The organism is Streptomyces sp. TRM64462, from assembly GCF_013362995.1.
In the GTDB taxonomy this organism is placed as follows: Bacteria; Actinomycetota; Actinomycetes; order Streptomycetales; family Streptomycetaceae; genus Streptomyces.
The window spans coordinates 1-47681 of sequence record NZ_JABWDV010000203.1; the positions used below are offsets into that span (position 1 = coordinate 1).

The window sequence follows — 47681 nt, forward strand, 5'->3', positions numbered from 1 at the left end:
GCCGGGCGAGGAGCGCGGGGAGCAGGGCGGGGCGGCGTACGAGGAGGGCGGTGAGGCACGCGGTGAGCCCGGCGCCGTATCCGTACGCCTGGTTGCGCAGGTCCTGCCAGGTCTCGCGGTGGTGGTGCCAGACGACGGCGTCGGGCGTGTAGCGGAGCCGGTGCCCGGCGGTGAGGACGCGGACGAACCCGTACAGGTCGTCGCCGCCGCGGGCCGGTGTTCCGGTGCCGGTGGCGGGGTCGAAGCCGCCGACGGCCTTCAGCGCCCGGGTGCGGAAGGCCATGTTGGCGCCGGAGCCGAAGCGCCCGGCGGTGAACGGGAAGAGGGGCTCGTCGGGTGGCGGCCGGTGCGGGTCGTAGTCGCGTACCGCGAATCCCTTGGCGAAGCCGCCGTGGCTCTCCAGCAGGACCTGCGCGGGCGTCCGGAGGCGGGCGGGCAGGATCAGGCCGGTGACGCAGCCGATGCGCGGGTCCGCGGCGAAGGGCGCGGTGAGGGCGGTGAGCCAGTGCGGGTCGGCGATGACGTCGTCGTCGGTGAAGGCCAGGACGTCGCTGTCCGGGCCGGCCGCGGCGATGCCCCGGTTGTGGGCGGCGGCGAGGCCGGGCGTGTCCTCGCGTACGTAACGGACGCCGCGGTCACCGTACTTGTGGCGCACGAGGTCCTCGGTGGCGGAGGTCAGGGGCGCGTTGTCGACGACGAGGACGTCGTGGTCGGGGTGGTCCTGGCCGAGGAGCGAGTCGAGGCAGCGGGCGAGCTGTCCGGCGCGTTCGCGGGTGGCGACGACGACGGTGGCGCGGGGCGGGCGGACGGCCGGTTCGGGTTCCGGTTCCGGTTCCGCCCGGTGGCGGCCGAGCTTTCGGCGGGCGAGGGCGGCGAGGTGGCGGGCGGGGTCGTCGTCGCCGTCCGGGAGGCGGGTGAGCAGCGTGGCGGCGGGCCGGCCGCGGAGGCGGACGAGGACGTAGACGGGCCCGCCGGGTGCGGGGGGCGGGGCGCCGGGGGCGGGCCGTAAGGAGAGGGGCGCGCCGTCGGCCCCGTCGAGGTCGAGCTCCAGGACACCGACGGGCGCGGCGAGCGTACCGCCGGGTGCGTCATCCATGGGTCCCATGGGTCCGCCCACGAAGCCTCCCCACCTGGTTGAGGGCGCGCCGGCCGTGGTCGGCGAGCCGGGGACGGTTGCGTACGTAGCTGTGGGCGCGGCGTACGGGCTCGCGGCCGAGCCAGTGCAGCGCGGCGCCCGTACCGGGCCGTACGCAGGCACCTTCGTGGACCTGGAGCTCCCCCGTCTTGAGGGAGTCCTTGTACTCGGCGGCGCCCCGCCCCAGGTCGAGCATGCCGATGCCTTCGCGTGCGGCGGCCTCGGCCATGCGCAGGTGCAGGACGAGGCCGGGCGAGTACTTGGCGAAGGCCGGGTCGTAGGAGGGGAACCAGCAGGACAGCACGGTGCGGGAGCGGAGCCCGAAGTGCGCGGCGACGGGCCGCTCGCCCGCGTACAGGACGGACAGGACACCGGAGCAGCCGGGTGCGCGGGTGCGGTGCAGGTCGCGGACGAGGCGGCTGATCCAGGCCTGGGCGAACCGGTCGCGGCGGCCGGTGCGCCGGTACTGGGCGGACTTCCAGGCCATCAGGGTGCGCAGGGCGCGCGGATCGGCCTCGTCGAACACGAACCGCAGCCCGCCGTCGGCCTCGCTCCGCCGCCCGAGTCTGCGCTCCTTGGCGAGGGTGGTCCGCAGGAACTTGGGCGACTGCTCGCGCAGGAGCGCCTCGTACGCGGCGTACCCGTCACCGATGTCGATGACGGGCGAGGAGAACGATTCGGCGACGCCGTGCGCGAAGAGGTCCTGCCCGGCTTCGAGGTTGTCGAACTCCCAGGCGGAGAGCCGGCAGGCGCGCAGCAGCCCGCGCGCGGACAGGGCCAGCCCGGGCCGCAGGACGGCCCCTTGGCAGTCGGACACGCCGAACCCGATGGCACGCCCGATGCCGAGCGCCCCTCTCTCGTACGGAAAGAACCCGAGCGGCTCGTCGTCCTCGCCGCGCAGCACGGCGACCCGGGCGGTACGGGGCCGGGCGCGGCCGACGGCGAGGGTGAACTCGGGCTCCATGAACGGGTTGGCGGGCCCGCCGCCGCGCTTGGCCCGCAGCTCCCGCCAGACGTCGACCTCACGCGCGGTCAGATCCTGCGGCGCGACGACCCGCGCCCGTATCCGCACCTCGCCGTCGCGTACCCCACCGTCACGTGCACCGCTCAACTCGGACCCCCCGGTCTCCCCCTGAGTCTTGCTGGAACAGGACGGTACCGGTGGACATCCCTCCAGGACAGGGTCAATCGCCCAAGTTGTGACCGACCCGGGACGCGGGGTGCCCGGCCGGGCACCGGTGCAGCGCCGCTACCGCGCCGCTACCGCGCCGGTCAGGGCTGGTCGTCGTACCAGGCGAAGGCGGCGATCCGCCAGCCCTCGGCAGTGCGGACGAACTGGATGGTCTTCGTCCCGCCGCCCTCGAACGGCTCACCGTCCAGGATCCCGGACTTGCGGTACTCACCGAACCGCGACGCGATGTCACCCGCGATCTCGGTGCGCTCGGAGGTCTCCCACTCGGAGAACTCGACCAGCCGCCCGTCGGCCGGCAGCCGTCGGCGGGGCTCGATGAACTCCTCCACGGTGTAGACCGTGAACTGCGGGCCGGTCATGACGATCACCCCACCGGGAATCACCAGCCGCCGGATCCGCTCCAGGCCGGCGGCCTTGCCGCCCCGGTTGTCGAAGGAACCGAAGAACTCGGCGGTGACGGCGTCGATTTCGGCCTTGGACACGGCGCGACGGTAACACGCACCTGCTGTCCGGGGGGGTCGGTCGCGTGAGGAACCGTAGCGGCGCGAGGGATCGGGCGACGTCAGCTCTTCAGGCGCTCCGCCAGTTCCTCCGTGCCGGACAGGAACCAGGTCTGGCGGCCCCGGTTGCACTCGCGGACGAAGTCGCGCAGGGCCGGGCTGGACTCCGTGTGGCGGGAGATGTCGCCCGTGATCGCCACGCCCAGGCGGTAGTTGGCGAACTTCTGGATGATGTCGCCCGCCACGCGCGTGTGGAGGTGGAAGAACGACTCGTCGAGCCGCTCCGCCGGGATGACGACCCACTGGGCGCCCTGGTAGCCGGCGTCGCCGATGAGGTCCAGGGCGTCGGCCTCGCCGCGGATGGGGTCGCCCTCGGGCGGGCACAGCAGGACCGGCACGTCGTTGATCGTCTCCAGGGTGGTCATGGGCGTCCACGCTATTCCGGGCGGTGGCGGCCGTCGACGCGTTTTCCTATTGGATGGCGACGCCGTGCGGGTGGCCGGGGTCGGCCGGGCAGGTGAAGACGTACAGTTCGCCGCCTCGGCCGACCGTGACCCCCGTCGGTGCGTGGCTGCCGTGCGGAGCGCGGTGGCCGTTCGGCGGCCGGTCCTCCAGCGGCATCCAGCTGCGGCTGCCGGCGTCCCACTCGGTGCTGTCGATGGCGAGCAGCGGCTCCATGGGCCGTCCGCACGCGGTGCAGTCCATCGGCATCGGGTCGGTCCTGTGCCAGGACGCGTATCCGCCGGCCTTCCAGCCGGGAGCGATCGACAGGTCGTACTGGTAGAGGACGTCCTTCGTCGCCAGCTCCTCCACCGGGCCCTCCCACGCGTCGACGCGGTCGCGCAGGTCCTCCGGGAGGAAGTCGGCGTACGGGTACTCCACGACCTGCTCCGGGTGGAGAACGCACGGCGCCGGGACGTGGCTCGCGAAGCCGACCACGGGCGGCTCCGGCTGGTCGTGGTCGGGCAGGACGGCGGCGCCGTCCACGTCGGCCGCGTGCCGCCAGCGCAGGTGCAGCGACGGCTGCCAGCCGTTGCCGTGCACGTCGAACGGGCACCAGAAGACCTGGAGCAGGTCGGCGCCGTCGGGCCCCGGCTGGAGGTCCGGGATGTCACGCCGGTACAGCTGGGCCACCGCCATCAGAGGCAGCGGGTCGCCGGGCGGCGGGCCGCCCGGCACGCGCGCGTCCTCATCGACGGCCGTCAGCAGCTCGCGGTCCTCGTCGGTGGGGCCGGGCGGTGCGCCGGGAGCCGGTTCCCGGTTCCACAGCGCGTCCAGGAGGTGCCGCTGCAGGCGGACGTGGCCGGTGCGCCGGCCGTCGCAGATGCGCTGGTGCGGGTCCGTGCACACCGGCCACGGCTCGTCCGCCGGCCACAGCAGCGGGCCGCCCACCGAGCTGTCCCGGGCGCTCGGGGTTCCGGGGCGCGGGTGCAGCCGCGTGGCCGTACGGCGGTACGCGGCCAGCTCGGGGAACAGGCGCTCCACGTCGAGCGGGCGGGGCGGGGTGGTGCGGGGCATCGGGTCGCGTCGTCCTCTCGGCGGGGGCGGCCCCGTACAACCTAGTCGCGTGCGGCCGCCGCCCCGGAGGATTACAGCGTCGTCAACTCGTAGAAGCCCCTTCCGAAGGTCGCCGCCACCAGGCGGTTGTGGGTGGGGTCGTACTCGATGTCGTCCACCGGCACCTGGGGCATGCCCCGGCCCAGGCGGAGCCAGTGGCCCTTGCCTGTGAGGCTGGTGAAGACGCCCTGGTCCGTCGCGATGTAGAGGATGCCCGCGCGGGCCGCCACCAGGTCGTTGACCGGGGCCGGCGGGAGGTTGCCCGACAGGTCGCGCCAGGTGCGGCCGCCGTCCGTGGAGGCGTACACGTGCGGCAGCGGGGAGCCCGAGCGGTAGCCGGAGTGGGTGGTCCAGAGGTGGGCGGGGTTCTTGTCGTCCACCACGACTCGCGTCACCCAGGGGCGGTTCTCCGCCAGCTTGGTCCACGTCGTTCCGCCGTCGCGCGTCGACCAGACCCTGCCGTCGTCCGTGCCCACGTAGATCGTGCGGCCGTCCGACGCCGGGGCGATGGACGTGATCGTGCCGTAGTTGGGGTAGTTCGGGTCCGTACCCGGGCCGCCGGTCAGGTCGGGGCTGATCGGCGTCCACGTCACGCCGCCGTCCGTGGAGCGGTTCAGGACCTCGGCGCCGTAGTACAGGATCCGCGGGTTCCTCGGGTCAAAAACAACCGGCGTGAACCAGTTGCGGCGCTTGTACGTCGTCGCGTTCGCGAAGTACGTCAGCGTGTCGCCGCCGTCCGTGGAGCGGAAGCAGTTGCCGTACTGGTAGCAGGCGAAGACGTTGTTCTTGTCGGTCGGGTTGATCAGGTTCTCCTCGCCGTCGCCGCCGAGGTACTCGTTCCAGCCGTCGCCGCCCCACGAGCGGATCGAGCCGTTGTCCTGCGCGCCGCCCGAGACGCGGCTGGTGTCCTGCGGGGTGATCGCGGCGCTGTAGAGCTGGGTGTACGGCTGGTGGCGGGACTTGACCCAGCCGCCGTCGCCGTTCGCGTCGGAGCGGTACACGCCGCCGTCGTTCCCCAGGTAGACGCGGCCCGGGCGGCGCGGGTCCCACACCATGGCGTGATGGTCGACGTGCATGCTCGTGGAGTCGGCCGACCAGGTGCGGCCCGCGTCCTTCGTCGTGAGGAGCGCCACGCCCGCCACATGGACGTGGTCCGCGTCCGCCGGGTCCGTCCACACCTTGCCGAACCACCAGCCGAAGCTGGACTGGGAGTCGGCCAGCGCCTTGTCCGGCGGGGCCTTCGTCCACGTCTCGCCCGCGTCCGTCGAGCTGTAGAAGCCTTCGAAGGAGCCGCTCGTTCTGTTCACGATCGCGTACAGACGGTCGCCCGATACCGCCAGGCCCATCCTTCCCACGTCCTCGCCGCGCGGCGGCAGGCCGCCCCCGAGGCGCTGCCACGTCGCGCCGTCGTCCGTCGACCGGAAGATCCCGGAGCCGACGCCTCCGTACGTACGGGCGTCGGGGCGGCGGCGGTGGTCCCACAGCACCGCGTACAGGCGGTCGCCGTCCACGACGATCTCCGTGGCGCCCGTGAACGCGTTCTCGCCCTCCAGGATGCGCTCCCAGGTCGCGCCGCCGTCCTCAGAGCGGTACACGCCGCGGTCGCCGCCGCCGTTGTAGAGGGAGCCGGCCGCCGCGACGTACAGGCGGCGCGGGTCGGCCGGGTCGACGGTGATGGCGCTGATCGCGCCCGAGTCGCGCAGGCCGATACGGGTCCAGTGGGCGCCCCCGTCGGTGCTGCGGTACAGGCCGGTGCCCTCGTACGTGATGCTGCCGCCGCCCGGGTTCGGCTCACCCGTACCGGCGTACAGGGTGCCGTCGGGTGCGACGGCGACCGCGCCCATCGCCTGGGTCATGGCGTCCGGCCAGACCGAGTGGAACGTGGCGCCCGCGTCCGTACTGCGCCACAGGCCACCGCTGGCGGCGGCCGCGTACAGGGTGTCGGCGCGCAGCGGGTCGAGGGCGAGCGAGACGATACGGCCGCCGATGTCCGTCGGGCCGACGTTCCGCCAGCGGCCGCCGATCGCGGGGATGCGCGCCGCCTGCGCCGCCGCCTCCTCATGGGCGCGGCGCGGGATGCCCTCGCCGGGCACCGCCTTCTGCTGGTAGCGGTAGTCGGCCGGGGCCGAGGGGCCTCGGACGGGGCGGTAGATGTCGTCCGGTGACGGTTCGGAAGCCGTCGCTGTGACCGGTGGTGCCGCTGTGACCGACGGTGCGGTGAACAGCGCGGCTCCTGTGACCGCTGCGAGAACCAGCGGCAGCAGACGTCTGCGACGCATCGACAACCCTCCCCATCGCCGTGCCCGTTCCAAACGGGAACGACGGTACGGGGAGGGCCAGTTGAGGAGAAGGGGGCGTCTCGGCCGTTACGGCGGCCGTTACGGCGGCCGTTACGGCGGCCATCACGGCCGAGACGGGCGTCACGCCGAGACCGTCATCCCGCCGAGCGTACGCCCGCGCGCCAGACCGTCGAGACCAGGGGGACGCCCGGGCGGTACGCCAGGTGGACGTGGGACGGGGCGTCCAGCAGGGCCAGGTCGGCGCGGGCGCCGGGGGTGAGGCGGCCGATGTCGGTGCGGCGCAGGGCCGCGGCGCCGCCCGCCGTGGCGGACCAGACGGCCTCGTCGGGCGTCATGCCCATGTCCCGTACCGCCAGGGCGATGCAGAACGGCATGGACGACGAGAACGACGAGCCCGGGTTGCAGTCCGTGGACAGCGCGACCGTCGCGCCCGCGTCGAGCAGGCGGCGGGCGTCCGGCCAGTCGGCGCGGGTCGAGAACTCGGCGCCGGGGAGGAGCGTCGCGACCGTCGCGCTGTGGGCCAGGGCGTCCACGTCGGCGTCCGTGAGGTGCGTGCAGTGGTCCGCGCTCGCCGCGTCCAGCTCCACCGCGAGCTGCACGCCCGGGCCGTACGAGAGCTGGTTGGCGTGGATACGGGGGTGCAGGCCGCGCGCCTTGCCCGCGGTGAGGATCGCCCGGGCCTGGTCGCCGTCGAACGCGCCCTTCTCGCAGAACACGTCGATCCAGCGGGCGTACGGGGCGCAGGCCTCCAGCATCTCGCCGGTGACAAGGGCGACGTATGCCGCCGGGTCGTCCGCGTGGTCAGGGGACACGATGTGCGCGCCCAGGAACGTGACCTCGTCGGTGTGGCGGGACGCGATGCGCAGGGCGCGGGCCTCGTCCTCGACCGTCAGGCCGTAGCCGGACTTCGTCTCGAAGGTGGTGGTGCCCTGGCGGAGGGCTTCATCGAGGTAGCGGGTCAGGTTGGCTTCGAGCGCGGCGTCGGTGGCGGCGCGGGTCGCCGCGACGGTCGTGCGGATGCCGCCCGCCTTGTACGGCTGCCCGGACATGCGGGCGTTGAACTCGGCGGTGCGGTCGCCCGCGAAGACCAGGTGCGAGTGGGAGTCGACGAAGCCGGGGATCGCCGCCCGGCCGTCGGCGTCGAACTGATTGTCAGTGGCGGGTGCTTTGCTTGATTCACCGATCCAGACGACGCGGTCGCCTTCGATGACGACCGCCGCGTTCTCGATCAGTCCGAGGGGGGAGCTGTCACCGAGGGAGGGGTCGTTCGTGACCAGGCTGGCGATGTTGGTGATGACGGTGGCCGTGGTGGCCGTCGGCGCGACGGTGCTGTTCGTCGTGTCGGGGCCGGCGGTCGCGGGGGGTGTGTTCGTCGGCTCGTTGGCGCTGTTCATGGTGAGGGACCTCTCCTCGGGCTCCTTCGGCGCGGTCAGTCGTGCAGGGCGGCGATCGCGTCCCGCAGGGCCCGGGGCACGTCCTGGACCAGGGCGTGGGCTCCGTCCCGTACGACATGGCGGCCGCCCACGACTGTATGGCGCACATCCGCTGCCGACGCGGCGAATACCGCTGTCTCAGCTGCCAGACGCGGCGGCGGCCCAGCCGTCCTGACGCTGTCGAGCGCCACGGTCGTGAAGTCGGCCAGCGCGCCGGGCTCCAGGCGGCCCGCGTCGTGCCAGCCGAGCGCGGCGTGGCCGTCGGCGGTGGCGGCGCGGAGCAGCGCGGCGGCCGTCCAGTGGCCGCGGGCGCGGGTGCGGAGGCGCTCGTCCAGCTCCATGGCCCGGGCCTCCTCCAGGAGGTCGATCACGGCGTGGCTGTCGGAGCCCAGGGACAGGGGGCTGCCGGCGCGCTGGAGGGCGGCCGCCGGGCCGATACCGTCCGCGAGGTCGCGTTCGGTGGTGGGGCACATGCAGACGCCGCTGCCCGCCGCGCCGAGCAGCGCGATGTCCTCGTCGGTGAGGTGTGTGGCGTGGACGGCCGTGGTGGTCTCCGACCAGAAGCCGAAGTCGTGCAGCAGCCGCGTGGGGGTGCGGCCGTGGACGGCGAGGCACGCCTCGTTCTCGGCGGGCTGCTCGGACAGGTGGATGTGCACCGGGAAGCCCTCGGTGCGGGCGGCGAAGGTCGCGTACCCGTCCGCGTCGGAGAACGCCCGGACGGAGTGGACCGCGGCGCCGATCCGCGCGTGCTCACGGTGCTTGAGCTGGGACCAGCGCTCGTACCAGGCGTCGGCCGAGCCGTCCCCGAACCGCAGTTGCGGGCCCTCCAGGGGCGTGTGGCCGTCGCGGGTCAGGCCGCCGTGGAGGTACACGGTGTCGAGCAGCGTGATCCGGACGCCCGCCTCGTCGGCCGCCGCGATCAGGGCCTCGCCCATGGCGTTGGGGTCGGCGTAGGGGGTGCCGCCGGGCGCGTGGTGGAGGTAGTGGAACTCACCGACGGAGGTGATGCCGGCGAGCGCCATCTCGGCGTACACGGCGCGAGCGAGGGCGTGGTACGAGTCGGGGGTCAGGCGGGACGCGGCCTGGTACATCGTCTCGCGCCAGGTCCAGAAGGTGCCCCTGTCTGCCTGGACGCGGCCGCGCAGGGCCCGGTGGAAGGCGTGGCTGTGGGCGTTGGCCAGGCCCGGGAGCGTCAGGCCGCGCAGGGCGGTGGCGCCCGGTGGCGGGGCGGTCACGTCCGTGCGGACGGCCGTGACGCGGTCCCCGGTCACGTCCAGGGCGACGCCGTGGGCGACGGTCCCGTCCGGGAGCCAGGCGTGCTCCGCCCAGTACGTCTGCGGGGTCGTCGTCAGCGGCATGCCAGGCCCTCCAGTACGTCGGCCAGGGCGTGCACGCCCGCCACGCAGTCGTCCTCGGCGGCGTACTCGGCCGGGGAGTGCGAGACGCCCGTGGGGTTGCGGACGAACAGCATCGCCGTGGGGATCGTTCCGGACAGGATGCCCGCGTCGTGCCCCGCGCCCGTACCCAGGACCGGGACCGGGCGGTCGCCGCCGACACCCGCACCCGCGGCCGCGCCCCGCTCGGTGAGGATCTTGCCGAGCTCGTCGCGCAGGGCGTGCTCGAACTCGACGACGGGCGTGAACGACTCCCGTACGACGGTGAGATCGACGCCCTGGCGGTCGGCGGCCTCCTGGGCTGCGGCCTCCACGGCGGCGACCACGGTGTCCAGGGACGCCTGGTCGGCGGCGCGCGAGTCCAGCCAGCCGCGCACGAGCGACGGGATGGCGTTGACGCCGTTCGGCTCGACCGCGACCTTGCCGAACGTCGCGACGGCACCGGCCAGTTCCGCCTCGCGGCGGGCCGCCAGGACCGTCTCGGCGTACGACAGCATCGGGTCGCGCCGGTCGACCAGCCGGGTCGTGCCGGCGTGGTTGGCCTCGCCCCGGAAGTCGTACCGCCAGCGGCCGTGCGGCCAGATCGCGGAGGCGATGCCGACCGGGTCGCCCGACAGGTCCAGGGCGCGGCCCTGCTCGACGTGGAGTTCGACGAACGCGCCGATACGGGCGAGGCGCTCCGGGTCGGGGCCGATGGCGGACGGGTCGTAGCCGGCGGCCTCCATGGCCTCCGGGAGGCTGATCCCGTCGCCGTCGCGCAGCTCATACGCGGCGTCCCGCGTCAGCCGGCCGGCGGTCAGGCGGGAGCCGACGCAGGCGAGGCCGAAGCGGGCGCCCTCCTCGTCGCCGAAGTTGACGATGCCCAGGGGGCGGGTGGGGGCGGCACCGCGGGCGTGGAGTTCGTCGAGCGCGGCGAAGGCGGAGACGACGCCCAGCGGGCCGTCGAAGGCGCCGCCGTCGGGGACGGAGTCCAGGTGGGAGCCGGTGACGACGGCGTCCCCCGCGGCGGGGTCACCGAGCCAGGCCCACTGGTTGCCGTTGCGGTCGGTCTCGTAGGTGAGGCCGCGGGACTCCGCCTGCTCCTGGAACCAGGTGCGGCAGTCGGCGTCGGCGCCGGTCCAGGCGTAGCGGCGGTAGCCCTTGGAGTGGGCGTCCCGCCCGATGGGGCTCAGGTCGGCCCACATGTCGTGGAACGACGCGCCTGCCCTCGGGGTCGCTTCCGTCTCGTGGGCGGCTGCACGCCGGTGGTCCCGCTGTGCCCACCCTCCCCCAGTCTCGGCTTCGCTCGACCGGGGGGACCCCCATCGCCCTGCGGGACGCCTGCCCACAGCGGGACTCACTGGCCCTCCCGCATCGGTACCCGCACGCCCTTGGCGTCCGCGACCGTCTCCGCGATGTCGTAGCCCGCGTCGACGTGCCGGATCACGCCCATGCCCGGGTCGTTCGTCAGGACGCGGCGGATCTTCTCGCCGGCCAGGGGCGTGCCGTCGGCGACCGTGACCTGGCCGGCGTGGATCGAGCGGCCCATGCCGACGCCGCCGCCGTGGTGGAGGGAGACCCAGGACGCGCCCGACGCGACGTTGACCATGGCGTTCAGCAGCGGCCAGTCGGCGATGGCGTCGGAGCCGTCCAGCATGGCCTCGGTCTCGCGGTACGGGGAGGCGACGGAGCCGCAGTCGAGGTGGTCGCGGCCGATGGCGAGCGGGGCGGCCAGTTCGCCGGACGCCACCATGTCGTTGAAGCGTTCGCCCGCGCGGTCCCGCTCGCCGTATCCCAGCCAGCAGATACGGGCCGGCAGGCCCTGGAAGTGGACGCGTTCGCCGGCCATCTTGATCCAGCGGGCCAGGGACTCGTTCTCCGGGAAGAGGTCGAGGATCGCCTTGTCGGTCTTCGCGATGTCCGACGCGTCGCCGGACAGGGCCGCCCAGCGGAACGGGCCCTTGCCCTCGCAGAACAGCGGCCGGATGTACGCCGGTACGAAGCCGGGGAAGGCGAACGCCCGGTCGTAGCCGGCGAGCTGCGCCTCGCCGCGGATCGAGTTGCCGTAGTCGAAGACCTCGGCGCCCGCGTCCATGAAGCCGACCATGGCCTCCACGTGCCGGGCCATCGACTCGCGGGCGCGCGTCGTGAAGCCGGCCGGGTCCTTCGCGGCGGCGTCCGCCATGTCGTCGAAGGCGACGCCGAGAGGCAGGTAGGAGAGGGGGTCGTGGGCGCTCGTCTGGTCCGTGACGATGTCGATGGGCGCGCCCATCGCGAGGAGCTGCGGCACCAGTTCGGCCGCGTTGCCGAGGACGCCGATCGACAGCGGGCGGCGCGCGTCGCGGGCCTCGGTCGCGAGCTGGAGGGCGTGGTCGAGGGAGTCGGCCCTGACGTCGAGGTAGCGGTGCTCGATGCGGCGCTCGATGGCGCGCGGGTCGCAGTCGATGCAGATGGCGACGCCGTCGTTCATCGTCACGGCCAGCGGCTGGGCGCCGCCCATGCCGCCGAGGCCGGCGGTGAGGGTGATCGTCCCGGCGAGGGTGCCGCCGAACTTCTTGGCGGCGACGGCGGCGAACGTCTCGTACGTGCCCTGGAGGATGCCCTGCGTGCCGATGTAGATCCACGACCCGGCGGTCATCTGCCCGTACATGGTGAGGCCGAGGGCCTCCAGGCGGCGGAACTCCTCCCAGTTCGCCCAGTCGCCGACCAGGTTGGAGTTGGCGATCAGGACGCGCGGCGCCCACTCGTGGGTCTGCATGACGCCGACCGGGCGGCCGGACTGGACGAGCATCGTCTCGTCCTGCTTGAGCGTCCGGAGCGTGCGGACCATCGCGTCGAAGGAGCGCCAGTCGCGGGCCGCCTTGCCGGTGCCGCCGTAGACGACGAGCTTGTCGGGGTGCTCGGCGACCTCGGGGTCGAGGTTGTTCTGCAGCATCCGCAGGGCTGCTTCCTGCTGCCATCCCAGGGCGCTCAGTTCCGTACCGCGCGGGGCCCGTACGGGGCGGGGTCCTGACATGGATGCCTCCTGGGATGTGAGTGTGTTATTCACATCCTGGAGTACTGAATAGATGTAGTCAACCGCTGCGCCGCCGCATGCCGGGTGTTTGGCTGGGGGCATGGCTTACGACCGTCGCGATCAGGCCGTCCGCGCAGCCGTCGAGCACGCGCTGCTCTCCGAGTCCGAACCCGTCGTCGCCCTCCTCGACACCGCCGGGGTCCGCGCCTCCGCCGCCGCACTCCGTACCGCCTTCGCGGAGGTGACCCGCGCCCCCGTCCTGCACGCCTTCGCCGTCAAGGCCTCCCCGCTCGTCCCCGTCCTGCGCCTGCTGTACGAGGAGGGGCTCGGCGCGGAGGTCGCCAGCCCCGGCGAGCTGGCCCTGGCACGGGCGGCCGGCGTTCCGGCGGACCGCACCGTCCTCGACTCGCCCGCCAAGACCCCCGCCGAGCTGCGCGAGGCGCTCGCGCTGGGCGTCGCCGTCAACGCCGACAACCCACAGGAGCTGGCCCGCCTCGACGCCCTCGTCCCCGCGGCCGCCTCGCGCACGAACGCCCCGTCCCCGTCCCCCGTCGGGCTGCGGATCAACGCCCAGGTCGGCGGCGGGTCCATCGACGCACTGTCCACCGCCACCGGAACGTCCAAGTTCGGGGTCGCGCTGCGCGACGAGGGGGCGCGCGACTGGATCGTCCGCGCCTTCCTCGACCGCCCGTGGCTGACCCGGCTGCACACCCACTCCGGCTCCCAGGGCATGCCGCTGCCGCTGATGGCGGCGGGCGTACGGGCGGTGTACGAACTGGCCGAGGAGATCAACGCGGCGGCCGGACGCCGCCAGGTCGACACGATCGACATCGGCGGCGGCCTGCCGGTCAACTTCACCTCGGACGACGAGACCCCGACGTACGCGGCGTACGCGCGGCTGCTCGCCGCCGAGGTGCCGGGGCTGTTCGACGGACGGTACGGGCTGGTCACCGAGTTCGGGCGGTCGCTGCTGGCCAAGCACGGCACGGTGCTGGCCCGCGTCGAGTACACCAAGACGGCGGGCGCGCGGCCCATCGCGGTCACGCACGCGGGCGTCCAGGTGGCGACGCGCACGGTGTACGACCCCGCCTCCTGGCCGCTGCGCATCGCCGCGTACGACGCGAAGGGGCTGCCGAAGACGGGCCCCCTGGTGGACCAGGACGTGGCCGGGCCCGCGTGCTTCGCGGGCGACCTGCTGGCCGTCGGCAGGGCGCTGCCGCCGCTGGAGCCCGGCGACGTGGTGGCGGCGCTCGACACCGGCGCGTACTACTTCGCGCACCACTACGCGTACAACTCGCTGCCGCGGCCCGGCGTGTACGGGTTCGTCACGCGGCCCGACGGGACGGTGCGGTTCGCGACCGTACGAGCCCCCCAGCGGCCCGCGGACATCGTGGCCGAGTCGGGCGGGGAACACCGGGACGCGTTGCTGAGGGAGTGACGGCGGAGCCTACAGGACCCGGGCACGTTCCACGGGAAAATGCCAGAAGTCCCACCCGTGGGGAGAGCATTGCGTAACGTCTCCATCACTGGACGCGGAGGCATATGCCTGGAACCGGGGAGGGGAGCACGCGTGCCCGGAATCGACGAGTGCCTGCTGGAGGCGATGACCCTGCCGGGTGCGCGCGGGGCGGCTCTCGTCGACTGGACCAGCGGGCTCGCCCTCGGCACGATCGGCGAGTCGCCGGTCGGTGACCACGAGACGACGGCCGCCGAGACCGCCGAACTGGCGCGCGCGGCGGCGGAGTACGAGTCGATCGCCGCGTCGCCGACCGCGTCGCCGGCCGCCGACAGCGGCGGCCCCGGCGGTTCCCCGCCGGTCGAGGACCTCATCGTCACCACCGGCACCGGCTACCACGTCCTCAGGTTCGTCGTCACCAACTTCGACAGCAGCCTCTTCCTGCACGTGTGGCTCGACCGCACCACCGGCAACCTGGCCCTCGCCCGATTACGGCTCCGGGACCTCGCGGAACGGCTCGTCCTGTGAGGGCGGCCGGCGTGGTCTCGCCGATGCTGCGGCGGCTGGCGGCCGACCGGGCGACCGGGGCGCTCGTCCGCGACCACGGCACGCTGTACCTGGCCGACGGGTGCGTGGTGCACGCCGAGAGCCCGGTCGCGCCCGGCCTCGACGTCCTGCTGGGCGGAGCGTCCCGGGTGGGCGCGGGCGAGCGGGAGATCTGCCGGCTGGGCGCCCTCTACGACGCGGCGTTCTTCGCGCTCGCGCCCGGCCGGGGCCCGGCCCGGTTCCGGTACGGCGCCGAGCCGGAGACAGAACCGGGGCCGGGGGCGGGGGCGGGGCCGGAACCGGGGCCCGCGCGGCCGGTGTCGGCGGCGGACGTGGAGCGCGAGACGCTGCGCCGCCGCGAACTGCTGGACAGCGTGTGGCCGTACCCGGACGTCGACGCCGCGCCCGTCGTGCCCCGCCCGCCCGCGCCCGGCCAGACGGTCACCGCCCGGGGCCGCGCCCTGCTGGCCCGCGCCGACGGCGTACGCACCCCGGCGCAGCTCGCGTGGGTCCTGGGCCGCCCGGCGTTCCACACCCTCCTGGAGGTGCGGCGCCTGGCCGCGGCCGGCCTCGTGGAGACCCCGCCACCGGCCGCCGCGCCGCACCCGACTCCCCACGCCTCCCCCGCAGTCACCCCACCCGACCCGGACGTCGCCCTGCTCCGCCGGGTCCTCGACGCCCTGGAGGCACAGCTGTGACCACCCGCTCATGAGGCGATCCCTGCGACAACGCGCCGAGAGGAGACAACTGATGTCAGCGGAACCGTACGTGCTCGGCGAGCTCAGGCGCCTGCGCGCCAGGGTTCCGCAACTCACCGGGGCCCTCGCGGCCAGCGTCGACGGCCTCGTCCTGGCGCGGGACACCCCCGGCGTCGAGCCGGAGGGCGTCGCCGCCCTCACCGCGGCCGCCCTGGGCGTGGCGCAGCGGCTCACCGACGCCACCGGCCGGGGCGGCTTCCGGGAGCTGCTGCTGCGCGGTGAGCACGGCTACGTCGCGACGTACGCGGCGGGCGACAGCGCCGTGCTGACGCTGCTCGCCGAACCCCGCGTGAACGTCGGCCGCCTGCACCTGGAGGGCCGCCGGTCCAGCGCCCTGATAGGCGAGCTGGTCGACGGCGCCCTCGTACGACCGGAACGGCCCGAACGACCCGAGTGACCCGAACGACCCGAGTGACCCGAGTGACGCGAGTGACGCGACACCCGACAACGGAAGGAACGACTCCCATGGCCAACGCGGAGACCGCACTCAAGGAAGCGACGACCGCCATCGACGGCGCCCTGGGCGCCGCCCTCGTGGACTACACGAGCGGCATGGCGCTCGGCACGGCAGGCGGCGGCAAGGACCTGGACCTGGCGGTCGCCGCCGCGGGCAACACGGACGTCGTGCGCGCCAAGGTCCGCACCATGGAGATGCTCGGCCTCAAGGAGGAGATCGAGGACATCCTGATCACGCTCGGCAGCCAGTACCACCTGATCCGCCTTCTCAAGGGACGCGGCACCAGCGGCCTGTTCCTGTACCTGGCCCTGGACAAGAACCGGGCGAACCTGGCGATGGCCCGCCACCAGATGCGGCGGATCGAGGCGGACCTGGAGGTCTGACGTCAGCGGCGCCGCGCCCCGCCGGGTGCGGCGTCCCCCGCGGCGATGCCCGTCGTGCGGTACGTGCCCACGTGCTTGCCGGCCGGGCCGCCGCCCTTGGCGAGCCGGTCCACCGACACCCACAGCAGCCTGTCGTCGGCGGTCTCCCGCTGCCCGAGCCACTGCGCCTTCAGCCACAGGCCGGCGCCGAGGCCCGCGATCAGCAGCCCACCGGCGCCCGGCAGCGCGAACGACGAGCCGACGGCGGCCGGGAAGGCGAGGAGCAGCCACCAGCGCCGCGCCCGGCGCCAGTTCCGTACGGTCACGGCCCGGTCCTGGAGCACGTCGGCGCGGGCCGCGCGGGGCGCGTCGGCGGCCAGGGCGCGGTAGCGGCCGCGCCGGGCCAGGAACACGGCGGCGGCCGCGACCAGGAACAGCGCGGCTCCGCCCAGCAGTCCGATGCGCCGCCCGGTGAGCCCGGGCACCAGGGCTCCGACACCCGCCCCGAGGAGTCCCGCCCACCACAGCGGGGCCGCCCCGGCCCGTACCACCACGGCCACCCTGGCCAGCGCCTGTGCTCCGCGCGCCACGTCCCGTTCCTCCTCGTGTCTCGGCTCGTCGAGCAGATGTGCGGCGGAAGGTTACCGGGACTCCGTGAGATTCCCCTGAGAAGCGGCCCTACTCCACGAACAGCCCGCGGGCCGCCGCCCGGGCGTCGAACTCCTCCAGGCGGGCCTGCGCGTCGGGCAGCCCGTCGCACATCGCCTCCAGCAGGACCCGGCCGAGCAGCATCGGGGCGCACGCCGTGTCGAAGGCCAGCGCGGTGCCGACGGCGGCCGGGATCAGCAGGTCGCTGTGCTTGGCGACGGGCGCGAACGCCGAGTCGGCGACGGTCACCACGGTCAGCCCTGCGGTACGGGCGTACGCGAGGGCGTCCACGACCTCGCGCGGGTGCCGCGGCAGGGCGAAGCAGAGCAGTACGGACGCCCCGGCCCGTACGGAGCTGTCGATCCGGTCCGTGAGCATGGAGCCGCCCTCGTCGAGGAGGCGTACGTCGGGGTGGACCTTGCCGGCGAAGTACGCGAAACCCCGGGCCTGGGCGGCGGCCGCCCGCAGCCCGAGCACGGGCAGCGGCCGGGAGCCGGCGAGCAGCCGCCCGGCCCGCTCGACGGGCTCGGGGTCGGCGAGCAGCTCGGCCAGGTGGCGCAGGTTCTCGATCTCGGCATGGACGGCCTGCTGGTACTCGTTGACCTCGGCGTCCGCGTCGTCACCGGCGCCGGGCTGCGGGGTCTCGGCGGGGGCGACCTCGCGCAGGTGCTTGCGCAGGGCGGGGTAGCCGTCGAAGCCGAGCGCCACGGCGAAGCGGGTGACGGACGGCTGGCTGACGCCGGCCAGCTCGGCGAGCTCCACGCTCGACAGGAACGGCACGTCGGCGGCGCGCCGCACCATCCAGTGCGCGATCCGCCGCTGCGTCGGCGTCAGCCGCTGCCCCTCGAACAGCGTCTGGAGCCGCGCCCCCGGGCTCTCGTTCATGCCGGGTCCCCCTTGGTCTATTCAGTCACCCCTGCCACTGAATAGACCATATGCAAGCCCGGCCGGGTAGGAAAGCGGGGACCGCCGCACCCCCGTTGCCGGGGGGCGGGACGACGGCGGTCCCCGCGGGGGACACGGGCCCGGGTCAGGGCCGGTCTCCGCGTCCGGCGGCGTCGTGGGAGGTCCGGGAGCCGCTCCGTAGTCCGTGACGCCGACAACTCCACGGTGCAGGACCCGTGTTAAGCGGGTGCTGCCGGTACGTGACGTGCTCGTACCGTTTACGCGAAGGCGAGCCCCCCGCGCGCTACTTGGCGTCGCGCGCCAGGAACGCCAGCAGGTCCTGGCGGCTCACCACGCCCGTCGGCTTGCCCTCCACCAGCACGATCGCCGCGTCGGCCCGGCCGAGCACCGACATCAGGTCCTCCACCGGCTCACCGGAGCCGACCTGCGGCAGCGGGGCGCTCAGGTGCTTCTCCAGCGGGTCGTTCAGCGAGGCGCGCTGCGTGAACAGCGCCTCCAGCAGCTCCCGCTCCACGACCGAGCCGACGATCTCGGCGGCCATGACGTCCGGGTGCCCGGCGCCCGGCTTCACGACGGGCATCTGGGACACGCCGTACTCGCGGAGCACCTCGATGGCCTCGCCGACCGTCTCGTCCGGGTGCATGTGCACCAGCTTCGGGATGGCGCCCTCCTTGTCGCGGAGCACGTCGCCGACGCTCGCGGACGGGCCGGCCTCCTCCAGGAAGCCGTAGTCGGCCATCCACTCGTCGTTGAAGATCTTCGACAGATAGCCGCGGCCGCTGTCGGGCAGCAGGACGACCACCACGTCGTCCGGGCCCAGGCCCTCCGCGACGCGCAGCGCGGCGACGACCGCCATGCCGCAGGAGCCGCCGACCAGCAGGCCCTCCTCCTTGGCGAGGCGGCGGGTCATCTGGAAGGAGTCCTTGTCGGAGACGGCGACGATCTCGTCCGTCACGTTCCGGTCGTACGCGGACGGCCAGAAGTCCTCGCCGACACCCTCGACCAGGTACGGACGCCCCGAGCCGCCCGAGTAGACGGAGCCCTCCGGGTCCGCGCCGATGATCTTCACTGTGCCGTCGCTGACCTCCTTGAGGTAGCGGCCGGTGCCGGAGATGGTGCCGCCCGTGCCGACGCCCGCGACGAAGTGGGTGATCTTCCCGTCCGTCTGCTCCCACAGCTCGGGGCCGGTCGTCTCGTAGTGGGAACGCGGGTTGTTCGGGTTCGAGTACTGGTCGGGCTTCCAGGCGCCGGGCGTCTCACGGACGAGCCGGTCGGAGACGTTGTAGTACGAGTCCGGGTGCTCCGGGTCGACCGCCGTCGGACAGACGACGACCTCGGCACCGTACGCGCGCAGCACATTGATCTTGTCGGTCGACACCTTGTCGGGGCAGACGAAGATGCACTTGTAGCCCTTCTGCTGGGCCACGATCGCCAGACCGACTCCGGTGTTGCCGGACGTCGGCTCGACGATGGTGCCGCCGGGCTTGAGCTCGCCGCTCTTCTCGGCCGCCTCGATCATGCGCAGGGCGATGCGGTCCTTGACCGAACCGCCCGGGTTGAAGTACTCGACCTTGGCCAGGACCGTGGCCTGAAGGCCCGCGGTCACGCTGTTGAGCTTCACCAGCGGGGTGTTGCCGACGAGGCTGATCATCGAGTCGTGGATCTGCACGTAAGTCTCCGGGGTCTCCGTAATGGTCCAGCCAGCGTAAGCCGAGTGGATGCGTAGGCGGACGTGCTTCCGGGGCAGTTAGCTCACAGACGGCACGGAGACCGGAGCGAGGCCGGGACGTGGTCCGGAGCGGAGGAGGTGGCTTGCCCCTATGTCGAGGGCGAGAGTGGCACGGCGGATCGCCGCGGGCGCTGCGTACGGGGGCGGTGGCCTCGGGCTGCTCGGCGTCGCGGCGGTCGGGGTGGTGCTGGCCGAGGTGCAGCTGGCGAAGCGGTCCGTGGGCGGCGGGGTCGCGCCGCTGCCTCCGGCGGCGGACGGGCTGTACGGGCGGGGCTTCGACGGCGTGCCACTGCGGCTCGCCCTGCTGGGCGACTCCACGGCCGCCGGGCAGGGCGTACGGCGGGCGGGGCAGACCCCGGGCGCGCTGCTCGCGTCCGGTCTCGCACAGGTCGCCGAGCGGTCCGTCGAGCTGCGGAACGTGGCCCTGCCGGGGGCCCGGTCGGACGACCTGGAACGGCAGGTCACGCTGCTGCTCGCGCACCCGGGGCGCGTCCCGGACGTGTGCGTGGTGATGATCGGCGCGAACGACGTCACACACCGGGTGCCGCTCACGGCTTCGGTGCGGTACCTGTCGGAGGCGGTGCGGCGGCTGCGGGACGCGGGCGCGGAGGTGGTCGTGGGCACGTGCCCGGACCTGGGCACGATCGAGCCGGTGTACCAGCCGCTGCGGTGGCTGGCGCGACGGCTCTCGCGGCAGCTCGCGGCCGCGCAGACGATCGTGGTGGTAGAGCAGGGGGGACGTACGGTGTCGCTGGGCGACCTGCTGGGTCCTGAGTTCGCGGCGAACCCGCGGGAGATGTTCGGCGTCGACAACTACCACCCCTCGGCGGAGGGGTACGCGACGGCGGCGATGGCGGTGCTGCCGACGGTGTGCGCGGTGCTGGGGGTGTGGCCGGAGCCGGAGCGGCTGGAGGCGGACCGGCGGGAGGGGCTGCTGCCGGTGGCGGTCGCGGCGGCGGAGGCCGCGGCGGAGGCGGGTACGGAGGTCACGGGCGCCCGCGCGCCGTGGGCCCTCCTCAAGCACCGGCGCCGCCGCCGCCTCACGGAGTCCACCACCGCCCCGGAATCCCCGGGCGCCGAGGCCCCGGAGGTCGGCCCCTGAGGCCCCAGGGGCGAGCGCCCTTTCCAGCGCAGCGCCCGGGTGGGCTGTGCCCACCCGTTCCGCCCTGGGGGTACCCCCTGGACGAAGTCCTTGGGGGAGGAACGCATGCCCACAGCAGTTCGACGCCTCCCCCGGATGCCCCCGCCTGCCAAGGACCGCCGCGCTTGCGCCTCGTCCGTGCTTGAGCGAACCGCCCGCGCCATGCAGGGCGGCACGTGTGCCGGTCACCGCTGTGGGCAGGCGTTCCGCTGGGGGTCCCCCCTGCACGAAGTGCTTGGGGGAGGAACGGGTGGGCACAGCCCACCGGGGCGGTGCCCGTGGCCCGGACGCCCGCCGCGAGGCGCCTCGCGCAACCCGCCCGGCGCAAGCGCTGAGCGCTCGCTTAGAAATGCGGTGGGGGTCACACCCCCGGTGCAGTGACCCCGCGCTCTACGTGGGGGTAACTTCCCCCTGAGTCCCGCACCCGTCACCCAGGAGCGCCGTGATGCCCGAAGCCGTGATCGTCTCTGCTGCCCGTTCCCCCATCGGCCGGGCCTTCAAGGGCTCCCTGAAGGACCTCCGCCCCGACGACCTGACCGCCACGATCATCCAGGCCGCCCTCGCCAAGGTCCCCGGGCTCGACCCGCGTGACATCGACGACCTGATGCTCGGCTGCGGCCTCCCCGGCGGCGAGCAGGGCAACAACCTGGGCCGGATCGTCGCCGTGCAGATGGGTATGGACCACCTGCCCGGCTGCACGATCACCCGCTACTGCTCCTCGTCGCTGCAGACGTCCCGTATGGCGATGCACGCCATCAAGGCGGGCGAGGGCGACGTGTTCATCTCCGCCGGCGTGGAGATGGTGTCCCGCTTCACCAAGGGCAACTCCGACACGCTCCCCGACACGCACAACCCGTTCTTCGCGGAGGCCGAGGCCCGTACCGCCGCCCGCGCCCAGCAGGAGGGCACGGACTGGCACGACCCGCGTGAGGACGGCCTGGTGCCCGACGCGTACATCGCGATGGGCCAGACCGCCGAGAACCTCGCCCGGCTGAAGGGCGTGACCCGCCAGGACATGGACGAGTTCGGCGTACGGTCCCAGAACCTGGCCGAGCAGGCCATCAAGAACGGCTTCTGGGAGCGGGAGATCACCCCGGTCACGCTCCCCGACGGCACGGTCGTCAGCAAGGACGACGGCCCGCGCGCCGGCGTCACCATGGAGGGCGTCCAGGGCCTGAAGCCGGTGTTCCGCCCCGACGGGCTGGTCACCGCGGGCAACTGCTGCCCGCTCAACGACGGCGCCGCCGCGCTCGTCATCATGTCCGACACCAAGGCGCGCGAACTGGGCCTGACCCCGCTGGCCCGGATCGTCTCCACCGGCGTCTCCGGTCTGTCCCCCGAGATCATGGGCCTCGGCCCGGTCGAGGCCAGCAAGCAGGCCCTGCGGCGGGCCGGGCTGACCATCGACGACATCGACCTGGTCGAGATCAACGAGGCGTTCGCCGCCCAGGTGATCCCCTCGTACCGCGACCTCGGCATCCCGCTCGACAAGCTGAACGTCAACGGCGGCGCCATCGCCGTGGGCCACCCCTTCGGCATGACGGGCGCGCGCATCACCGGCACGCTCATCAACAGCCTGCAGTTCCACGACAAGCAGTTCGGTCTGGAGACCATGTGCGTGGGCGGCGGCCAGGGCATGGCGATGGTCATCGAGCGGCTCTCTTAAGCCCGTCGCGTCCCAGCCGTGACCGAATCTCCCCCAGGATGTGACCTATCTCCGGGGGAGATTCGTTTATGCAGGTCACAGCCGTGGGAGCGGTAAACACCGGCCGAATAAACCTGTCCAATTCGTGACGTAATGCACTGACAGCGGGGCCATGGCCAGGACAAGCTGATGTAGGAAGTGCGGGGGATCGATTGAAACCGGGAGTAAGTCAGTGAGCGCCATGTCTCTCGCCCTGCTGCTGACCACGGCCACCGCCACGGCCGTGGGCGCCGCTGCGCTGCACGCCGCCCACGGACTGCGCAGGCAGATCACCGCCCTGCGCGACGATCTGGCCGCCGCCCGCACCGCGCCGGCCACGACGGACGCCCCGGCCGCGCAGACCACCCCCACCGTGCCGCACGCCCGCTCGAACGAGCCGACCACGGCCGACGAGATACGGGCCGCGGTCGCGGAGGCCCTGGCCGAGGAGCGGGAGCGCGAGCTGGCCGAGGCCCGGGCGTTCTGGGCCGCCCAGGAGGCGCGGGACGCCGCCGACTCCCCCGCGTCCCTGCTGGGCGGCACGGCCGGCCCGCTGGGCGCCGCCGGTGACGACGGCCCGTACTTCGTGCCCCGCCAGGCGGACTTCATCGGCCTGGAGGCGCTGGACCTGGACGGTGAGTACGGCGACGGCGCCGAGCCCCTGGACGCGCTCGACCCGCTGGACGCCCTCGACGCGCTGGACCCGCTGACCGGCCTCGCGGAGCTCCCGGACTTCGCCGGCGACCTGCCGGAGCCGGCGGGTGCCGGCGCGGGCGATGCGGCCACCGAATACCCCGAGGACTCGGCGGAGCTGGCCGCGGCCCGCCGCCGCCACCCGTCCCACCCGGACTTCGTGCCCGTGCGGACGCCGGTCGTCACCGACCACGAGCGCACGGTGGCCCGCCTGGAGGAGCTGGCCGCCGCCCGCACGGCGCTCACCGACGTACGGCCCGGCCCGCTCGGCACCCTCGACGTGTACGTGTTCGCGGACGGTACGACCCTGTGCATGACGCCCGGCCACCGGGAGACCGCCGAGCGGCTCGCGGACGCCCTGCGCGCCGGCTCGACGCCCGTCCTGCTGGGCGGCTCGGGGGTCTCCGGCGCATACGCCCTGACGTTCTCCTGCGGCGCGGGCGGCGGCGCGGACGACAACGTCTACATCCTGGCCGACCGCGTCATCGCGTCACTGTAGCCCGCCGGCTGCCCGGGCTGCCCGGCTGCCGGGTTGCCGGGCTGCCGGGCTGCCAGGACAGGACCTACAGCCCGGCCCGCGCGGCCGCCTCCCGTACGAGCCGTACGGCGCTCTCCAGCTCGGTCCGCAGCGCGTCCTCGCCCTCGCCCCGCCCGCGAGCGGCACGCCACGCCTCCGCGAAATCCGTTCCGGCGACGGTCAGCTGGTCCGCGACGGCGAAGATCCCGGCGTCCGGCATGGTCCTGGGCGCCGCCTCCGGGGCTTCGAGCCGCTGGGCGCGCAGCGCCAACTCCCGGGCCAGCGTCAGCCCTTCGGCGGCCGCGCCGCGCTGGAGGCGGCTCTGCGGGGCGGCCCGCAGCCGGTCGGCGAGCCGCCCCACGGCCTCGGTCAGTTCACTCGTTTCAGGCACCCCGCGACCCTATGCGCCGTGACGGCACTGTTGCCAACGGCCGAACGCTAGGGCACCGTGACGTGAAGGAGCACACGCGCAAAGCGTCCGGAGGCGCCGATGTCCCACGTCTTCTCCGAAGAGACCCATCGAAATCTGCTCTCCCGCATTCCCCACTGCACCGGCCGTGAAGTAGCCGAGTGGCTTCGCACCGTCGAGGAAGGCCCTTCCCTCGCTCGCTTCGAGGAGAAGGTCAGCTGGCTCCGGAGCGAACACGATCTCGCCTACGGGCACGCGAAAGCGATCATCCACGAGTACGACCTGAGGCGCGCCGCGCGCAAGCTGCTCTGAGAGAGGACGACGAGAGACCATGCGGAAGGGCCCGCCCGGCGGCTGCCGGGCGGGCCCTTTCACGCGATGCGGACGGAGACTCAGTCGTCGCCCTGCAGGATCGCGATGAGGCGCAGGAACTCGGTGTAGATCCACACCAGCGTCACCGTGAGGCCGAAGGCCGCCAGCCACGCCTCCTGGCGCGGGGCGCCGTAGGTGATGCCGTCCTCGACCTGCTTGAAGTCCAGGGCGAGGAAGCAGGCACCGAGGATGATGCCGATGATGCCGAACATGATGCCCAGGCCGCCGCTGCGGAAGCCGAGGCCGTCACCGCCGCCGAACACGGCGAACAGCATGTTGACCGCCATCAGCAGCACGAAGCCCATCGCGGCGGCCATCACGAAGCCGTAGAAGCGGCGGGTGACGCGGATCCAGCGCATCTTGTACGCGATGAGCACACCGGCGAACACCGACATCGTGCCGAGCACGGCCTGCGGGACGGCGCCCGCGGCGACGTACGTCGTGACGGCGCTGGAGATGACGCCGAGGAAGACACCCTCGAAGGCCGCGTACGCCAGGATCAGCGCGGGCGACGCCTTGCGCTTGAACGACTGGACCATCGCGAGGACGAAGGCCACCAGGGCCGCGCCGATGCCGATGCCGTACGACTTCGTGAGGTTCGCCGGGTCGACCGGCAGCAGGAACCACGCGAGCGCGGCGGTGACGAAGACCGTGCCGAGCGTGATGGCGGTGCGCGACACCACGTCGTCGATGGTCATGGCGCCGGACCGCGCCGGCGCCTGCCCGGGTGCACCGAGCTGGGTGTCCTGCTGGGCGTAGGGGTTGGTGGCGTACGGATTCGTCGCGTACGGGTCGGTTCCAGCGGCGGGGCCCCCGGCCTGCTGCTGCGCGTTGAAGCCCGCGTAGCCGTTGTCGCGGCTGAACCCCTGTCGCGAGAAGACCGGGTTGCTGCTCCTCATCTCACTCCTCCGATGGCCGCCGGGCGCGGCCTCGGGACAAGAGTAATGGGGGAGCAAAGCAAACACCCTAGTGCTCGGGGAGGATCTTTCCCTTCCCGCATATCGATCCCGTATCGACAGATCCGTTCAGTCCATCGCTTCGAGCGGTGGTGCCCGGAGCCGGACTCGAACCGGCACGGCCAAAGGCCAGCGAGGTTTAAGCTCGCCGTGTCTGCGTTCCACCATCCGGGCAAGGCACGCGGCTCCGCGTCAGCACACGAGCCTATCCGGGTGAGTCCCCCGAACAGCGGAAGAGTGACCCGATGTTGTCTTATTTTATTGACGTCTGAGGGAGCGTCAGCAGACACGCGGGGCGTTGCGCAGCAGTGGCGCGGGGTTCGCGGGCGCACATCCCCTTCCCACGGAATGACGGAAAGTCGCCGCCCCTCCACGGCGCGTCGCGCCGAGCGGCGGTCTCAGGGGCGCCGTCATACCTCAGGAGGAGGGACGGGTCCCGCGGTCCGACTCCAGACGGCCCAGCGAACGGGCATGCGGACGGACGCCCCGCGGGGGTGGCGGCGCCGACGATGGAGGGGTCCTCGAAGAACGTCAGCCGTGACAGGAGTCCCCCTCGTGATCCCCACCCCGACCGCACGCCGCGCCACCGCGGTGGCCGCCCGCGCCACGGATCTGTCCAAGGTCTACGGACAGGGCGAGACCCAGGTGGTCGCCCTGGACCGGGTGACCGTGGAGTTCCCGCAGGGCGAGTTCACCGCGATCATGGGCCCCTCCGGCTCCGGCAAGTCGACCCTGATGCACTGTGTGGCCGGCCTTGACACCTTCTCCAGCGGGTCCGCGCGGATCGGTGACGTCGAGCTCGGGGCGCTGAAGGACAAGCAGCTGACGCAGCTTCGCCGCGACAAGATCGGGTTCATCTTCCAGGCCTTCAACCTGCTGCCCACGCTCACCGCGCTGGAGAACATCACCCTTCCGATGGACATCGCCGGGCGGAAGCCCGACAAGCAGTGGGTGGACCGGGTCATCGACATGCTCGGCCTGTCCGGGCGGCTGAGCCACCGGCCGGCGCAGCTCTCCGGCGGTCAGCAGCAGCGCGTGGCCGTGGCGCGCGCGCTGGCCTCCCGGCCCGACATCATCTTCGGTGACGAGCCCACCGGAAACCTGGACTCGCGGTCCGGTGCCGAAGTGCTGGGCTTCCTGCGGAACTCCGTACGGGAGCTGGGGCAGACCGTCGTCATGGTCACCCACGACCCCGTCGCCGCGTCGTACGCGGACCGGGTCATCTTCCTCGCGGACGGCCGGATCGTCGACGAGATGCTCCACCCCACGGCGGACGGCGTCCTCGACCGCATGAAGGAGTTCGACACCAAGGGGCGCACGAGCTGACCTCGGGGCCGCCGGCCGGCCCCCTCCGTACCGCCCACACGTCACCGGACACCACTCCAGGACTCAGACCTCATGTTCCGTACCGCCCTGCGCAATGTGCTCGCGCACAAGGCCAGGCTGCTGATGACCGTGCTCGCCGTGATGCTCGGCGTGGCCTTCGTCTCCGGCACCCTGGTCTTCACCGACACCCTCAACCAGGCCTTCCGCAACCAGTCCGCCAAGAGCTACGACAACGTCGCCGTCGCCGTCACCTCGTACGCGAACGAGACCGACGGCAAGCAGGAGCCGGGCGTCTCCCAGGCCGCCGTCGACCGGATCGGCAAGCTGGCCGGGGTCGTCTCCGCCACCGGCCGCGTCGACGGGTTCGCCGGTGTGCCCGACCCGGACGGCAAGCTGATCGGCGTCGGCTGGTCCAACAAGGGCGCCAACTTCGCCCCAGGCAAGGACGGCGAGGACTCCCGGTACCGGTTCGTCGAGGGCGGCGGGCCGACGGCGGCCGGGCAGATCGCCCTGGACAAGGACACCGCCGACAAGGGCCGGTACAAGGTCGGTGACACCGTCCGCGTCGCCACCAACGGCCCGGTGAAGGAGTACACCCTCCAGGGTGTGTTCACCACCGACGACGGTGCCGTGAGCGCCGGCGGCAGCCTCGTCCTGTTCGAGACGAAGACCGCGCAGCAGCTCTACCTCAAGCCCGGCTACTTCAAGGACGTCACCGTCACCGCCGCCCCCGGCGCCGACGACGGCAAGATCCTCGACGCGGTCGTGCCGCTGCTGCCGGACAACGCCGTGGCGCAGACCGGCCAGGCCCTCGCCGACCAGCAGGCCAAGGACATCGAGGAGGGCCTGGGCGCCCTCAACAAGGTGCTGCTCGCCTTCGCCGCCATCGCGCTCTTCGTCGGCATCTTCCTGATCTACAACACCTTCGCGATGCTGGTCGCCCAGCGCACCAAGGAGGTAGCGCTGATGCGGGCCGTCGGCGCGTCGCGCCGCCAGGTCAGCCGCTCGGTGCTGGCCGAGGCCGCGATCGTCGGGCTCCTCGCCTCCGCGATCGGCTTCGCCCTGGGCATCGGCCTCGCGGCCGGGCTGCGCTCGGGCATGGCCGCCTTCGAGATGAAGGTGCCGGACGGCCCGCTCGTCATCGGGGCCACCCCGGTGATCGCGTCCCTGTGCGTCGGCCTCGCGGTCACCATGCTCGCCGCCTGGCTCCCCGGCCGCCGCGCGGCGAAGATCCCGCCGGTCGCGGCGATGAGCAGCGTGCACGCGGAGAGCAGCCCGCGCTCGCTCCTCGTCCGCAACATCATCGGCGGAATCGTCACCCTGATCGGCGGAGGCCTCGTCGTCCTGGGCGCGATCAAGGCCGGCGACGTGGGGCAGCTCGCCATCGCGGGCGGTGCGTTCTTCGCTCTCGTCGCCGTCATCATGATGGCGCCGGTGCTGGCCCGGCCGGTCGTCGCCCTGCTGCGGCCGCTGCTGGACGGCGTGTTCAAGGTCGCCGGCAAGCTCGCCGGTCAGAACGCGGTGCGCAATCCGCGCCGTACGGGTGCCACCGCGTCGATGCTGGCGATCGGCCTGACCCTGGTGACCGGTCTGTCGGTGCTGGGCGTCACGGTCGGCCAGGCCGTCGACAGGATGACCACGGACCAGATCAAGGCCGACTACATGGTGGCGATGGCCACCGGCGAGAGCCTCGACCGGTCCGCGCTCCAGGCCCTGGAGAAGGCTCCGGGCGTCACGGCCGTCTCACCGCAGCAGGCCGCCTCCTTCGAGGTGAAGGACAACTGGGTGGCCGCGTCGGCGGTCGATCCCCGTGACATCGGTCAGGTCCTGAAGATCGAGACGGTCAGCGGATCGCTGGACTCCCTCGGCACGGGGAAGATCGCCGTCGCCGAGAAGACCGCCGAGAAGCAGGGCTGGAAGGTCGGCGACACCCTTCCCGTGACGTTCGACGACGACAAGAAGGGCGAGCTCACGGTCGGCGCGGTCTTCAAGGACAGCGAGTTCGTGTCCCCCGTGCTCGTCGACACCAAGGTCGTCGAGCCGCACGACGCGCAGCCGTACATCGCGCAGATCTTCGTCAAGATGGACGGCGGGGCGTCGGCCGCGAACGAGAAGGCGCTGATCGACGCGCTCGGTGACAACCCCGCCATCGGCGTCATGGACAAGCAGGCCATCCGCGACGAGTTCGGCGGCATGATCAACATGATGCTGAACATCATGTACGCGCTGCTGGCGATGGCCCTGGTCATCGCGGTCCTCGGGGTCGTCAACACGCTGGCCATGTCGGTGTTCGAGCGGCAGCAGGAGATCGGCATGCTGCGGGCGATCGGCCTGGACCAGCGGCGCGTGAAGCGGATGGTCCGTCTGGAGGCCGTGGTCATCTCGCTGTTCGGCGCGGTCGTCGGCATCGTCCTGGGCTCGTTCCTCGGCTGGGCGATCGGCGAGACCATCAAGAACAGCCTGCCGGACTACGCGCTGGTCCTGCCGTGGGACCGCATCGCGGTCTTCCTGGTCCTCGCCGGGCTCGTCGGTGTCCTGGCCGCCATGTGGCCGGCCCGCAGCGCCGCGAAGCTGAACATGCTCAACGCCATCAAGGCCGAGTAGCGGAAGAGCGGAAGAACCGTACGGCCGAAGGGCCGGGCTCCCCCACGGGAGCCCGGCCCTTCCCGCGTCAACTGCCGCTGTTCTCGGTCCAGACGCGGCTGCGCAGCGGCAGCCCGGACGTGCCGCTGCCGTGGGTCCGCACGGCGAGCACCTGGTTCACACCGATCCGGTTGCGTTCGAACGCCAGCGCCGACGCGGCCATGTAGAGGCGCCAGACGCGGGCGCGGGCGGGTGAGGTGAGACGTACGGCCTCGTCCCAGTGGTCCTCCAGGTTGGCGACCCACCGGCGCAGCGTCAGGGCGTAGTGCTCGCGGATGGCCTCGATGTCGCGGACCTCGAAGCCGGCCTCCTCCAGGGTCGCGGTCGTGCGGCCGATGGGGGCGAGCTCGCCGTCGGGGAAGACGTACGCGTCGATGAACGGGTCGACGCGGTACTCCTCCTCCCTCGGCTCGGGGCGGCGCGAGATCTGGTGGTTGAGGAGCCGGCCGCCCGGCTTGAGCAGGCCGTACAGGGTGTCGGCGTAGGCGCGGTAGCCGACGGCGCCGACGTGCTCGGCCATGCCGATGGAGGAGATCACGTCGTACGGGCCGTCGCGGACGTCGCGGTAGTCCTGGACGCGGATCTCGACGCGGTCGGTGAGGCCCTCGTCGGCGACGCGCTTGCGGGCGTACGCGGCCTGTTCGGAGCTGAGCGTGATGCCGACGACGGTGGCGCCGTGGTGGCGGGCGGCGTGCATGGCCATGGAGCCCCAGCCGCAGCCGACGTCCAGGAGCCGGTCGCCCTCCTTCAGGGCGAGCTTGCGGCAGATCAGCTCCAGCTTGTCGTACTGGGCCTCCTCCAGGGTGCCGCCGTCGGTCCAGTAGGCGCACGAGTAGACCATGGACGGGCCGAGGACCAGCTCGTAGAAGTCGTTGCCGACGTCGTAGTGGTGGCTGATGGCCTGCCGGTCGCGCTGCTTGGTGTGGAGGGGGCCGCTGCGGCGCCTGACCTCCTCCGCGGGCGGCGCGGGCGGCGGCCACGGCCCGGCGAGGCGCAGCAGCTCGCGGGCGGCTGAGCGCAGCCGGGGGTCGCGTACGGAGCGCAGGGCGCCCCGCAGTCCTGCGTCGTCCCGCTCCCAGAGGAGCCCGGCGAGCAGGTCGAGGCCCTCGTAGAGGTCGCCCTCCACGTCGAGCTCCCCCGCCACCCAGGCCCGCGCGAGGCCCAGTTCGCCCGGCTTCCACGCCAGGCGGCGCAGGGCCCGGCGGTGGCGGACGATCAGCACGGGAGCCCCGGGCGGCCCGGCCTCACTCCCGTCCCAGGCCCGGATCCGCACCGGGAACGGGACGCCCAGCAGGTCCTCGGCGAGCGCGGCCAGCCGCGAAGCGGCGTCGGACATGGTGCACACCTCCGTGAGGGTGATCCCAGTAGTGCTCTGCACCACGTAAACACCGAGCACCACGGAATGCAGTCCCGAAACCACGCCGCGTCGCAGCAATTTACGCCCCGGCAGTACACGGCCCGCTCCGGCGCGCTCCCGTCCGCCCCCGGCCGGGGGTGTGGGAACGGGCGTGTGGGAGCGGGCGTGGGGGAACGCCGCGAGGGGCCGCCCGCACCACGGATGGCGGGCGGCCCCTCGGGGCGTTCAGGTGAAGCGAGGCGTCAGGACGCCTTGGCCTTCTCCGGCGTGGAGGCGGCAGCGGGCTTCGGGGCCGGCTTGGCGGCCTCGTAGAACTCCTCGCGCGGCGACTCGATGGCGCCGAGCGAGACGACCTCGCGCTTCAGGAACATCGCGAGCGTCCAGTCCGCGAAGACGCGGATCTTGCGGTTCCAGGTCGGCATGGCCAGACCGTGGTAGCCGCGGTGCATGTACCAGGCGAGACGGCCCTTGAGCTTGATCTTCATCTTGCCCATGACGATCATCGCGACGCCCTTGTGCAGGCCGAGACCGGCGACCGCGCCCTTGTTGGCGTGCTCGTAGTCCTTCTGCGGGAAGCCGCGCATGCCGGACACCACGTTGTCGCCGAGGACACGGGCCTGCCGCAGCGCGTGCTGGGCGTTCGGCGGGCACCAGGCGTTCTCGTTGCCCGCCTTGCGGCCGACGAGGTCCGGGACCTGGGCGTTGTCGCCCGCGGCCCAGATGTAGTCGGTGCCCTTGACCTGGAGCGTCGTGTCGCAGTCGACGTGGCCGCGGGGGCCGAGCGGCAGGCCGAAGCGGGACAGGGCCGGGTTCGGCTTGACACCGGCGGTCCACACGATCGTGTTGGAGTCGACCTCGAGGCCGTTCTTCAGCACCACGTGGCCGTCGACGCAGGACTCCATGGACGTGTTCAGGTAGACCTCGACGCCGCGGCCTTCGAGGTGCTCCTTGCCGTACGTGCCGAGCTTGGGACCGACCTCGGGGAGGATCTTGTCCGCGGCGTCGACCAGGACGAAGCGCATGTCCTCGCGGGACACGTTGGTGTAGTACTTGGCGGCGTCGCGGGCCATGTCCTCGACCTCGCCGACGGTCTCCGCGCCGGCGAAGCCACCGCCGACGAAGACGAAGGTCAGCGCCTTGCGGCGGACCTCCTCGTCGGTGGTCGAGTCGGCCTTGTCGAGCTGCTCGAGTACGTGGTTGCGCAGGCCGATGGCCTCCTCGATGCCCTTCATGCCGATGCCCTGCTCGGCGAGGCCGGGGATCGGGAAGGTGCGGGAGACCGCGCCCATCGCGATGACCAGGTAGTCGAACGGCAGCTCGTACGCCTCGCCGACGAGCGGCGCGATCGTCGCGACCTTGCGGTCCTGGTCGATGGTGGTGACCCGGCCGGTGAGGACCTCGGCCTTGGGCAGCACGCGTCGCAGCGGGACGACGACGTGCCGCGGCGAGATGCTGCCGGCGGCGGCTTCGGGGAGGAAGGGCTGGTACGTCATGTACGAGCGCGGGTCGACGACCGTGACGGTCGCCTCGCCGTAGCGCATCTTCTTCAGAATGCGTCGAGCTGCGTACAGGCCTACGTACCCTCCGCCTACTACGAGGATCCTGGGACGCTCCGTGGTGCTCATGGCATCGAGTATCCACCCCCTTCCGAGGGGTCGCTCGTGCGCCCCTTCACAAGGTTCGGGGAGACCTCTGCTACACTCCGCCGCCCACGTGACCGAGGTCATGGCAGGCACCGGGAACCAGGGTGTAACGGAAGACGTTGTTCACCACCCCCTCACCCCCCGTGAACTGCTACGGAGAGCCCTCCGTAACCGCAGACCACCACCTTCGTTCACATGGCCGAAACGCGCCTGGGGTTACGAAAGATGGGCCGCCGTGTCGCCCTGACGGGTGTCCGTAAGGGTCGCAAGGCCCTTGGAGCCCCCCATCAGGGCCCTTTTCCTTGTGAAGAACTTCACGAAGTTTTTCCGGCGGCACGTGCCTCAGACGACGGACCAGGCGATTCCGTCCAGAATGTCGTGTTCGCTGACCACGACCTCGCGGGCGCCGACGCGCTCCATGAGCTCGCGCAGCACCATCGCGCCGGCGATGATCACGTCGACCCGGCCCTCGTGCATGACCGGGATCGCGGCGCGCTCGTCGTGGGTCATGGCGAGGAGGCGGCCGGTGACCTCGGCGACCTGCTCGTAGGGGATGCGGGAGCGGTGGATGGCCGCCGAGTCGTACTCCTCCAGGCCCAGGGCGATGGCGGCGACCGTCGTCACCGAACCGGCCAGGCCGACCAGGGTGCGGGCCTCGCGGAGCGGGACGGTCTGCTCGGCCAGGTCCAGGGCGGCGTGGATGTCGGCGCGGATCGCGGCGGTCTCGGCCTCGGTGGGCGGGTCGTTGCGGACATGGCGCTCCGTCAGGCGTACGCAGCCGATGTCGACCGAGCGGGCGGCCAGCACGTGCTCGGTGCCCACGACGAACTCCGTGGAGCCGCCGCCGATGTCCACCACCAGGTACTGGTCGGTGCCGTCCAGTTCTTTCGTGGCGCCCGTGAAGGAGAACTCCGCCTCCTGGTCGCCGCTGATGACCTCGGGCTCCACGCCCAGGATGTCGAGAACGCCCCGGACGAAGTCGTCGCGGTTCTCGGCGTCGCGCGAGGCGGATGTCGCCACGAAGCGGAGCCGCTCGGCGCCCAGTTCCTTGATGACGGCGGCGTACTCGCGGCACGCCGCGAACGTCCGCTCCAGCGCCTCCGGCGCCAGCCGGCCCGTACGGTCCACGCCCTGGCCGAGGCGGACGATGGTCATGCGGCGGTCCAGGTCCGTCACGGTGCCCGCCGCCGGGTCCACGTCCGCCACGAGGAGGCGGATGGAGTTCGTGCCGCAGTCGATGGCCGCCACCCGGGTCACTTCGGGGCCTCCTCGCCACGCTCGACCTGGACGCACGGGCCCTTCGCCCACCACTCGGGCAGCATCGCCAGCGCCTCGTCGCCCAGCGGGTTCACGCCCGGGCCCGCGACCAGCGAGTGGGCGACCAGCACGTGCAGGCACTTCACACGGTCCGGCATGCCGCCGGCGCTGGGGAAGCCGGCCAGGACCTCGATGGCGTCGCGGCGGGCGATGTAGTCCTCGTGCGCGGCGCGGTAGGCGGCGGCCAGCTCCGGGTCGGCGGCGAGCCGCTCGGTCATCTCCTTCATGACGCCGTTCGCCTCCAGGGTGCCGATCGCGGAGTTCGCGCGGGGGCACGTGAGGTAGTACGTCGTGGGGAATGGGGTGCCGTCGGGGAGCCGCGGGGCCGTCTCGACCACGTCGGGCTCGCCGCACGGGCAGCGGTGCGCGATGGCCCGCAGGCCGCGCGGCGGGCGGCCGAGCTGTTCCTTGAAGGCCGCGACGTCGGCCTCGGTCGGCTCGGTGCGTTCGGTCTGCGGAGGGGGCGTTTCCATGCCTGCCTTGTTCCTGTGGTCCTGCGGACTAGCGGTTCTCCTGGTCGGCGCGGTCCACGCCGTCCCAGACGTTGGAGTACCAGGGTTGCTCGGCGCCGCCCTGGTCCCGGCGGCGCTCACGCGCCGTCTCGGGGTCGTTCATGGTGAAGGCGGTCTCGCCGGGCAGCACGTAGTGCAGGTGCTCGCGGGCGAGGCGCCGGACGTAGGCGTCGTCCTGGAGGCGGGCCTTCTCGTCGCGGAGCCGCTCGACACGGGCCGCGGCGTCCTCCGCCAGCCGCTCCTGCTCGGCGATCTCGCCGCGCTGCGACACGTACTGCCGCATCGGGTAGGCGAGCGCCACGACCATCGAGCAGACCACGAGCGCCAGGAAGGCCGCGCGGCCGGTGAGCCGGGAGCGGCGCGCCTGGCGGCGGCTCTGCGAGCGGTAGACGCGGGCGGCGGTCTGCTCGCCGAGCAGCCGCAGCCTGGTCGCGGTCGAGAACCGGTCCCGGTTCTGCGTCGCCATCCGCTCGCTCCTCTTTACGTGCGTACGTCCCCGGACACGGTACGGGACCGTGGCCGGGGACGTACGTAACTACCGCCTCAGCAGATGTCAGCCCTTGTAGCGCGGGAAGGCGCTGCGCCCGGCGTACACCGCGGCGTCGTCGAGGATCTCCTCGATGCGCAGGAGCTGGTTGTACTTGGCGACGCGCTCGGAGCGGGCCGGGGCGCCGGTCTTGATCTGGCCGCAGTTGGTGGCGACGGCCAGGTCGGCGATGGTGACGTCCTCGGTCTCGCCGGAGCGGTGGGACATCATGCACTTGAAGCCGTTGCGCTGGGCCAGCTCGACGGCGTCCAGGGTCTCGGTGAGCGAGCCGATCTGGTTGACCTTGACGAGCAGCGCGTTCGCGGAGTTCTCCTCGATGCCGCGGGCCAGGCGCTCCGGGTTGGTGACGAACAGGTCGTCACCGACGAGCTGGACCTTGGTGCCGAGCTTCTCGGTGATGGTCTTCCAGCCGTCCCAGTCGTCCTCGAACAGCGGGTCCTCGATGGAGACGAGCGGGTACGCGTCGACGAGCTCCGCGTAGTACTCGGTCATCTCGGCGGCCGTGCGGGACTTGCCCTCGAACTGGTAGGCGCCGTCCTTGTAGAACTCGGACGCGGCGACGTCCAGCGCGAGCGCGATGTCACGGCCCGGGGCGTAGCCGGCCTGCTTGATGGCCTCCAGGATGAGGTCGAGCGCGGCGCGGTTGGACTCCAGGTTCGGGGCGAAGCCGCCCTCGTCGCCGAGGCCGGTGGAGAGGCCCTTGTCCTTCAGGACCTTCTTGAGGGTGTGGTAGACCTCGGCGCCCCAGCGGAGGGCCTCGGAGAACGACTCGGCGCCGATCGGCGCGATCATGAACTCCTGGATGTCCACGTTGGAGTCGGCGTGCGAGCCGCCGTTCAGGATGTTCATCATCGGCACCGGCAGGAGGTGCGCGTTCGGGCCGCCCAGGTAGCGGAAGAGCGGCAGGTCGGACGCCTCGGCGGCGGCGTGCGCGACGGCGAGCGAGACACCGAGGATCGCGTTGGCGCCGAGCGAGGACTTGTCCGGGGTGGCGTCCAGGTCGAACATCGCCTGGTCGATCAGCCGCTGCTCGGTGGCGTCGTAGCCGACGAGCTCCGGGCCGATCTGCTCGATGACGGCGAGGACGGCCTTCTCGACACCCTTGCCGAGGTAGCGGTCCTTGTCACCGTCGCGGAGCTCGAGGGCCTCGAACGCACCGGTGGAGGCACCGGACGGGACGGCAGCACGGCCGGTGCTGCCGTCGTCGAGGCCGACCTCGACCTCGACCGTGGGGTTGCCTCGGGAGTCCAGGATTTCCCGGGCTACGACGACGTCGATGGACGGCACGAGCATCTCCTTCTGGGATGTGACGCATGGAGTGCAGGGTTTCGTTGGTCCTTGCGGCAAGAGCCTAACCGGCTGGGGCGCCGGGGTCGGCGACCGCCCGCGTCCTGGGACGAAAAAGGACCCAAGAGCCCGCATTACGGGAGGAAGCGCCACGTTTCTACTGGCGGGTAGCGGCGAGAGGCCCCGGTCCGACGCGCACGGGGGAGCACGTCGGAACCGGGGCCGGCATCGGGGGGCGTCAGCTCAGGTGGAGCTTCTGGCCCGGGAAGATGAGGTCCGCGTCCTCGACGATGTCCTTGTTCAGCTCGTAGAGCTTCTTCCAGCCGCCCTTGACCTTCTGCTTCTCGGCGATCTTGCCGAGGGTGTCGCCGGCGACGACGGTGTACTCGCCGTCACCCTGCTTGACCGTCTTGGCCTTCGGGGTGGTGGTGCGGGTCTCGGAGCGCGAGGCGCGCTCGGTGGACTCCGTGGACTGCTGCTTCGGCTGCGTCTGCGTCTGCTTCGGCTGCGGGGCCTGGGTCTTGGCCGGGGCGGCCGGCTCGGCGGCGGCGCCGCCGTACGGGGTGCTGGACAGGCCCACGCCGCAGGACGGCCAGGCGCCCTTGCCCTGGCCCGCGAGGACCTTCTCGGCTATCTCGATCTGCTGCGCCTTGCTGGCCAGGTTGGCCGTCGGGGCGTACTTGGTGCCGCCGTAGGCGGCCCAGGTGGAGGCGGAGAACTGCAGGCCGCCGTAGTAGCCGTTGCCGGTGTTGATGGACCAGTTGCCACCGGACTCGCACTGCGCGACGCGGTCCCACTCGGCGGCGGTCGCGGCGTTCGCGGTCGTCGCGCCCATCAGCGGGGCGGCGACGGCGGCACCCGTGATGCCGGCGAACGCGGCGAGACGGACGGCCTTCGACGGACGGCGGTGCTTGCCCTTGCTGGAGAACAGCATGACGTATCCCCTCACCGACGCCTGCGAGGTGAGCTGTCGGGTTCGGGCCTGTGAGTTGCCCGGCCGCGCGTCTCTCGACGTGCGGCTTCACCCCCAGCCGTCCCGGCCGTCTCTCAACGGCCCGGCGCGGCACCTACCTTGGGTCCCCCGCTCCTGCCTGCGGCGCTCGAAGCGTCGACTGTTCCCGTCGGCCGTCGGCAGGATTAGGCGTACCGGTCGGCGGGGCCCGCGGTGGCGAGCGGACAAGACGGTAAGCACACCACCGCCGCGAGTTCAAAGGCGGACATCGGGGTCAATCCACGCCTACTTGCCCTGTACCGGCCGATGTTTGCGCAGGTGAGACAAGGGGTGCGCCCAGCGCATGGCGCCGCGACACCAGTTGGGACAAAGAGACTCTTGTCTCACTTGCGCAGAACCGGACATTTAGCCTGTTGACTACCCCTGCTCCTGCCCCAGATCGAGGCTCTGGCCAGGAAGGATGAGGTCCGGGTCGTCGCCGACGGTCGCGCGGTTGGCGTCGTAGAGCGCCGTCCAGCCGCCGGGCAGCTCGTGAGTGTCGGCGATGGCCCAGAGATTGTCGCCGGGCTGGACGGTGTACGTACCGTCGGCGGCCGCGCCGTCGAGGCCGCGTGCCGTTCCGTCACCTCGCGAGGGGTGCCTGTCGTTTTCGCGCCCGGTGGCCGAATCGCCGGATTCGCCCGGGTTGGCGCCTTCAGGAGCGGTCGGGGCGGCGGCCCCCTCCTCCTTGGCCGGCTCGCCGCGGTGCTTGCCGGTGCCGGATCCGGTGCCCGCGTCCTGCGTGGGCGCGGCGGGGCTCTCGGGCGTCGCGGGGGTGGCGCCGGGCGACGGGAGGAGGGAAGGCGACGTCGAGGCGTCGGGGACGGCGGGGTCGGCCGGGGCGGCGGGGGCCGTGGGGTCGGCGGACGGTTCCGGCGTACCGGACGGGTCGGCGTCCGCCGACGGGGGCGGGGCCGTCGGGGTCGTCGGGGTCGTCGGGGCCGGGCTCGGGAGCAGCGTCGGGGAGGCCTCGGGCTCGGTCGAGACGCCCGGGTCGGTGTCGGTACTCGTCGTACCGCCCTCGGCCGGAGTCAGGCCGGCGATGGGCGCGCAGGTCTCCCACGCCTTGGCGCCCTGCGCGGCGAGAACCTTCTCGGCGACGTCCATCTGCTCGGCGCGGCTGGCGAGGTCGGCGCGCGGGGCGTAGGCGGTACCGCCGTACGCCTGCCAGGTCTCCTGCGAGAACTGCAGTCCCCCGTAGTAGCCGTTGCCGAGGTCGGCGCTCCACAGGCCGCCGGTCTCGCACTCGGCGACCCGGTCCCAGGTGGCGGCGTCCGCCGCGGACGCGGAGCCCGCGCCGAGCAGCGGCAGGGCGATCGCGGATCCGGTCACCCCCGCCGCGACGACGAGGGCAGGAGCCTGACGGGGTCGACGGTGTCGTCCGTTCCCGGAGCGCATGCGTTGGGCCTTTCGCGTGACTGCTGAGGTGGGGGTGAACGTAGCGGCATTCGAACGTCAGTCACAAGTCGGCGCCGGGGAGATTACGCGAAGATCACAGTGTTGACGGAGCGTCACTTTTCTTCGGGCGTGAACCGTACGGGAAGGGTGCGCAGGCCACGCATGATGAGCCCGCCGCGCCACCGGAGTTCGTCCGGCTCGACGGCGAGGCGGAGGTCCGGGAGGCGGGTCAGCAGCGTGGCCAGGGCGGCCTGACCCTCCAGGCGGGCGAGGGGTGCGCCGAGGCAGTAGTGGATGCCGTGCCCGTAGCCCAGGTGCTGGTTGTCGCGGCGCGCGAGGTCGAGCGTGTCGGGGTCGGTGAACCGCTCGGGGTCGCGGTCGGCGGCCGCGAGGACGACGAGGACGGGGTCGCCGGGCTCGATGCGCTGCCCCCCGATGGTGAGCGGCTCGGTGGCGAACCGCCAGGTCGCGAGCTCAACCGGGCCGTCGTAGCGGAGCAGTTCCTCCACTCCGGTGGCAAGGAGTTCGCTCTCCCCGGCGGCGAGGGACCGCTGGAGCCGGTGGCGCTGCTCGGGGTTGCGGAGGAGGGCGTACGTACCGTTGCCGATCAGGTTGACGGTGGTCTCGAAGCCGGCGAAGAGAAGGATGAACGCCATCGCGGCGGCCTCGTTCTCGGTGAGGTGCTCACCGTGGTCGGAGGCGCGGATGAGCCCCGAGATGAGGTCTTCCCCGAGGTCCTCGCGCTTGCGGTGGATGAGGTCGACGAGATACGCGCGCATCTGCTTGACGGCGCGCGCGACCCCGCCGCGCGGCCCGCCCCCGTGACGGATCATCTGCCCCGCCCAGTCGCGGAAGTCGTCCTGGTCCTCGGCCGGCACGCCGAGCATGTCGCAAATGGCGTAGATGGGGAGCGGAAAGGCGAATTCGTGGATGAGGTCGGCCTCACCCTTTGTTGCGAAGTTGTCGATGAGCCGGTCCGTCAGCTCCTGCACCCGGGGGGCGAACGCGGCGACCCGGCGCGGCGTGAACGCCTTCGACACGAGCCTGCGGAGGCGGGTGTGGTCCGGCGGGTCGATGTTGAGCAGATGCGTCATCAGCTCGGCCTTGCGTTCGCCCGGGATGCCGGTCTTGCCCTTGGCGTGCGCGGGCTCGTCGTGGTGGGCCGGGTTCTTGCTGAGCCGCTGGTCCGCGAGCGCCTGCTTGGCGTCGGCGTAGCGGGTGACGAGCCAGGCCTCGACCCCACTGGGCAGCCGCGTCCTGTGCACGGGCGCGTGCTCGCGGAGCCAGGCGTACGCGGGGTAGGGGTCGGTGGCGAACTCCCAGGTGAAGAGCTCGGGGGGTGTGGCGGGGTCGTGGTGCGGGGCGTTCACCCCTCGACGGTATCCGGCCCGGACACAGGGCTCGCGCGCCGTCAGGGAATGGCAGGGCCATTCTGTGTCCGGGGCGGGTGCTATCGGAAACGCAGGATCCTGGGTTGGCCTCGGTGCCTGCCGGTTCGCCGTTGGGGTGGTGCGTCCGTATCGGTGGTCTCGCCCTGCTGTGCCTGAGCGGCTGGTTCGTCGCCGAGAAGGATGGCCTGCCAGACCAGTTCGTGCAGTGCCCTGACACAGGATCCGCATGCGTACATCGGTGCCTGGGCGCCGGCGACGCTCGCCGGGCCGATCCAGAGGACGCGGGTCCACCGATGACCGCAGTAAAGCCAGCAGAAGCCGTCCACCCACTCGTTGCCGTCGTTCGTGGCTGCCGGAGCAGGGACACCCTCGCGGGCGAACTCGGCGATGCCGGGGACCACCCGTGGTGGCAGGGCAAGTCGGGTGAGCTCCACTCCCGCCCCCGGTGTCACCGGCTCTCGACCGTCGCGGGGCTCGTCTCCGTCTTCTCCGTGTCGGAGAAGAGGAGGGTGGGCTCAGCCAGAATGTCGCGGTCGGCCTCGCTCTTGTAGATCTCGTCGACGCTGCCGAACCTGGCTTCGGCGTAGTCGAGGTCGAGCATGGCGGCGGCCTGGCGGACCGAGGCCTCGTCGGGGCCCTCGATCTCGACGAAGGTGGGGAGCTCGGGCCAGGTGTCGAAGTCGAACGCCACCTCGCCCAGGCGCCACTCCTCGCGGTAGTTCTCCTGGTACCGCACCTCGCGCAGGCCGATGCGCCGCAGGATGTCCGCCATCGCGTGCAGGTCGGTGACCTCGGTCTCGATCTCGGTGGTGCCGTCGATCGTGGTCGAGTCGGTGACCTGCTTGAGGGTCAGCGTGGAGCGGGTGCCCTCGTCACGGAGGCGGATCCACTGGCCGTTGTCGAGGGCGTCGTTCTCGAAGATCTTGCGCGTGAGCAGGGTGCGGGGGAAGGCCTGGGTGGCTCCCAGTGCGGCGAGCTTGGCCTGGAGCGCGGCGGCGTCGACGGACAGGAACTTGGCCTCGTACTCGTGCTTCATGGTCCTCTTCCTTGATGTGGCGGTTACATGCCGGTTCGGGCCGCGAGCAGCAGGCCCATCCGGTGCGTATGGTCGTGGGGCTGGCCGATGTGGGGAGGCTCGGTGAACTGGTTCGTTCGCAGCGTGAGCAGGACGTTCCAGTCGGCGGTGAAGTGGCGGCCGAGGTCCTCGGGTGACGTGTAGTGCTCGATCAGGTGATGGCGCCGTTCGACGGGCATCATGAACTCCGCACCGAACAGGCCGCCGACGCGTACGAGTGATTGCATGCGGGTGACGAAGTCGGTGAGAGGGGTGTGGTGATTGGCACTGTAGTGCCAGGAGCAGCTCGTCCAGACGGCGTCGCAGCGTGCCTCGGGAAGGTCGGCCCGCAGGAAGTCCTGCTCGATGACCTGTACTTGGTTGTCGAGGTCTTCGCGCTTGAGGCGATCAGTCAGGCCGAGGGCGTGGGCCGTGGTGTCACCCGGAAGGCTGACCTCACCGCCGTGGAGGGCGAACGGGTCCTTCTCGATGGCGATGACGCGGTGGCCGGCGGCGGCGAGCGGCAGGACGAACTTGCCGTCACTCGCGCCGATGACGGCGACCGTCGCCCTACCGGAGGCGTGCTCTTTCAGGGCGGCGAGGAACTGGGGGAAGAACGTGAGGGTGTGCTCCCACAGGCTCTGCGTCTGCACGGTGGTGTCCTTCCTTTTCGATGGCGAGGATGGCTTCGAGGACACGGTCTGGTGCAAGACCCGTGGTGTCCACCTGATGCATGGGGAACTCGGTGTACGCCTCGGTGATCCGGTCCGCCGTTTCCTCGCTGAGGACGTCCCACCGGCTGGCGGGCTTGGACCTCTCGGTGAGCCGCCGCTGCCGTTCGCCCTCCGCACACAGCAGGTGGTACGTGGTGGGTTGCGGTAGGTCGACCGGGAGCGTGACGCCGAGCCGGGCCCCGAAGGCCCGGTGGTTGGCGATGCACCTGGGGAAGTAGCTCTCCACGACGACGGGGATGTCGGCGGTGAGGTAGCGCCGGATCTCCTCGGCGGCGGTGAAGAGGGCCGAAAGGTAGAAGCACATGCGGGCCTCGGTGTTCTCCCGCACGTCCACCTGTCTTCTCATAGCCTGGTAGAAGAGGGGAACGGTGGGGACCAGCACGGCTCCCCGCGCTGCGGCGAGCATCGGCGCGATGGTCGACTTGCCGGTCCCGCGGAGCCCTTCGAGGCTTTCGAACAGTGGCCGATCAGGCACGGGCGTACACCACGTCCGGCACGGCGAGGGTGAGCTCGTCCGTGGCCGAGGGCCGGTGGACGATGCGGTTCGCGGTCTTCTCGTACCAGAAAGCGTGCGAGTCCTTGCCCACCGCCTTGCAGGACATGGTCAGTGCTCCTCGGGGGTCGGCCTCGATGCGGTCGATCTCGCGCGGGCCGTCGGCGGGGGCGCAGATTTCCGGGGCGCCGTTCTCGGACAGGTCCTCGTCGACGATCACCTCGATGGAGAGCCCGGCCTGCTGGAGGTCCTCGCGGAGGCGCGTGTAGGCGGTCGGCTCGGTGACCAGTAGCTCGGGGTGTTCGGCGGCGTTGCCGACCGGGCGGAGGCAGTGGAGCTTGAGCTGGCGGACGCCGAACCGCTGCATGGTGCGGGCCAGGGGCAGGACCTCGTCGATGTTCTGGGAGGTCACGGTCATCGTCGCGCCGGTCATGACGCCGAGGTCGCGAGCGAGGTTCAGGGTGCTGAGGGCGGCGAGGTAGCTACCGGACCTGCGGATGGCGTCGTTGGTCTCGCCGAGCCCCTCCAGCGAGACGCGCAGCAGGTCGAGGTAGGGGGCGACCTCGGTGAGGCGGCTCTCGATGCGGTAGCCATTGGTGCAGATCTCGACCTGCATTCCCAGCTCCTGCCTCGTGTACCGGACGATCTGCGGCAAGTCCCTGTGGAGGAAGGGCTCGCCACCGAGCAGGGTCACCGCCTCCGTGCCGTACTGGTCGTGCATGAGCCGGATGAGGTTGATCGCCTCGTCGGCACTGAACGCGTCGCCCTGCTTCAGGCGCTTGCCGTGGAAGCAGTGCAGGCAGTTGAAGTTGCAGCGGTACAGAAGCTGCAGGTACAGCATCCGAATCCTGCGGATGCCGGTGATGTCGCGGATCACGTGGGCCTCCTGAGCCAGTTGTCTGGTGGGGAGAACCCGATGGTGTCGGGATGGGGGCGGACGCCATCACCGCGTAATCGGACGGTACGAGGACGTCCTGGGACGTTTTCAGCTCCCGGCTGCCGCTTCCAGGTGGACCAGGACTTCCGCTGTGTCCGCCAGATCCGGCAGAACGACCGGCGCGCCGGCGGCAGACAACTCGTCCCTGCTGTGAATTCCCGAGGCGACCGCAAGGACCTGGCAACCCGTCGCCAAAGCCGCTTCGACGTCTCGCGGTGTGTCGCCCACCAGGACGACGGGCACGTCCTCCCCTACCCCGTACCTGCGGCGCACCCGCTCGCGCGATACGTCTACGAGGTCGGGCCGCTGGAGGGCATCGGCCCCATAGGCGCCTACGGTCAGATCCACCAGGGAGTCGAGGTCGAACGCGCCCAGCTTGACCTGAGCGTTCGGCGCGATGTTGCCCGTCAATACCGAGGACACCCAAGCGTCCTGCTCAGCCACCCTCTTGAGCGCGTCCCGTGCACCGGGGAGAGCCATGCCTCGCTTCTGGAGTTCCCCGAACCTCTCCTGCCCCGCCTGGGCGAGGGCCGCCTCGACATCCGTCCAGCCCGGCTCGGGCACGCCGTGTCGGAGGAACATGTCCCTCATGATCGAGCGATCGGTGCGTCCCTCGGTCCGCGCCGCCCGGGCAGGCGAGAAGCCGACGAGCGCCGTGAACGCAGCGGCGTAGATCTCCTTGCTCACCCCCGCGTTGTCAATCAGTGTGTGGTCGATGTCCCACAGGACGATGAGGTGCATACCGCCAGCGTAAGCACCGCTGCCCAGCCGTCCGCCGACCCGTGAACGTCCCACAGCGTCCTTGCTCGTCATCCCCCGACTGGGCTTGTATGACCTCTGTGAACGAGCGACTTCACTCCGTACTCGCCCAGCGGGGCGTAACTCCCGAATCGCTCGCCGAAGCCTGTGAGGTAGACCCGAAGACCATCAGCCGCTGGCTCGGCGGACGCGTACCCCATCCGCGGCACCGCTTCCGTGCCGCTCAGCACCTACGGGTCGAGGAGACCTTCCTCTGGCCGACACCGCCCTCCCGGGGCGGACGGTCCGGCACCGGGTTAGGCAGCGAGATCGTCGGGACCTACCAGAACCGGGCCAGCGTCCCCCGTGACACATGGCTCGCACTGCTCCAGGGCGCACGGCGGCAGATCGACGTCCTGGTCCTGTCCGGCACGTTCTTCGCGCAGACCAACCCGCACGTCGCCAAGATGCTCGCCGAGCGCGCGGCCGGTGGCGTCCAAGTCCGCCTATGCTTCGGCGACCCAACCGGCCAGGCCGCCGCCCTCCGGGGCCGCGAGGAAGGTATCGGCGACACGCTCGCTGCCAAGATCCGTGCCTCTCTCACCTACTACCGCCCGCTGCTGTCCGAGGCCGGGTGCCGGGTGCGGCTCCACGACACCACGCTCTACAACTCCCTCTTCCGGTACGACGACAACCTGATGGTCAACCCACATGTCTGGGGCCAACCGGCCAGCGCCAACCCCTTGTTCCACCTCCGGCGGGTGGATGCCACCGGCTGGTTCGACAACTACGCTCAAAGCTTCGACGCCGTCTGGGCCGGCGCACGGCCCTGGACACCCGACCAGGAGGGGACCGCCACGCATGGGCAGGACTGAGTACTACAACGACCCCGACGCCCCCAAGGCCAACACCCTCATTCCGGCCAGCAACCTGCTCGTCGTCGACGACAGCGGCGCCATCCTCCTCCAGCGCCGCCGCGACACCGGCCAGTGGGCCCTTCCCGGCGGCGCCCAGGACATCGGCGAGACCGCCGCAGAGTGCGCGGTGCGCGAGTGTCTGGAAGAGACCGGCATCGTGGCCGAGATCACCGGCTTCCTCGGCGTCTACACCAACCCCCACCACATCGTCGCCTATAGCGACGGCGAGATCCGCCAGCAGTACGAGAACACCTACATCGGCCGCCCCACCGGCGGGCAGCCCACCGTCAACGACGAAGCCGACGGCGTCCGCTTCGTCCAGCCCGCCGACCTCGACCAGTACGACATCCACCCCAGCATGCGCCAACAGATTGGCGACTACCTCGCCGGGACCTACCCCTACCTTGGCTGACCCGCCAAGGCCGCCTCCACCCGCTCCACCGCATTGAAGATCTCGGGCGAGGCCCGACGGATGAACCGACCCACCACGCTGTCGACCCCATAGCGGCCCAGAATCTCCGCAACCCGTTCCTGTGCGGTGGTAGGCCCGCCGTCGGGCGTTGTGGTCATGTCGCAGTACACCAGCGCGTCCACCAGCAGCGAATCCTCCAGCAGCGGAAACTCCGCTTCCAGCACCTCCCGAAGCCCACGCTCCTCAGCCTCCAGCAACGCGAAGGAGTGGTTCGCCACCAACCGCACCAGCCTCTCGTCAGCCCCATGCTCATCCCGCAGGAACCGCGCCCCGTCCAGCGGATGGAACCCCGTCACAGCCAAGCGGGACGCGTACCCGACGTCGTGCAGCGCGGCGGCGGCCACCAGCAGCTCGGCGTCTTCACCAAGAACGCGCCCAAGCCCGGCCGCGCGGTCGGCGACTCCTTGTGAGTGCGCCCACCGGCGCGGAAGCTCCACCGCCAGTTCCGCTTTCCCAACGTGCAGGGCCCACTCAGCGGTCACACCGTCCATGGCCTCGTCCTTGCCCATAAGGGTCAGCCGATACACAGCGTCGAGGGACGGCTGGCTGATCGAACAGGCCGGCCACAACGTGGACACCGGCCCCGTCCGGCCGGGGAACTGCGCGACGCACGGTGGCGGGAGCAAGGGCAAGTAGGCTGTCGGGGCTCTGAAAGGGGTGAGGGCATGGACGCGGAAGAGGCCCGGATCGTGGATGCCACGCTGCGGAGGTTCGGCCTCCCCGGAGTCGTGGCGCCAGAGGACCCGGACGACCCATCGGGGCCATGGCGGGTGTACGACGAGGCCGACCCCGCGACGCGGCGGGACACCACCGCCGAAGCCCTCGCGGCCCTCGCGGCGAGGCTCCGGGAGACCGACTCGGAGCCCACCTCTCGGGGGTTCGACGGTGGGCCCACTCGTGGGTTCATCATCCCGCCCAAGGGTGAGTGAGCCCGGGTAACGCTGAAGGGGCGCCCCGCCGGGGCGCCCCTTCCGGCTTTCAGGCCGCGTAGCTCAGCGGCAGGCCGCGGCCCCGATGAACGGCATTCAGCGCTTGCGCTCGCCGCTCGTCACCCGGCCGCGTGGCCCTCCGTCGTGCGGATCGTGTCGCGGTACGTGCGGGCCGCGGCGCGGAGGGCGGCTTCCGGGTCTACGCCCTCGGCCTCCGCCCGTACGGCCATCGCCAGGAGCTCGTAGCCGACGCCCTGGCCCTGCGGGAGGGGCACCTCCAGGGCCGCGTTCCGCACGCGGCTCGCCAGCTTGGCCGCGAGGGCGAGGCCCGGCTGGCCCAGGGGGATGCCGTCCGTGATCGACGTGCGCTGCTTCTCGGCCGCCTTCGTGCGGAGCCAGTGCTCCTTGACCTCCTCCGGGGTCTCCGCGCGCTCGTCGCCGAAGACGTGGGGGTGGCGGTGGATGAGTTTGTCGACGAGGCCGGCCGCCACGTCGTCCAGGGAGAAGGGGTCCTCCTCCGCCTCCTGTGCGATGCGGGCGTGGAAGACGACCTGGAGCAGGACGTCGCCCAGTTCCTCGCGGAGTTCGTCGCGGTCGCCGTCCTCGATGGCCTCCACCAGTTCGTACGCCTCCTCGATGGCGTACTTGGCGAGGCCCTCGTGCGTCTGCCGCGACGACCAGGGGCACTCGCGGCGGATGCGGTCCATGACCTCGACGAGGTCCAGGAGCCGGGCGCCCGGGAGGTCGTACGAGCCGGGGAGCAGCTCCAGGTCGGGCATGGCGGCGCGGCCGGAGCCGGCGAGGCGGGCCAGGCCGTCCGTCAGGGGCTGGTCGCCCTCGGCGGTGGCCAGGACCACCGCCGTGCGGCCGCCCTCCGCCATGCACCAGTCGACCAGGTCCTGGGCCGTCGGCCGTGCCACCTTCACCGTCACGCCCGCCTCCCGCAGGTAGGGGAGCTGCGGGTGGGCCGGGTCCGCGCACAGCACGCGGTCGGCGGAGTGCAGGGTCTGCCAGGCCGGCCAGGAGAGGAGGCCGGGGGCGACCCGGTGGCTTGAGGTGAGGAGGACGATGCGCTGAGCGTTCACCCCCACGACGCTACCTCGCCGCCCGAAGGCGCCTGCAGGCGCTGCAGGCCTACAGGCCCTACAGGCCCTCGGGGCCCGTCGCCGGGTTCTGGGTGATCTGGCGGATCCACGGGGCCTTGTACTGGCCGAGCTGGATGCGCTCGTCGTCCCACGTGCCGTAGCGCGGGTTCACGTCGATGTCGAGGGCCTTCGACGCCTCCGTGAACAGGGCGGTGAGCTTCTGCTGGCCCTCCGGCGTGTTCGTCACGCCGTGCTTCTCGGCGATCTTGTTCATGAGGATGTTGCGGCGGACCACGCCGTCGATCTCGTCCGGCGCGATGCCCTGCTGCTGGAGCAGCATCGCGGCGAGCTGCGCGTCGCCGCCGTACTGCTCGGCGGCTGAGCTGCGGGTCTTCTGGATCTCCTTGCGGGTGACCGTGATGCCCGCGTCGGCGGCCACCTTCTCCACCACCCGGTCGAAGATCATGCTGTTGAGCTTCTCGCGGCTCAGGTCACCGGTGGCCTCGATGAGCTGCTGGGCCTGCGGCGACGCCTCCTGCGCCGTCCGGACGTCCCGCACCTGCGCCTGCAGCGCGGCCGTCTCGATCCGGTCGCCTCCCACGACGGCCGCCGCCCCTGGATGGGCGTCGCTGCCGCAGGCGGTGAGGAGCGGGGCCGCGGCGATCAGGGCGGCGGACACGGAGAGCGCGGTGCGACGGCGGCGGTGCAAGGGGGCCTCCCGGCGTGGGTCGTATGTCGGCTGGGGGTCCGGGGGCCCGCGGCGCGGCCGC

46 protein-coding genes, 1 tRNA gene and 1 riboswitch are annotated in these 47681 nt (G+C 72.0%); of the genes, 14 read left to right on the forward strand and 33 right to left on the reverse strand.

The genetic code is table 11. The features are described 5' to 3' along the window. The 10 genes from HTZ82_RS09155 to hutU form a co-directional block, all read right to left on the reverse strand. Positions 1-1096 (reverse strand): glycosyltransferase family 2 protein (locus tag HTZ82_RS09155; RefSeq protein ID WP_254711740.1); only part of this gene is annotated, 1096 nt, incomplete at its 3' end. Further along, positions 1089-2201, reverse strand: a complete 1113-nt coding sequence (locus tag HTZ82_RS09160; protein WP_175408850.1) for a GNAT family N-acetyltransferase — start codon at positions 2199-2201, stop codon at positions 1089-1091. The genes HTZ82_RS09155 and HTZ82_RS09160, both read right to left, overlap by 8 nt. A 206-nt stretch (positions 2202-2407) precedes the next feature. Then, the gene (locus HTZ82_RS09165) at positions 2408-2809 is read right to left on the reverse strand and encodes a DUF4440 domain-containing protein (RefSeq protein WP_175408810.1); all 402 of its coding nucleotides are present in this window, start codon (positions 2807-2809) and stop codon (positions 2408-2410) included. Between the two features lie 80 nt (positions 2810-2889). Beyond that, positions 2890-3252 carry a DUF4180 domain-containing protein gene (locus tag HTZ82_RS09170; protein ID WP_175408811.1) on the reverse strand — a complete coding sequence of 121 codons (363 nt, stop codon included), beginning with the start codon at positions 3250-3252 and terminating at the stop codon, positions 2890-2892. Positions 3253-3298: 46 nt separating this feature from the next. Next, a complete protein-coding gene (locus tag HTZ82_RS09175) occupies positions 3299-4345 on the reverse strand; it encodes a hypothetical protein (protein WP_175408812.1) in 1047 nt (348 codons plus the stop codon). 71 nt (positions 4346-4416) lie between these two features. After that, positions 4417-6663, reverse strand: coding sequence for a glycosyl hydrolase (locus HTZ82_RS09180; RefSeq protein ID WP_175408813.1), 2247 nt, complete (start codon positions 6661-6663; stop codon positions 4417-4419). A 155-nt stretch (positions 6664-6818) separates the two neighbouring features. Beyond that, positions 6819-8078 (reverse strand): imidazolonepropionase, encoded by a 1260-nt coding sequence (gene hutI / locus HTZ82_RS09185; protein WP_175408814.1) that lies wholly within the window; start codon positions 8076-8078, stop codon positions 6819-6821. Positions 8079-8113: 35 nt separating this feature from the next. Then, positions 8114-9475: a formimidoylglutamate deiminase gene (locus HTZ82_RS09190; protein ID WP_175408815.1), complete on the reverse strand. Its 1362-nt coding sequence runs from the start codon at positions 9473-9475 to the stop codon at positions 8114-8116. Beyond that, positions 9466-10695 (reverse strand): allantoate amidohydrolase, encoded by a 1230-nt coding sequence (locus HTZ82_RS09195; RefSeq protein WP_175408816.1) that lies wholly within the window; start codon positions 10693-10695, stop codon positions 9466-9468. The genes HTZ82_RS09190 and HTZ82_RS09195 overlap by 10 nt, the downstream gene beginning before the upstream one ends. Before the next feature lie 152 nt (positions 10696-10847). Next, positions 10848-12506: a urocanate hydratase gene (hutU, locus tag HTZ82_RS09200; RefSeq protein ID WP_175408817.1), complete on the reverse strand. Its 1659-nt coding sequence runs from the start codon at positions 12504-12506 to the stop codon at positions 10848-10850. Between the two features lie 100 nt (positions 12507-12606). Here hutU and HTZ82_RS09205 point away from each other — a divergent pair, with 100 nt between their 5' ends. The 5 genes from HTZ82_RS09205 (at position 12607) to HTZ82_RS09225 (ending at position 16106) form a co-directional block, all read left to right on the forward strand. Then, positions 12607-13944 carry a diaminopimelate decarboxylase gene (locus HTZ82_RS09205; RefSeq protein ID WP_175408818.1) on the forward strand — a complete coding sequence of 446 codons (1338 nt, stop codon included), beginning with the start codon at positions 12607-12609 and terminating at the stop codon, positions 13942-13944. A gap of 132 nt (positions 13945-14076) precedes the next feature. Beyond that, complete coding sequence (locus HTZ82_RS09210; RefSeq protein ID WP_175408819.1) at positions 14077-14490, forward strand: hypothetical protein; 414 nt, start codon at positions 14077-14079, stop codon at positions 14488-14490. Positions 14491-14513: 23 nt separating this feature from the next. Next, entirely contained in the window at positions 14514-15206 is a 693-nt protein-coding gene (locus HTZ82_RS09215) for a transcriptional regulator (RefSeq protein ID WP_175408851.1), read from the forward strand. A gap of 10 nt (positions 15207-15216) precedes the next feature. After that, the gene (locus HTZ82_RS09220) at positions 15217-15663 is read left to right on the forward strand and encodes a roadblock/LC7 domain-containing protein (RefSeq protein WP_175408820.1); all 447 of its coding nucleotides are present in this window, start codon (positions 15217-15219) and stop codon (positions 15661-15663) included. A 68-nt stretch (positions 15664-15731) separates the two neighbouring features. Then, positions 15732-16106: a hypothetical protein gene (locus HTZ82_RS09225; protein WP_175408821.1), complete on the forward strand. Its 375-nt coding sequence runs from the start codon at positions 15732-15734 to the stop codon at positions 16104-16106. 2 nt (positions 16107-16108) lie between these two features. Here HTZ82_RS09225 and HTZ82_RS09230 read toward each other — a convergent pair whose 3' ends face one another. The 3 genes from HTZ82_RS09230 to HTZ82_RS09240 form a co-directional block, all read right to left on the reverse strand. Next, a complete protein-coding gene (locus HTZ82_RS09230) occupies positions 16109-16675 on the reverse strand; it encodes a hypothetical protein (RefSeq protein WP_175408822.1) in 567 nt (188 codons plus the stop codon). A gap of 88 nt (positions 16676-16763) precedes the next feature. Continuing rightward, positions 16764-17618 carry a MurR/RpiR family transcriptional regulator gene (locus tag HTZ82_RS09235; protein WP_175408823.1) on the reverse strand — a complete coding sequence of 285 codons (855 nt, stop codon included), beginning with the start codon at positions 17616-17618 and terminating at the stop codon, positions 16764-16766. Positions 17619-17922: 304 nt separating this feature from the next. Continuing rightward, positions 17923-19308, reverse strand: a complete 1386-nt coding sequence (locus HTZ82_RS09240; RefSeq protein ID WP_175408824.1) for a cystathionine beta-synthase — start codon at positions 19306-19308, stop codon at positions 17923-17925. A 151-nt stretch (positions 19309-19459) separates the two neighbouring features. Here HTZ82_RS09240 and HTZ82_RS09245 point away from each other — a divergent pair, with 151 nt between their 5' ends. The 3 genes from HTZ82_RS09245 to HTZ82_RS09255 all read left to right on the forward strand — a co-directional run bounded on the left by HTZ82_RS09245 (position 19460) and on the right by HTZ82_RS09255 (position 23385). Next, entirely contained in the window at positions 19460-20470 is a 1011-nt protein-coding gene (locus HTZ82_RS09245) for an SGNH/GDSL hydrolase family protein (RefSeq protein ID WP_175408825.1), read from the forward strand. 484 nt (positions 20471-20954) lie between these two features. After that, positions 20955-22175 carry an acetyl-CoA C-acetyltransferase gene (locus HTZ82_RS09250; RefSeq protein WP_175408826.1) on the forward strand — a complete coding sequence of 407 codons (1221 nt, stop codon included), beginning with the start codon at positions 20955-20957 and terminating at the stop codon, positions 22173-22175. Between the two features lie 220 nt (positions 22176-22395). After that, a complete protein-coding gene (locus HTZ82_RS09255) occupies positions 22396-23385 on the forward strand; it encodes a hypothetical protein (RefSeq protein ID WP_175408852.1) in 990 nt (329 codons plus the stop codon). Between the two features lie 64 nt (positions 23386-23449). Here HTZ82_RS09255 and HTZ82_RS09260 read toward each other — a convergent pair whose 3' ends face one another. Further along, entirely contained in the window at positions 23450-23794 is a 345-nt protein-coding gene (locus HTZ82_RS09260; protein WP_175408827.1) for a hypothetical protein, read from the reverse strand. 99 nt (positions 23795-23893) lie between these two features. Here HTZ82_RS09260 and HTZ82_RS09265 point away from each other — a divergent pair, with 99 nt between their 5' ends. After that, positions 23894-24124 carry a DUF4287 domain-containing protein gene (locus HTZ82_RS09265; RefSeq protein WP_175408828.1) on the forward strand — a complete coding sequence of 77 codons (231 nt, stop codon included), beginning with the start codon at positions 23894-23896 and terminating at the stop codon, positions 24122-24124. 80 nt (positions 24125-24204) lie between these two features. Here HTZ82_RS09265 and HTZ82_RS09270 read toward each other — a convergent pair whose 3' ends face one another. Further along, entirely contained in the window at positions 24205-25083 is an 879-nt protein-coding gene (locus HTZ82_RS09270) for a Bax inhibitor-1/YccA family protein (protein ID WP_175408829.1), read from the reverse strand. 147 nt (positions 25084-25230) lie between these two features. After that, positions 25231-25314: transfer RNA gene (locus HTZ82_RS09275), tRNA-Leu, on the reverse strand. Positions 25315-25695: 381 nt separating this feature from the next. Between HTZ82_RS09275 and HTZ82_RS09280 the strand changes: the two genes are divergently transcribed. Beyond that, positions 25696-26466 (forward strand): ABC transporter ATP-binding protein, encoded by a 771-nt coding sequence (locus tag HTZ82_RS09280; protein ID WP_175408830.1) that lies wholly within the window; start codon positions 25696-25698, stop codon positions 26464-26466. A gap of 72 nt (positions 26467-26538) precedes the next feature. Continuing rightward, positions 26539-29070 carry an ABC transporter permease gene (locus HTZ82_RS09285; protein WP_175408831.1) on the forward strand — a complete coding sequence of 844 codons (2532 nt, stop codon included), beginning with the start codon at positions 26539-26541 and terminating at the stop codon, positions 29068-29070. A gap of 67 nt (positions 29071-29137) precedes the next feature. On the opposite strand, the gene HTZ82_RS09290 is transcribed toward HTZ82_RS09285, so the two are convergent. The 14 genes from HTZ82_RS09290 to HTZ82_RS09355 all read right to left on the reverse strand — a co-directional run bounded on the left by HTZ82_RS09290 (position 29138) and on the right by HTZ82_RS09355 (position 43511). Continuing rightward, positions 29138-30445 (reverse strand): cyclopropane-fatty-acyl-phospholipid synthase family protein, encoded by a 1308-nt coding sequence (locus HTZ82_RS09290; protein ID WP_175408832.1) that lies wholly within the window; start codon positions 30443-30445, stop codon positions 29138-29140. Positions 30446-30708: 263 nt separating this feature from the next. After that, positions 30709-32091, reverse strand: a complete 1383-nt coding sequence (locus tag HTZ82_RS09295; protein ID WP_175408833.1) for an NAD(P)/FAD-dependent oxidoreductase — start codon at positions 32089-32091, stop codon at positions 30709-30711. 360 nt (positions 32092-32451) lie between these two features. Continuing rightward, positions 32452-33366, reverse strand: a complete 915-nt coding sequence (locus HTZ82_RS32125; protein WP_175408834.1) for a Ppx/GppA phosphatase family protein — start codon at positions 33364-33366, stop codon at positions 32452-32454. Next, entirely contained in the window at positions 33363-33899 is a 537-nt protein-coding gene (locus tag HTZ82_RS32130; protein WP_175408835.1) for a DUF501 domain-containing protein, read from the reverse strand. Before HTZ82_RS32130 ends, HTZ82_RS32125 begins: the two co-directional genes overlap by 4 nt. Positions 33900-33927: 28 nt before the next feature. Continuing rightward, the gene (locus tag HTZ82_RS09310; protein ID WP_175408836.1) at positions 33928-34404 is read right to left on the reverse strand and encodes a septum formation initiator family protein; all 477 of its coding nucleotides are present in this window, start codon (positions 34402-34404) and stop codon (positions 33928-33930) included. 87 nt (positions 34405-34491) lie between these two features. Continuing rightward, positions 34492-35772, reverse strand: a complete 1281-nt coding sequence (gene eno, locus HTZ82_RS09315) for a phosphopyruvate hydratase (protein WP_175408837.1) — start codon at positions 35770-35772, stop codon at positions 34492-34494. A gap of 238 nt (positions 35773-36010) precedes the next feature. Beyond that, positions 36011-36706 carry a transglycosylase family protein gene (locus HTZ82_RS09320; RefSeq protein ID WP_175408838.1) on the reverse strand — a complete coding sequence of 232 codons (696 nt, stop codon included), beginning with the start codon at positions 36704-36706 and terminating at the stop codon, positions 36011-36013. A 3-nt stretch (positions 36707-36709) separates the two neighbouring features. Then, a riboswitch (cyclic di-AMP (ydaO/yuaA leader) is annotated at positions 36710-36881 on the reverse strand. A gap of 260 nt (positions 36882-37141) precedes the next feature. Continuing rightward, positions 37142-38095 carry a transglycosylase family protein gene (locus HTZ82_RS09325; RefSeq protein WP_309235386.1) on the reverse strand — a complete coding sequence of 318 codons (954 nt, stop codon included), beginning with the start codon at positions 38093-38095 and terminating at the stop codon, positions 37142-37144. A gap of 179 nt (positions 38096-38274) precedes the next feature. Next, positions 38275-39531 (reverse strand): cytochrome P450, encoded by a 1257-nt coding sequence (locus tag HTZ82_RS09330; protein WP_175408840.1) that lies wholly within the window; start codon positions 39529-39531, stop codon positions 38275-38277. A gap of 469 nt (positions 39532-40000) precedes the next feature. Further along, complete coding sequence (locus HTZ82_RS09335) at positions 40001-40588, reverse strand: class IV adenylate cyclase (RefSeq protein ID WP_175408841.1); 588 nt, start codon at positions 40586-40588, stop codon at positions 40001-40003. 23 nt (positions 40589-40611) lie between these two features. Next, complete coding sequence (locus tag HTZ82_RS09340) at positions 40612-41259, reverse strand: bifunctional 2-polyprenyl-6-hydroxyphenol methylase/3-demethylubiquinol 3-O-methyltransferase UbiG (RefSeq protein WP_175408842.1); 648 nt, start codon at positions 41257-41259, stop codon at positions 40612-40614. Next, positions 41177-41746: a hypothetical protein gene (locus HTZ82_RS09345; protein ID WP_175408853.1), complete on the reverse strand. Its 570-nt coding sequence runs from the start codon at positions 41744-41746 to the stop codon at positions 41177-41179. The genes HTZ82_RS09340 and HTZ82_RS09345 overlap by 83 nt, the downstream gene beginning before the upstream one ends. Before the next feature lie 61 nt (positions 41747-41807). After that, positions 41808-42710 (reverse strand): radical SAM protein, encoded by a 903-nt coding sequence (locus tag HTZ82_RS09350; protein WP_175408843.1) that lies wholly within the window; start codon positions 42708-42710, stop codon positions 41808-41810. 108 nt (positions 42711-42818) lie between these two features. After that, on the reverse strand, positions 42819-43511 hold the full coding sequence (locus tag HTZ82_RS09355; RefSeq protein WP_175408844.1) for an HAD family hydrolase: 693 nt from the start codon (positions 43509-43511) through the stop codon (positions 42819-42821). A gap of 98 nt (positions 43512-43609) precedes the next feature. Between HTZ82_RS09355 and HTZ82_RS09360 the strand changes: the two genes are divergently transcribed. Then, the gene (locus tag HTZ82_RS09360; RefSeq protein ID WP_175408845.1) at positions 43610-44383 is read left to right on the forward strand and encodes a helix-turn-helix transcriptional regulator; all 774 of its coding nucleotides are present in this window, start codon (positions 43610-43612) and stop codon (positions 44381-44383) included. Then, entirely contained in the window at positions 44370-44837 is a 468-nt protein-coding gene (locus HTZ82_RS09365; protein ID WP_175408846.1) for an NUDIX hydrolase, read from the forward strand. The genes HTZ82_RS09360 and HTZ82_RS09365 overlap by 14 nt, the downstream gene beginning before the upstream one ends. Here HTZ82_RS09365 and HTZ82_RS09370 read toward each other — a convergent pair. Continuing rightward, the gene (locus HTZ82_RS09370; RefSeq protein ID WP_175408854.1) at positions 44825-45388 is read right to left on the reverse strand and encodes an HD domain-containing protein; all 564 of its coding nucleotides are present in this window, start codon (positions 45386-45388) and stop codon (positions 44825-44827) included. The two genes, HTZ82_RS09365 and HTZ82_RS09370, sit on opposite strands and share 13 nt — an antisense overlap. A gap of 174 nt (positions 45389-45562) precedes the next feature. On the opposite strand from HTZ82_RS09370, the gene HTZ82_RS09375 reads away from it, so the two are divergent. Next, the gene (locus tag HTZ82_RS09375; protein ID WP_175408847.1) at positions 45563-45826 is read left to right on the forward strand and encodes a hypothetical protein; all 264 of its coding nucleotides are present in this window, start codon (positions 45563-45565) and stop codon (positions 45824-45826) included. A 119-nt stretch (positions 45827-45945) separates the two neighbouring features. On the opposite strand, the gene HTZ82_RS09380 is transcribed toward HTZ82_RS09375, so the two are convergent. After that, positions 45946-46911 carry a nucleoside triphosphate pyrophosphohydrolase gene (locus tag HTZ82_RS09380; protein ID WP_309235387.1) on the reverse strand — a complete coding sequence of 322 codons (966 nt, stop codon included), beginning with the start codon at positions 46909-46911 and terminating at the stop codon, positions 45946-45948. Positions 46912-46969: 58 nt separating this feature from the next. Then, the gene (locus tag HTZ82_RS09385) at positions 46970-47620 is read right to left on the reverse strand and encodes a SurA N-terminal domain-containing protein (RefSeq protein WP_175408849.1); all 651 of its coding nucleotides are present in this window, start codon (positions 47618-47620) and stop codon (positions 46970-46972) included. Positions 47621-47681 lie beyond the last annotated feature (61 nt).

Bases quoted from the DNA above. Each gene is read 5' to 3' on its own strand.
- HTZ82_RS09170 (WP_175408811.1), bottom strand. From the start codon at position 3,252: ATGACCACCCTGGAGACGATCAACGACGTGCCGGTCCTGCTGTGCCCG.
- HTZ82_RS09175 (WP_175408812.1), bottom strand. From the start codon at position 4,345: ATGCCCCGCACCACCCCGCCCCGCCCGCTCGACGTGGAGCGCCTGTTC.
- HTZ82_RS09180 (WP_175408813.1), bottom strand. From the start codon at position 6,663: ATGCGTCGCAGACGTCTGCTGCCGCTGGTTCTCGCAGCGGTCACAGGA.
- hutI (WP_175408814.1), bottom strand. From the start codon at position 8,078: ATGAACAGCGCCAACGAGCCGACGAACACACCCCCCGCGACCGCCGGC.
- HTZ82_RS09190 (WP_175408815.1), bottom strand. From the start codon at position 9,475: ATGCCGCTGACGACGACCCCGCAGACGTACTGGGCGGAGCACGCCTGG.
- HTZ82_RS09195 (WP_175408816.1), bottom strand. From the start codon at position 10,695: ATGTGGGCCGACCTGAGCCCCATCGGGCGGGACGCCCACTCCAAGGGC.
- hutU (WP_175408817.1), bottom strand. From the start codon at position 12,506: ATGTCAGGACCCCGCCCCGTACGGGCCCCGCGCGGTACGGAACTGAGC.
- HTZ82_RS09205 (WP_175408818.1), top strand. From the start codon at position 12,607: ATGGCTTACGACCGTCGCGATCAGGCCGTCCGCGCAGCCGTCGAGCAC.
- HTZ82_RS09215 (WP_175408851.1), top strand. From the start codon at position 14,514: ATGCTGCGGCGGCTGGCGGCCGACCGGGCGACCGGGGCGCTCGTCCGC.
- HTZ82_RS09220 (WP_175408820.1), top strand. From the start codon at position 15,217: ATGAGGCGATCCCTGCGACAACGCGCCGAGAGGAGACAACTGATGTCA.
- HTZ82_RS09225 (WP_175408821.1), top strand. From the start codon at position 15,732: ATGGCCAACGCGGAGACCGCACTCAAGGAAGCGACGACCGCCATCGAC.
- HTZ82_RS09235 (WP_175408823.1), bottom strand. From the start codon at position 17,618: ATGAACGAGAGCCCGGGGGCGCGGCTCCAGACGCTGTTCGAGGGGCAG.
- HTZ82_RS09245 (WP_175408825.1), top strand. From the start codon at position 19,460: ATGTCGAGGGCGAGAGTGGCACGGCGGATCGCCGCGGGCGCTGCGTAC.
- HTZ82_RS09250 (WP_175408826.1), top strand. From the start codon at position 20,955: ATGCCCGAAGCCGTGATCGTCTCTGCTGCCCGTTCCCCCATCGGCCGG.
- HTZ82_RS09255 (WP_175408852.1), top strand. From the start codon at position 22,396: ATGTCTCTCGCCCTGCTGCTGACCACGGCCACCGCCACGGCCGTGGGC.
- HTZ82_RS09265 (WP_175408828.1), top strand. From the start codon at position 23,894: ATGTCCCACGTCTTCTCCGAAGAGACCCATCGAAATCTGCTCTCCCGC.
- HTZ82_RS09270 (WP_175408829.1), bottom strand. From the start codon at position 25,083: ATGAGGAGCAGCAACCCGGTCTTCTCGCGACAGGGGTTCAGCCGCGAC.
- HTZ82_RS09285 (WP_175408831.1), top strand. From the start codon at position 26,539: ATGTTCCGTACCGCCCTGCGCAATGTGCTCGCGCACAAGGCCAGGCTG.
- HTZ82_RS09290 (WP_175408832.1), bottom strand. From the start codon at position 30,445: ATGTCCGACGCCGCTTCGCGGCTGGCCGCGCTCGCCGAGGACCTGCTG.
- HTZ82_RS09295 (WP_175408833.1), bottom strand. From the start codon at position 32,091: ATGAGCACCACGGAGCGTCCCAGGATCCTCGTAGTAGGCGGAGGGTAC.
- HTZ82_RS32130 (WP_175408835.1), bottom strand. From the start codon at position 33,899: ATGGAAACGCCCCCTCCGCAGACCGAACGCACCGAGCCGACCGAGGCC.
- HTZ82_RS09310 (WP_175408836.1), bottom strand. From the start codon at position 34,404: ATGGCGACGCAGAACCGGGACCGGTTCTCGACCGCGACCAGGCTGCGG.
- HTZ82_RS09320 (WP_175408838.1), bottom strand. From the start codon at position 36,706: ATGCTGTTCTCCAGCAAGGGCAAGCACCGCCGTCCGTCGAAGGCCGTC.
- HTZ82_RS09335 (WP_175408841.1), bottom strand. From the start codon at position 40,588: ATGAAGCACGAGTACGAGGCCAAGTTCCTGTCCGTCGACGCCGCCGCG.
- HTZ82_RS09345 (WP_175408853.1), bottom strand. From the start codon at position 41,746: ATGCTCGCCGCAGCGCGGGGAGCCGTGCTGGTCCCCACCGTTCCCCTC.
- HTZ82_RS09355 (WP_175408844.1), bottom strand. From the start codon at position 43,511: ATGCACCTCATCGTCCTGTGGGACATCGACCACACACTGATTGACAAC.
- HTZ82_RS09365 (WP_175408846.1), top strand. From the start codon at position 44,370: ATGGGCAGGACTGAGTACTACAACGACCCCGACGCCCCCAAGGCCAAC.
- HTZ82_RS09370 (WP_175408854.1), bottom strand. From the start codon at position 45,388: ATGGACGGTGTGACCGCTGAGTGGGCCCTGCACGTTGGGAAAGCGGAA.
- HTZ82_RS09375 (WP_175408847.1), top strand. From the start codon at position 45,563: ATGGACGCGGAAGAGGCCCGGATCGTGGATGCCACGCTGCGGAGGTTC.